This window comes from Micromonospora sp. M42 (assembly GCF_000568915.1).
Classification (GTDB): Bacteria; Actinomycetota; Actinomycetes; order Mycobacteriales; family Micromonosporaceae; genus Micromonospora; species Micromonospora chalcea.
Genome location: NZ_KK037233.1, coordinates 42,606 through 100,276 on the forward strand (window position 1 = coordinate 42,606; position 57,671 = coordinate 100,276).

At 72.0% G+C, this 57,671-nt stretch carries 44 protein-coding genes, 6 pseudogenes and 2 riboswitches (1 of these 52 only partly in view); of the genes and pseudogenes, 41 read left to right on the forward strand and 9 right to left on the reverse strand.

Features of this window, described 5'->3' with window-relative positions:
- From MCBG_RS00065 to MCBG_RS00075, 3 genes are all read left to right on the forward strand, one after another.
- Positions 1 to 1,341: alpha/beta fold hydrolase (locus MCBG_RS00065; RefSeq protein WP_043322799.1), on the forward strand; the 1,341-nt coding region annotated here is incomplete at its 5' end.
- 87 nt (positions 1,342 to 1,428) lie between these two features.
- Positions 1,429 to 2,481, forward strand: coding sequence for an ABC transporter ATP-binding protein (locus MCBG_RS00070; RefSeq protein WP_043322803.1), 1,053 nt, complete (start codon positions 1,429 to 1,431; stop codon positions 2,479 to 2,481).
- Positions 2,478 to 3,317: an ABC transporter permease gene (locus MCBG_RS00075; protein ID WP_043322806.1), complete on the forward strand. Its 840-nt coding sequence runs from the start codon at positions 2,478 to 2,480 to the stop codon at positions 3,315 to 3,317. The genes MCBG_RS00070 and MCBG_RS00075 overlap by 4 nt, the downstream gene beginning before the upstream one ends.
- 109 nt (positions 3,318 to 3,426) lie before the next feature.
- On the opposite strand, the gene MCBG_RS34905 is transcribed toward MCBG_RS00075, so the two are convergent.
- Both MCBG_RS34905 and MCBG_RS00085 read right to left on the reverse strand, forming a co-directional pair.
- Positions 3,427 to 6,249 (reverse strand): helix-turn-helix transcriptional regulator, encoded by a 2,823-nt coding sequence (locus MCBG_RS34905; RefSeq protein ID WP_043322809.1) that lies wholly within the window; start codon positions 6,247 to 6,249, stop codon positions 3,427 to 3,429.
- A gap of 513 nt (positions 6,250 to 6,762) precedes the next feature.
- The gene (locus MCBG_RS00085) at positions 6,763 to 9,618 is read right to left on the reverse strand and encodes an AAA family ATPase (RefSeq protein WP_043322811.1); all 2,856 of its coding nucleotides are present in this window, start codon (positions 9,616 to 9,618) and stop codon (positions 6,763 to 6,765) included.
- 1,452 nt (positions 9,619 to 11,070) lie between these two features.
- On the opposite strand from MCBG_RS00085, the gene MCBG_RS00090 reads away from it, so the two are divergent.
- Together MCBG_RS00090 and MCBG_RS33350 are read left to right on the forward strand one after the other, a co-directional pair.
- A complete protein-coding gene (locus MCBG_RS00090; RefSeq protein WP_255358648.1) occupies positions 11,071 to 11,841 on the forward strand; it encodes an AMP-binding protein in 771 nt (256 codons plus the stop codon).
- A complete protein-coding gene (locus MCBG_RS33350) occupies positions 11,784 to 12,266 on the forward strand; it encodes an AMP-binding enzyme (protein WP_255358556.1) in 483 nt (160 codons plus the stop codon). The genes MCBG_RS00090 and MCBG_RS33350 overlap by 58 nt, the downstream gene beginning before the upstream one ends.
- A 42-nt stretch (positions 12,267 to 12,308) precedes the next feature.
- On the opposite strand, the gene MCBG_RS00095 is transcribed toward MCBG_RS33350, so the two are convergent.
- Positions 12,309 to 12,746 carry a cold-shock protein gene (locus MCBG_RS00095; protein ID WP_043322813.1) on the reverse strand — a complete coding sequence of 146 codons (438 nt, stop codon included), beginning with the start codon at positions 12,744 to 12,746 and terminating at the stop codon, positions 12,309 to 12,311.
- 156 nt (positions 12,747 to 12,902) lie between these two features.
- On the opposite strand from MCBG_RS00095, the gene MCBG_RS00100 reads away from it, so the two are divergent.
- Entirely contained in the window at positions 12,903 to 13,565 is a 663-nt protein-coding gene (locus MCBG_RS00100) for a 4'-phosphopantetheinyl transferase family protein (protein WP_043322816.1), read from the forward strand.
- On the opposite strand, the pseudogene MCBG_RS31390 reads toward MCBG_RS00100, so the two are convergent.
- Both MCBG_RS31390 and MCBG_RS00110 read right to left on the reverse strand, forming a co-directional pair.
- Positions 13,562 to 14,138: pseudogene (locus MCBG_RS31390) on the reverse strand (acyl-CoA synthetase); the annotation flags it as partial. The gene MCBG_RS00100 and the pseudogene MCBG_RS31390 sit on opposite strands and share 4 nt — an antisense overlap.
- A 14-nt stretch (positions 14,139 to 14,152) precedes the next feature.
- Positions 14,153 to 15,460: pseudogene (locus tag MCBG_RS00110) on the reverse strand (acyl-CoA synthetase); the annotation flags it as partial.
- A gap of 197 nt (positions 15,461 to 15,657) precedes the next feature.
- Between MCBG_RS00110 and MCBG_RS00115 the strand changes: the two are divergent.
- The 12 genes from MCBG_RS00115 to MCBG_RS00165 all read left to right on the forward strand — a co-directional run bounded on the left by MCBG_RS00115 (position 15,658) and on the right by MCBG_RS00165 (position 26,997).
- Complete coding sequence (locus MCBG_RS00115) at positions 15,658 to 16,323, forward strand: HAD-IA family hydrolase (RefSeq protein ID WP_043322821.1); 666 nt, start codon at positions 15,658 to 15,660, stop codon at positions 16,321 to 16,323.
- 304 nt (positions 16,324 to 16,627) lie between these two features.
- Positions 16,628 to 17,569 carry an ABC transporter ATP-binding protein gene (locus tag MCBG_RS00120; RefSeq protein ID WP_043322824.1) on the forward strand — a complete coding sequence of 314 codons (942 nt, stop codon included), beginning with the start codon at positions 16,628 to 16,630 and terminating at the stop codon, positions 17,567 to 17,569.
- A complete protein-coding gene (locus MCBG_RS00125; protein WP_043322827.1) occupies positions 17,566 to 18,303 on the forward strand; it encodes an ABC transporter permease in 738 nt (245 codons plus the stop codon). The genes MCBG_RS00120 and MCBG_RS00125 overlap by 4 nt, the downstream gene beginning before the upstream one ends.
- A 254-nt stretch (positions 18,304 to 18,557) precedes the next feature.
- Positions 18,558 to 18,800, forward strand: a complete 243-nt coding sequence (locus tag MCBG_RS00130; protein WP_030498879.1) for a DUF5988 family protein — start codon at positions 18,558 to 18,560, stop codon at positions 18,798 to 18,800.
- A gap of 20 nt (positions 18,801 to 18,820) precedes the next feature.
- Positions 18,821 to 19,198, forward strand: coding sequence for a VOC family protein (locus tag MCBG_RS00135; protein ID WP_051610830.1), 378 nt, complete (start codon positions 18,821 to 18,823; stop codon positions 19,196 to 19,198).
- A gap of 818 nt (positions 19,199 to 20,016) precedes the next feature.
- The gene (locus MCBG_RS00140; RefSeq protein ID WP_043322832.1) at positions 20,017 to 20,580 is read left to right on the forward strand and encodes a dihydrofolate reductase family protein; all 564 of its coding nucleotides are present in this window, start codon (positions 20,017 to 20,019) and stop codon (positions 20,578 to 20,580) included.
- Between the two features lie 178 nt (positions 20,581 to 20,758).
- Positions 20,759 to 22,990: a hypothetical protein gene (locus MCBG_RS00145; RefSeq protein ID WP_223200960.1), complete on the forward strand. Its 2,232-nt coding sequence runs from the start codon at positions 20,759 to 20,761 to the stop codon at positions 22,988 to 22,990.
- 141 nt (positions 22,991 to 23,131) lie between these two features.
- Positions 23,132 to 24,253, forward strand: coding sequence for an MGDG synthase family glycosyltransferase (locus tag MCBG_RS00150; RefSeq protein WP_369799345.1), 1,122 nt, complete (start codon positions 23,132 to 23,134; stop codon positions 24,251 to 24,253).
- 40 nt (positions 24,254 to 24,293) lie between these two features.
- Complete coding sequence (locus MCBG_RS00155) at positions 24,294 to 25,148, forward strand: DMT family transporter (protein ID WP_043322834.1); 855 nt, start codon at positions 24,294 to 24,296, stop codon at positions 25,146 to 25,148.
- A complete protein-coding gene (locus MCBG_RS34620) occupies positions 25,145 to 25,279 on the forward strand; it encodes a hypothetical protein (protein ID WP_255358557.1) in 135 nt (44 codons plus the stop codon). Before MCBG_RS00155 ends, MCBG_RS34620 begins: the two co-directional genes overlap by 4 nt.
- 45 nt (positions 25,280 to 25,324) lie before the next feature.
- Positions 25,325 to 25,861, forward strand: a complete 537-nt coding sequence (locus MCBG_RS30985) for a phosphatase PAP2 family protein (RefSeq protein ID WP_167435504.1) — start codon at positions 25,325 to 25,327, stop codon at positions 25,859 to 25,861.
- Positions 25,862 to 26,610: 749 nt separating this feature from the next.
- The gene (locus MCBG_RS00165) at positions 26,611 to 26,997 is read left to right on the forward strand and encodes a DUF7144 family membrane protein (RefSeq protein WP_124778765.1); all 387 of its coding nucleotides are present in this window, start codon (positions 26,611 to 26,613) and stop codon (positions 26,995 to 26,997) included.
- Between the two features lie 82 nt (positions 26,998 to 27,079).
- Here MCBG_RS00165 and MCBG_RS00170 read toward each other — a convergent pair whose 3' ends face one another.
- Complete coding sequence (locus tag MCBG_RS00170) at positions 27,080 to 28,717, reverse strand: lipase family protein (RefSeq protein ID WP_043322839.1); 1,638 nt, start codon at positions 28,715 to 28,717, stop codon at positions 27,080 to 27,082.
- Positions 28,718 to 29,472: 755 nt separating this feature from the next.
- Here MCBG_RS00170 and MCBG_RS00175 point away from each other — a divergent pair.
- Genes MCBG_RS00175 through MCBG_RS00200 form a run of 6 tightly spaced genes read left to right on the forward strand, consistent with a single transcriptional unit; the run spans position 29,473 to position 34,026 of the window.
- A complete protein-coding gene (locus MCBG_RS00175) occupies positions 29,473 to 29,775 on the forward strand; it encodes an urease subunit gamma (protein WP_043322840.1) in 303 nt (100 codons plus the stop codon).
- A complete protein-coding gene (locus MCBG_RS00180; protein WP_051610833.1) occupies positions 29,772 to 30,152 on the forward strand; it encodes an urease subunit beta in 381 nt (126 codons plus the stop codon). The genes MCBG_RS00175 and MCBG_RS00180 overlap by 4 nt, the downstream gene beginning before the upstream one ends.
- Positions 30,149 to 31,852 carry an urease subunit alpha gene (locus tag MCBG_RS00185; RefSeq protein ID WP_043322842.1) on the forward strand — a complete coding sequence of 568 codons (1,704 nt, stop codon included), beginning with the start codon at positions 30,149 to 30,151 and terminating at the stop codon, positions 31,850 to 31,852. Before MCBG_RS00180 ends, MCBG_RS00185 begins: the two co-directional genes overlap by 4 nt.
- On the forward strand, positions 31,852 to 32,541 hold the full coding sequence (locus MCBG_RS00190) for an urease accessory protein UreF (RefSeq protein WP_043322844.1): 690 nt from the start codon (positions 31,852 to 31,854) through the stop codon (positions 32,539 to 32,541). Before MCBG_RS00185 ends, MCBG_RS00190 begins: the two co-directional genes overlap by 1 nt.
- On the forward strand, positions 32,531 to 33,289 hold the full coding sequence (gene ureG / locus MCBG_RS00195) for an urease accessory protein UreG (RefSeq protein ID WP_043322846.1): 759 nt from the start codon (positions 32,531 to 32,533) through the stop codon (positions 33,287 to 33,289). The genes MCBG_RS00190 and ureG overlap by 11 nt, the downstream gene beginning before the upstream one ends.
- A complete protein-coding gene (locus MCBG_RS00200; RefSeq protein ID WP_043322848.1) occupies positions 33,289 to 34,026 on the forward strand; it encodes an urease accessory protein UreD in 738 nt (245 codons plus the stop codon). The genes ureG and MCBG_RS00200 overlap by 1 nt, the downstream gene beginning before the upstream one ends.
- Here the strand turns inward: MCBG_RS00200 and MCBG_RS00205 are convergent.
- Positions 34,013 to 34,489: a MarR family winged helix-turn-helix transcriptional regulator gene (locus tag MCBG_RS00205; RefSeq protein WP_043322852.1), complete on the reverse strand. Its 477-nt coding sequence runs from the start codon at positions 34,487 to 34,489 to the stop codon at positions 34,013 to 34,015. The two genes, MCBG_RS00200 and MCBG_RS00205, sit on opposite strands and share 14 nt — an antisense overlap.
- A gap of 96 nt (positions 34,490 to 34,585) precedes the next feature.
- Between MCBG_RS00205 and MCBG_RS00210 the strand changes: the two genes are divergently transcribed.
- From MCBG_RS00210 to MCBG_RS00245, 8 genes are all read left to right on the forward strand, one after another.
- Entirely contained in the window at positions 34,586 to 35,668 is a 1,083-nt protein-coding gene (locus MCBG_RS00210; protein ID WP_043322855.1) for a substrate-binding domain-containing protein, read from the forward strand.
- 404 nt (positions 35,669 to 36,072) lie between these two features.
- Complete coding sequence (urtA, locus tag MCBG_RS00215; protein WP_043322858.1) at positions 36,073 to 37,317, forward strand: urea ABC transporter substrate-binding protein; 1,245 nt, start codon at positions 36,073 to 36,075, stop codon at positions 37,315 to 37,317.
- 65 nt (positions 37,318 to 37,382) lie between these two features.
- Positions 37,383 to 38,270 carry an urea ABC transporter permease subunit UrtB gene (urtB, locus tag MCBG_RS00220; RefSeq protein ID WP_043329910.1) on the forward strand — a complete coding sequence of 296 codons (888 nt, stop codon included), beginning with the start codon at positions 37,383 to 37,385 and terminating at the stop codon, positions 38,268 to 38,270.
- A complete protein-coding gene (urtC, locus tag MCBG_RS00225; RefSeq protein ID WP_043322861.1) occupies positions 38,267 to 39,397 on the forward strand; it encodes an urea ABC transporter permease subunit UrtC in 1,131 nt (376 codons plus the stop codon). Before urtB ends, urtC begins: the two co-directional genes overlap by 4 nt.
- The gene (gene urtD / locus MCBG_RS00230) at positions 39,394 to 40,170 is read left to right on the forward strand and encodes an urea ABC transporter ATP-binding protein UrtD (protein ID WP_084789371.1); all 777 of its coding nucleotides are present in this window, start codon (positions 39,394 to 39,396) and stop codon (positions 40,168 to 40,170) included. The genes urtC and urtD overlap by 4 nt, the downstream gene beginning before the upstream one ends.
- Positions 40,170 to 40,862 (forward strand): urea ABC transporter ATP-binding subunit UrtE, encoded by a 693-nt coding sequence (gene urtE / locus MCBG_RS00235; RefSeq protein ID WP_043329913.1) that lies wholly within the window; start codon positions 40,170 to 40,172, stop codon positions 40,860 to 40,862. Before urtD ends, urtE begins: the two co-directional genes overlap by 1 nt.
- A 182-nt stretch (positions 40,863 to 41,044) precedes the next feature.
- Complete coding sequence (locus MCBG_RS00240) at positions 41,045 to 42,112, forward strand: lytic polysaccharide monooxygenase auxiliary activity family 9 protein (RefSeq protein WP_043322864.1); 1,068 nt, start codon at positions 41,045 to 41,047, stop codon at positions 42,110 to 42,112.
- Between the two features lie 94 nt (positions 42,113 to 42,206).
- A complete protein-coding gene (locus MCBG_RS00245) occupies positions 42,207 to 42,791 on the forward strand; it encodes a hypothetical protein (protein ID WP_043322868.1) in 585 nt (194 codons plus the stop codon).
- Between the two features lie 109 nt (positions 42,792 to 42,900).
- Here the strand turns inward: MCBG_RS00245 and MCBG_RS00250 are convergent, their stop codons facing one another.
- Positions 42,901 to 43,500: a TetR/AcrR family transcriptional regulator gene (locus MCBG_RS00250; RefSeq protein ID WP_043322870.1), complete on the reverse strand. Its 600-nt coding sequence runs from the start codon at positions 43,498 to 43,500 to the stop codon at positions 42,901 to 42,903.
- Positions 43,501 to 43,629: 129 nt separating this feature from the next.
- Here MCBG_RS00250 and MCBG_RS00255 point away from each other — a divergent pair, with 129 nt between their 5' ends.
- Positions 43,630 to 44,787, forward strand: a complete 1,158-nt coding sequence (locus MCBG_RS00255; protein WP_043322873.1) for an alkane 1-monooxygenase — start codon at positions 43,630 to 43,632, stop codon at positions 44,785 to 44,787.
- Positions 44,788 to 45,701: 914 nt separating this feature from the next.
- Positions 45,702 to 46,358: pseudogene (locus MCBG_RS33355) on the forward strand (tetratricopeptide repeat protein); the annotation flags it as partial.
- A gap of 1,143 nt (positions 46,359 to 47,501) precedes the next feature.
- On the opposite strand, the pseudogene MCBG_RS33360 reads toward MCBG_RS33355, so the two are convergent.
- A pseudogene (locus MCBG_RS33360) lies at positions 47,502 to 47,849 on the reverse strand (phosphatase PAP2 family protein); the annotation flags it as partial.
- Positions 47,850 to 48,148: 299 nt separating this feature from the next.
- Here MCBG_RS33360 and MCBG_RS00265 point away from each other — a divergent pair.
- The 7 genes and pseudogenes from MCBG_RS00265 to MCBG_RS32805 all read left to right on the forward strand — a co-directional run.
- Complete coding sequence (locus MCBG_RS00265; protein WP_051610836.1) at positions 48,149 to 48,805, forward strand: DedA family protein; 657 nt, start codon at positions 48,149 to 48,151, stop codon at positions 48,803 to 48,805.
- Positions 48,806 to 48,844: 39 nt separating this feature from the next.
- A complete protein-coding gene (mgtA, locus tag MCBG_RS00270; RefSeq protein WP_051610838.1) occupies positions 48,845 to 51,385 on the forward strand; it encodes a magnesium-translocating P-type ATPase in 2,541 nt (846 codons plus the stop codon).
- 102 nt (positions 51,386 to 51,487) lie between these two features.
- On the forward strand, positions 51,488 to 53,080 hold the full coding sequence (locus tag MCBG_RS00275; protein WP_043322876.1) for a beta-1,3-glucanase family protein: 1,593 nt from the start codon (positions 51,488 to 51,490) through the stop codon (positions 53,078 to 53,080).
- Between the two features lie 118 nt (positions 53,081 to 53,198).
- Positions 53,199 to 53,400, forward strand: a riboswitch (cobalamin riboswitch).
- Positions 53,374 to 53,751: pseudogene (locus MCBG_RS00280) on the forward strand (ricin-type beta-trefoil lectin domain protein); the annotation flags it as partial. (Overlaps the previous riboswitch by 27 nt.)
- Positions 53,752 to 53,862: 111 nt before the next feature.
- A riboswitch (cobalamin riboswitch) is annotated at positions 53,863 to 54,082 on the forward strand.
- A gap of 115 nt (positions 54,083 to 54,197) precedes the next feature.
- Positions 54,198 to 56,447 carry a 5-methyltetrahydropteroyltriglutamate--homocysteine S-methyltransferase gene (metE, locus tag MCBG_RS00285; RefSeq protein WP_043322884.1) on the forward strand — a complete coding sequence of 750 codons (2,250 nt, stop codon included), beginning with the start codon at positions 54,198 to 54,200 and terminating at the stop codon, positions 56,445 to 56,447.
- A gap of 187 nt (positions 56,448 to 56,634) precedes the next feature.
- Positions 56,635 to 56,925: pseudogene (locus tag MCBG_RS34970) on the forward strand (cellulose binding domain-containing protein); the annotation flags it as partial.
- Between the two features lie 56 nt (positions 56,926 to 56,981).
- A protein-coding gene (locus MCBG_RS32805; RefSeq protein WP_043322887.1) for an Ig-like domain-containing protein crosses the window boundary here: on the forward strand, positions 56,982 to 57,671 show its 5' portion. Its footprint extends 531 nt past the window's final position; the window shows 690 of its 1,221 coding nt (coding positions 1-690); the start codon lies at positions 56,982 to 56,984; its stop codon lies beyond the right edge, outside the window.

A 57,671-nucleotide genomic window follows, 5' to 3' on the forward strand; every position in this document is an offset into this window, starting at 1 on the left:
CCCGCCGACGTGGCCCTGTCCGCGCTGGGGCAGGCTCTGGTCCGCGGCGACGACCAACTGGCCGTGGCCGACCTCGACTGGCCCGCGTTCGTGCCGGCCTTCACCGCCGTACGGCCCAGCGCGCTACTGCGCGGCGTGCCCGAGGCGACGGCCGGCGCGGAGCCGGGGGCCGGCGACGCCGCGACCGATCCCGCCCGCGCGCTGCGCGAGCGGCTGGCCGGCGTTCCGGCCGGCGACCGGCACCGGATCCTGCTGGACCTGGTCCGGGCGCGGGTGGCCACCGTCCTCGGGCACGCCTCGCCCAACGCGGTCGAGGCCGACCGGGACTTCCTGGAACTCGGCTTCGACTCGCTGACCGCACTGGAACTGCGCGACGCGCTGCGCCAGGAGACCGCGGTGGAGCTGTCGGCGACCCTGCTCTTCGACCACCCCACCCCTACGGAGCTGGCCGTTCACCTGCTCGGCCAGCTCCTCGGCGCGGACGACGCCGGTGGACCTGCCGGGGAGAGTGCCGGCGGCGGACTGCTCGGTGGGTTGTTCAACCAGCCGAAGGCGCGCGAGGACCCGGCCGGGTATGCCGAACTGCTGGTCAAACTCGCCCAGTTCCGCCCCCGCTTCCGCGAGCCGGCGCAGCTCACCCGCCCGGCCGGGATCCTCCGGCTGGCCGAGGGCGGCGCCCGGGCGCAGTTGGTGTGCTGCTGCACGATGTCGCTGCTCTCCGGCGCGCACGAGTACGCCCGGCTGGCCGCCGGCTTCCGGGGCGTACGTGACGTGTGGGCCCTGCCCAACCCCGGGTTCGGCGTGGGCGAGGAGCTTCCCGCCGACCTCGACGCGCTGCTGCGGGTGCACGCCGACACGGTGCTGCGTACCGTCGGTGCCGGCCCGTTCGTGGTGGCTGGTCACTCCGGTGGTGCGATGGTGGCCAACCTGCTCGCCGGGGAGCTGGAACGCCAGGGCCGCCCGCCGGACGCGGTGGTGCTCATGGACACCTACCCGGCCGACAGCGAGGTGCTCGGCGGGTGGGTGCCGCAGCTTCTCGACGGGATGATCGACCGGGACACCGCGTACACGCCGATGGACGACTGGCGGACGACGGCGTGGGCGGGCTACCTGCCGCTGTTCCTGGACTGGCAGCCGACCGAGATGGCGGCGGCGACCCTGCTGGTGCGGGCCACCGAGCCGCTGGGGGAGTGGGACGGCGAACCGGACGGCTGGCGGTCGCGCTGGCCCTACCCGCACGAGGCTGTCGACGCGGCCGGCGACCACTTCAGCATGGTCGCCGACCGGGGGCCGGAACTCGCCGGCACGGTCCAGCGCTGGCTGGCCGCGCGGGGTCTGTGACCGGTTCCGCCCCTGGCGTGCCCCTAGCGCCCCCTATCGGCACACATACATCTATCGGACCGACGTTCCAGGACGGAGCATGACGACGTGGACGAGGCAGTGGTGGTCACGGAGCTGGTCAAGCGGTACCAGCCCAACATGCCACCGGCGGTGGACGGGCTGAGTTTCTCCGTCGCCGCCGGTGAGGTCTTCGGCCTGCTCGGGCCGAACGGTGCGGGCAAGACGACGACGATCGGGGTGCTGACCACACGGGTGCGGGCCACCTCGGGCCGGGCCCGGGTGTGCGGCGCGGACGTGATCGGCTCGCCCGCCGCCGCCCGGCAGTTGCTGGCGGTCGTACCGCAGCGGGTGAACCTGGACCGGGCGCTGACCGTCCGGCAGAACCTGCTGTTCCACGCGGCCTACCACCGGGTGCCCCGGGCGCAGCGCATCCGGCGGGCGGACGAGCTGCTGGACCAGATGGGGCTCAAGGACTTCGCGAACCACCGCACCGACTTCCTGTCGGGCGGCCTCGCCCAGCGGACGATGATCGCCCGCGCGCTGATGCACTCGCCCCGGGTGCTCTTCCTCGACGAGCCGTCGGCGGGCCTCGACCCGCAGTCCCGGCTCTTCGTGCACGACCGGATCGCCGAGCTGAAACGGGACGGCGTGACAGTGGTGGTCACCACGCACGACATGGACGAGGCGGAGAAGCTCTGCGACCGGGTCGGCATCGTCGACCACGGCAAGCTGCTCACCATGGACACGCCGTCCGCGCTGACCCGTACGCTGCCGGGCAGCAGCACCCTGACCCTCGTGGTGACCCCCGGCGCCTCCGCCGAGGAGGTGCGGGCCGCGCTCGATGCGATCCCCGACGTGGAGCAGGTGGAACACTTCAAGATGACCGCCAAGGTGCCCGTCGCCGCGCCGGCGTTTCCCGGCATGCCGGCGATGCCGGTGCCCGCCCCGGTCCCGGACGCGCCCGCCGACTCGGACGCCCCCCTGTCCTTCCGGGTCTACACCAGCGGTCAGCCGGCCAACGCCATCCCGATGGCGATGAAGATCCTCGCCGACCTGGGTTGCGAGGTTCGTGACCTCAACATCGGCCAGCCCAGTCTGGAAGATGTCTTCATCCACCTGACCGGAAGGGAACTTCGGTGAGCGTCACCGCCCCCGCCCCCCCGTCCGCGCCGTCACCGCCCGCGGCGCCGCCGCCGGTGCGCGCGCTGGACCAGCTCGCCACCTTCCGCGCGGTGCTCTCGCGGGACCTGTTCGTCACCGGCCGGGAGCTGATCGGCTTCCTGCTCCAGGTCTTCATCCAGCCGCTGTTCATGCTGCTGATCTTCGGCAAGGTGCTCAGCGACCTGGGCTACGCCAGCGACGACTTCTCCAACGTGCTGCTGCCCGGCGTCATCGCGCTGAACGCCTTCCTGATCGGCCTGGAGAACACCGCGCTGCCGATGATGATGGACTTCTCCTTCACCCGGGAGATCGAGGACCGCCTCCTGGCGCCCATGGCGACCCCGCTGGTGGCGCTGGAGAAGATCGTTTTCGGGGGCATCCGTGGCCTGATCGCCGGTGTGGTGCTGATCCCGGTCGGCATGCTCATGCTCGGCGTCACCTGGCCCTGGGCGGTGGTGCTCAAGGTGGTCGGGGTGTTGGCGATCGGCGCGCTGGTCGGCGCGGCGGTCGGTCTCGCCTTCGGCACCCTGGTGCCCACGCAGCACATCCAGATCATGTTCACCGTGGTGATGACCCCGATCATGTTCACCGGCGCCACCCAGTTCCCGCTGCTCGGCCTGGACTCGCTGCGCTGGTATCAGGTGATCTGTTCGCTGAACCCGCTGACCTACATCAGCGAGGCGACCCGGTCGCTCGTCGGCCCGCCGGGGGTCGAGTCGCTGCCGCTCTGGCTGTGCATGTGTGTCCTCACCGGGGTCTTCGTGGTGTTCTCGGCGATCGGCATGCGTGGCTTCATGCGCCGCGCCATGGACTGACCGCCCGGACGCGATCCGCCGAGGGCCCGAACCGCAGATGCGGTTCGGGCCCTCGCTTTCGCCCCGTGTCGCAGGGGGGCCGGTGGTCACCGCGCCCCTGCGACAGCCGTCAGGACGTGGCGCTCTGTGCCTCGTCGGCCAGCGTCTCGGCATACACGACGAGCCGGGACGGCAGGTCGGTCCGGCGCTTCACGTCGAGCTTGCGGTAGACCCGGGTCAGGTGCTGCTCGACAGTGCTCACCGTGATGAAGAGCTTGCTGGAGATCTGGCGGTTGGTGTGGCCGTGTGCGGCCAGCGCGGCAACGCGCCGCTCGGCGTCGCTCAGCCCGTCGTCCGGTTCCTGGAGTTCGGCGGCGGCCGGGTACGCCGGCAGTCCACTGCCCGGCTCCCGGCGGATCAGCCGCTGAGCCAGCACCGACGCCCCGCAGTCCTGCGCGAGCTGGTAGGCGCGGCGGACGAGCAGCCGGGCGCGGGCGGAGTCTCCGGCGCGCTGCAGCGTCTGACCGGTGTCGCCGAGGGCGCGGACGAGCTCCAACCGGTCGCCGCTGGACTGGAGCAGGTTGACCGCTTCGGAGAGCAGCTTGCGCCGGTGGTCCTGGGCGGCGGTGGTGGCGAGCAGGCGCAGCGTACGGCCCCGGGTCCGGTCGTCGACCCCGTGCGGCACCCGCAGTTGCTCCTGCAGGAGCTGCATGGCCTGCGTCTTGTTGCCGACGCTGAGCTGCACCCGGGCCAGCTCCAGCCGCCACGGCACCAGTCCGGCCGCGTCGATCCCCCACGTGCGCATCAGCTCGCCGCAGCGCCGCAGGTCGGTGGTGGCGGCGTGCGGCCGGCGTACGGCCAGGTGGTGCCGGCCGCGTGCGGCCAGGTAGTGCAGGCCCAACGGGGTGCGGAAGATGCCGGGCGGGGTCGGGTGGGCCAGCCACCGGTCAGCCTCGGCGAACCGGCCCGACTCCGTCGCGGACGCGATCAGGGTGGACAGCGGTCCGGCGATCGCCACTCCCCAGGCGGGGGCTGGCATGTCCTCCAGGGCCGCGCGGGCGTGGTGCTCGGCACCGGGCAGATCGCCGACGCGCAGGGCCGCCTCCGCCCGGATCGCCCGGATCACCGCCCGCCAGCCCGGCGCGTGCTGAACCACCGGCCGGTCGAGCAGCACGTCGCCCCAGACCACGGCCCGGTCCGACCGGCCGGCCCAGAGCAGCGCCAGCAGGGGCGCGGTCAGCAGGCCGAGGGCGCCGTCGTCCGTGTGGTGGCGCTGCAGGATCTGCTCGGCGGTCGGCGCAGTGTCGTTGTCGGCGGTCGGCGTCAGCGCGGTGCCGAGCACCGTGACCGCCTGCAGGAGCGGGCTGACGGTGGTCGGGGCGCCGGCCGCGCGGCTCCAGGTGGCCGGCGTCTGCCGTACGCTCGCCAGGTGGTCCGGGTGGGAGAGGGAGACCAGAAGCTGCATGATCCGCAGGCGGCCGGGCGGGGTGGCCGGAGCCTGCTCCTCGTCCGCCGAGAAGCCGCTGACGGCCTCGGCAGCCTCGTCGACGCGGCCCTGCCAGAGCAGGTACGGCACGGCGGAGAGGCTCGCATCGGTGGACCAGCCGGCGGCGCGCGCCGTCTGCACCAGCTCCGTCAGCTGCCCGTTCACCGTCAACGGGTTTAGCTGCCAGCGGGCATTCACCAGCATCTCGGTGGTGGCGGTGCGTTGCCGCTCGTCCACCGGCGCGCTGGCGAGCAGCCGCAGGCAGGCCGCCGCCACGTCGGGCCGGCCGGACGAGAGCGCGTGACCGGCGGCGTCCTGGAGCACCGGCACCCGCCAGCCGGCCACCGTCGCACCGGCGGCCACGAGGTGCTCGGCTACCACGCTCGCCTCGGCGCCGCGGTCGTGCAGCACCTCGGCGGCCCGCTGGTGCAGGGCGCGCCGCTCGTCGGCCGACATGTCAGCGAGGATCGAGTGCAGGATACGCGAGTGGCGTAGCTGGTCGGACTCCATCAGACCCGAGGTACGCAACACCCGCACCGCCGGGACCGTGGTCGCGGGCATCACGTCGAGGAGGTGGCCGAGCAGTTCGGCCGACGCGGGCCGGTCGAGCACGGCGAGCGCCTGGGCCACCCGGCGTACCCCGGGCTCGTGGCGGTAGAGGCACCCGAGCACGGCCTGGTCGAACGCGTCACCGACGGACGGAAGGTCGTGGTCGCTGCCCCCGCCACCGGCCCGTTCGTCGAGCAGCGCCCGGGTGAGCAGTGGATTGCCTCCGGTCATCCGTACGTAGTGTTCCGCGGTCCTGCGGGTGTCGGCGTCGTCGACGGCGCCCTCGACCAGCCGGGCGACGGCGTCGACGGTCAGTGGTGGCAGGCCGATCCGGGAGAAGTGCGGCTGGCTGAGCAGCTCGGCGCGGAACAGCTGGTGCGGCGGGCGCAGCGTCGACGCCTCCGCGAACACGACCATGATCCGGGCGTGGCGCAGCCGCCGGGTCACGTAGAGCAGGCAGTGCAGCGAGGCCGGGTCCGCGTGGTGCACGTCGTCGACGAGGAGGACCAGGGGCCCGTTGGCCGTCAGGTCGATCAGGGTGGTGAAGAGGCCGTGCAGCAGGGGTGCCCAGGCCCGGTCTACGTCGGACGCCTCGCCGCCGACTTCGGGCAGCGGCACCGCGGAGGTGGCGTCGCGCAGCAGCTTCCCGACGTGGGCGGCGGCCTCCGGGGCGAGTCGTGCACTGTGGAACAGCTGCCCGACGACTCCCAGGTGGAGACCGCGCTCCGCCCGCGAGCCGGTCGCGCTCATCACCTGCCCGCGGGAGCCGGCCGTCCACTCGCCGAACGACTCCAGCAGGCTGGTCTTGCCGCTGCCCACGGCACCGGTGACCAGCGCGACGTGTCCGCGCTGCTGCTCTTCGCACGCGTGGAACACGCGCCGCAGACGGGTGATCTGTTCCTCTTGCTGAACCAACACCTGCGCGTAAGCCCTCCTTGTACGCGGCGCGGGCCTGGAAACGCCGGTGCGGCCCGACACCGCCACCCCTGCCGGAGACAGCCGCCCCTCCGCCCGCGTCTCGACGGGTAGGGGTGGAGCGCGCCGGGCGGCCACGCCGGGTGGACCTGAAATCCTTCGTCGGACCGGTCTTCTCGCCGTACGGTCCGCGTGTCGAGGCGAGTCTGGCACCGGCATGATGGTGCGACAACGGGCGTGAGACCCCATCGTTTCGCACCCAAACCTGCGGGCCCCGGAAGGCATTTAGGGGTTGCGCGGTTCGGGGTGATGGGTGTTGGAGCCGATCGGCCCGGGGGCGGCGACACGCCGGTGAGCGGCTGGTGTCGGGGCGTACGGCTCGATGGTGCCACACCGCGACTCCCGGCGCACGCCGACGGTACCCACAGTGGTGGTGAGCGAACTCTTCGCGACGGTCGGCGAGGGTGACGGTCGCGTGACGCCCGTCGGCTGTTCCGTGCGGAAGCCCGACCGGGATCAGCGCGGCCGAGGGCCGGACGGACGGCCGCCCGGGGGGTCCGTGCCCCGCGTCAGCGGATCCAGCACCGTCGTGCCGGAGCGGTCGAACCGTAGCCGTCCGGCGAGTTCGCCGCGCGAGTTGACGTCCAGCTTCCGGTAGATGCGCGTCATCCGCTGTTCGATCGCGCTGACCGTCAGGAAGAGCTTCTCGGCGATCTCACGATTGGTGTGACCCTGGGCGGCCAGGGTGGCCATCCTGGATTCGGTGTCCGTCAGGCCCTGGACCAGGACCGCCGCATCCGCCCGGCTGCCGGTGGCGCCGTCCCTGGTGGACAGGGCGCTGGGCCACAACGTCGGGATGCCGCACTCCTCGGCGAGAGCCCGGGCCGACCGGGTCGCGGCGCGGGCCTGCCGCCGGTCGCCGGCCTGCTCGTAGGCGTGACCGAGGTCGGCAAGGTTGTGCGCCAGTTCCATCCGGTCGCCGCACTGCCGCAGCAGCCGTACGGCGCTGCGCAGGTGCGGGATCCGTTCCTGTCCCTCCTCGGTCGCGGCCAGAACCCGCAGGGCCGCGGCCCGGTACCGGACATGGACGGGCCGCAGCCGGGCCAACTCGTCGCGCACCAGCTTGCGCGCCTGCAGACGGCGGCCCATCCGGAGCAGTGCCCGAGCCGACTCGGTACGCCACGGCACCAGGCCCGAGAAGTCCAGCTGCCACCGCTGCATCAGCTGCCCGCAGAGCTGGAAGTCGGCCAGCGCGGCCTCGGGGCTTCCCGCGGCGAGGGCGTGCGTCCCGCGGGCGTGCAGGTAGTGCAGCCCGAGCGGGGTCTCGAAGATCGCCGGCGGCACCGGCACCTGAAGGCAGGCGGCCGCCGTGTCGAGCTGGTCCATATAGGTCAGGGCCCGTATCCGGACGGCGAGAGGTATCCCGATCACCACCCCCCAGCCTTTCGGCGAGAGCTGCCCCAGTGCCTCGTCGGCCAGCTTGCCGGCGCGGGGGAGGTCGCCGAGCCGGCCGGCGACGGCGGCCCGCAGGGCGGTGAGCGTGGCCGAGGGGGTGGGGTGGTGCGGGGTGGCGAGGTGGCGGTCCAGCCGGTCGCACCAGTCGTCGGCCAGGTCGAGCTGGTCGGCGTAGATCATGGCGATGAGGGCGCAGATGACCCTCCACATGTGCGGTTCGTCGTCCGGCCCGGTGGTCGACAGTGTCCGCTCGGCCTGCTCGACCACGCCCGCGTCACCCCGGGCCAGCACGCCGGACAGCAGGATGACTCCGCTGAGCCCGTGCTTGACCCGGGCCAGCGTGAGCGGATCCCGCGCGGCCACGGCGGGCGCGGGCCGGTCGACCATGACCCCGGGATAGAGCGTCGAGATCCAGCCGGTGATGATGAGCAGCTCGGCCACGGACTGCGGATCTGCGGGATCCGACCGCTCGCTGAGGTGCCTGACCAGGTCGACGGCCTTGTCGATCTCACCGTGCCAGAGGAGGTACTGGATGGGACCGGCGGCCTGTTGGCTGCCGAGGTGCCCGGCCCGGATGGCGGTGGCGACGCTGACCAGGTGGGGGATCGTGGCCTGCGGGTCGAGTCGCCACTCGGCGCGCGCCAGCGCGGAGCGGATCCGCGCCCGCAGACACTCGCCGACGCCACTGCGGTGCGCCCGGCGCAGGTACCGCAGGGCGGTCTCCACCTCGCCGTCGAGCAGCGCCTGCTCGCCGGCGTCCAGCAGGGTCTGCGCCATCCAGGGTTCGGCCAGCTCGCCGATGTCCACCAGGTGCGGCGCGATGCGGGCCGGGGGCGCGCCGTCGTCGTGCAGCAGGCGGGCTGCTCCCAGATGCAGCCGTACGCGTTCCTCGGCGGTCATCCCGTCGATCACGGCCTGGGTCACCGCCGGATGGCGCAACCCCTGTTCGTCGATCAGCCCCGCGCTGGTCGACTTGTCGACAGCGCCCAGCGCGGGGTGCAACCGGGCGTCGACGAGATGCGGCAGCAGGCTGCCGTGCAGCGGCTCGCCGGTCACGGCGAGCACCCGGGCGGCGTTGAGCACCAGGCGGTCGCAGCGGTACAGGCAGCTCAGCACGGCCTCCCGGAACGACTCGCCGACCGCCGGGGCGCCGGCGGACCGTGGCGCGGCTGCCTGGTCATCGGCGAGCGCGTGCACCAGGAGCGGATTCCCGCCGCTGATCCGGTGGCTCTCCTCGGCGATGCTGCGGGCGAGCGGGATGTCGAGCCGCTGGGCGAGCAGATGGAACGTCCCCTCGGCGGTGAGCAGCGGCAGGCGGATGCGGTGCAGCTTCGCCGGTTGCAGCATCTCGGCGTGCACGTCCGCCTGCCACGGCCGGGTGCGTGGCGCCTCCGTCAGGACCATCAGCACGGATAGGCCGGAGAGCCGCCGGGCCACGTAATCGAGACAGCGCAGCGACGGCACGTCCGCGTGGTGGATGTCGTCCACCACGATGACCAGCGGCCCCCGCGAGGTCAGTTCGAGCAGGGCGCGCCCGATGGCGGCGGTGAGCCGGGCGTTCTCCGCGTCCGCCGGATCGGCGTCGCTCCATGCGAGGGCGCCCGCGTCCAGCAGCCGGGCGAGGCGGGCCCGGATGTCGGGGGCGTCCGCGGCGCACGACGGCACCGCGCGGACGAGCTGCCGGACGACCTCCAGCGGTACGCTGCGCTCCGCGCGGGAGGCGCTCGCGCCGATGACCCGTGCTCCGGCGTCGCAGGCGCGCCGGGCGAAGGCCTGTGAGAGCGCGGTCTTGCCGGAGCCGACCGGGCCGGTCAGCACGGTCACCGGCCGGTCGGTCGGCGAGGTGCCGCCGCGGAGCAGGTCTGCGAGTCGGCGCTCCAGCAGGCCGAGCTGGCTCGAACGCTCGGTCAGCTCCATCACCGCCCCCTCCGGGGGAGGGCCGGGTGCCCGGTGCGGCCCGACAGCTCGACCAAATTGGAGACCGGCAATTCTTGACCCATTCCATTATCGGCAAGGATCGACTGGTGTCGAGCTTTGCCGGTGCGCCATCGACCGACTTGACCGGTTGGCTGCTGCGAGCCGTGTTCCCGTGTGCGTCGGCGATAATTCCCCAGCTCTCTCGGGGTCGACACTTCCTATCGACCTGCTTGATGGTGGGAGTATGGCAGTTGGGCAATTGGGCGGCAAGCCGAGTTGTGTAAAGGATGGGCAAACATGGGTTACTTGTCTCGGGTGACCCGACCGGGGGTGGCGACGGAAAGTCGCCGGCTGGTCCCGTACCGTGACAGAGCGCTCTCCTGAGCCGATGGTTCCGCTTATTCGGCCCGCCTGCTGATTGGCGAATGGGCTCTTCCGTGCTAATCCGACGTCCGGGCGTTACCGGTCGCTCTCGCCGCAAGGTTCGAAGCTGCCGCGGTCGCGGCGTGCGGAGGCGTCGAGCTGGGCGTCATCGTCGTTGAACTCGGCGTTCGTGACCCCGCCCGTGCCGATCCCGGCGCGGGCGGGTGTGGTGCCGGAAGCTGCTGTGGAGGTGTCGTCCGTCCCCGGGGCGGGGCCGTGGGGTCCGGTCGGGGCTCCGGCAATTGCCGGAGGCGCTCGATTGTTGCGATGTAAGGCATTGATGCCGGAACTGCGATCGATGCCTGTCCGGCCCTGCCGGCGGTCGAGGCTTGGTGTGCGTCGGCGGGCCACGATTCGGACGTTTGGGAGATTCTGCGATTATGTATGAAAAAGAATTATGAATCCGAGTGTCCCGTTGGTTGCGGAGGCCTGCGGTCCCATCCGGCCCGAAGGCTGGTCTCATGCGGCACACGTCAATGCGATAAAGCCGTGACGGCTAGCTGCCGGGCATCGAGGAGGACGTTTTACGGTCGATTTTCGCTCGCTGAGGACAAATGCGGCCTCTGCATTGTTCGCCGAGCCGGAGTGAGCGCTCGTGTCGGCCGTTGTGTCAGGACGGCCGGGATTCGGTCCTAGCTGGCCAGTAGGCCCGGACAGGGGGATTCGGACTCGGCGGCTAGGGGTTGTGCCCGACGATAGCCCGGCCCTAATTTCGGGGCACCCGGTCTCCACCGTCTGGATAGCCGGACATGGGGCCGTGCAGGCCCGAGACCTGAAGGGTTCTGTGGCCGTCGTGATGTCCCAGCTGCCGCCGCGACTCGTTGCGGCCCCGCGCAGGGGATAGCGGAGATGACGCTGCTGCCGGTGCTGCGTGGATTCGGTGCGGATCGGGCCGACGCGGTCACGGTGGCCGGAGAAGCCCTCTCCAGCGAGGCCCTGCTGGGCTGCGTCACCGCCGTCGCTGATCGGATCAGGGGCGCGACCGCGGTCGCGGTCGACGGCACACCGACGCTGGAAGCGGTGGTCGGAATGCTCGGCGCCCTCCTCGCCGGGGCACCGCTCGTACCGCTGCCTCCCGGCGCCGACGAACGCGAACGCCGCCGTATCCTGCGGCAGTCCGGAGCGACGGTGATCCTCGGCCGTGCCCCGTCCGGGGCCGACGGCCTGTCCACGATCCCGGTCGACCTGCGAGAACACGCCTCGACGCGGCATCCCGAGCCCGCCCCGGGCAGCGACGCCGTCATCCTCTACACAGGTGGCGCATCAGGGCCGCCACGAGGGGTGCGCATCTCGCGCCGCGCCATCGCCGCCGACCTCGACCTTCTGGCCCGTGCGTGGCACTGGAGCGAGGAGGACGTGGTCGTCCAGGGCACCCCGCTGTTCCGGGCGTACGGTCTGGTCGTCGGCCTGCTCGGCGCGCTGCGGGCCGGCAGCCGTTTCGTCCACCTCGACCACGCCGGCACCGGGCCGGTCGGCTCCGTGCACCTGGCGTCGCCCGACCAGTGGGGCGAAGATAGCGCTGGACGGCCACCGGGCCCGGCCGCTGTCCGCGGCGCGGATCCTCGTTTCCGCGGACGGCCCGCTGGCCCGCGCCGTGGCCGAACGGCTCCGACTGCTCACCTCGCACCGGCCGGTGCAGGCCTACGGCACCACCGAGACGCTCGTCGCGCTGACCGGGCGCCCCGGCGACCGTACGGTGCCGGGCGCTGTCGGCACCCCCCCTGCCCGGCGTCGAGACGCGCGTGCTGGACCGCGAGGACCGGCCGGTGCCGGCCGACGGCCAGTCGGCGGGCGAGTTGAGCGTCTGCGGGCCGATGCTGTTCAGCGGGTACGTCGGCGGGCGGAGCCTCGCCGCCGGTCGCTGGCACGCCACCGGCGACCTGGCCAGCGTGGCCCCCGACGGCACGTACCGGATCATCGGGCGACGCGGGCTCGACGTGGTGCACAGCCGGGGCCGGCGGATGCCCGCCGGGCAGATCGAGGAGGCGTTGCTGAGCCACCCCGGCGTGCGCGACGCCGCCGTCGTCGGCACGCCGCACCACGCGCTCGGCGAGCAGGTCACCGCCTACGTCGTCGCCGAGGGGGTGACCGCGCAGGTGCTCATCGACCACGTCGGCCGGTACCTCTCGGCGGGCCAGCGCCCCCGGCGGGTGCACTTCGTCGACGAGTTGCCGCGCAGCGCCTTCGGGCGGATCAGGAAGTCCCTGCTGATCGCCGGCGGCTGAGCCGGCCGGACAGGGGGCAGCGGTGACCCGCCCCCGCCACGGTCAGCCCTCCACCCAGCCGTGCCGCCGGGCCAGCTCCAGCATCCTCGCACGTACCGCCACGATCTGCGCTCCGGTCAGGTCCGACACGGAGGTCACCAGCGCCTCGGTGGTCTCCGCGGAGAAGGCCCGCTCGGAGAGGACGTCGCACAGGCCCTCGTCGTCCTCCGCGCCGCCCGTGGCCTGCCCGCTGTCCCTGCTGCGCCCGCCGCCGACCGTGACGCCGGACACCCGCACCAGCACGGCCTTGGGCCCGCGCTCGGTCTCCACCGCTTCGTACTCGACCGGGACGCCGGGCGTCAGCGCCCACTTGTCGCCGTCGAGCATGTTCGCGTGCACGAACACGTCGTCGCTGCCGTCGTCCGGGGCGATGAACCCGTAGCCCCGCACCTCGTCGAACCGCACCACTTTGCCAGTGAGCATCGCCATTCCCGCGTCCATCCGCCCCAAATCCAGGTGCCCCGCCCGCAGGACCGGGACGGCGCTCAGAGTGGCACCTGTCCCGTGCAGGCCGGCACCCGTACCCGACCCCTATGGTGCACCTATCGCCGAGGCCCGCCGCGGCGAGGGGTGCCGCAGCGCCTACCATCGGCCAACGTGATCGAGCAGATCCTGCCCTCCACCGTGGCGGTGTCCGAGTCCTTCACCGATCCCGCCGGCGTGACCCTGTTCCCCGAGGAGGAGGCGCTGGTGGCACGGTCGGTGGAGAAACGACGCCGGGAGTTCACCACCGTGCGGCACTGCGCCCGGCTGGCTCTCGGCGAGCTGGGCCTCGCCCCGGCGCCGATCGTCTCCGGCGCACGCGGTGCCCCGCTCTGGCCCGACGGCGTGGTCGGCAGTATGACGCACTGCGATGGCTACCGGGCGGCGGTCGTCGGCCGTACGGCGGCGTTCGCCAGCCTCGGGGTGGACGCCGAGCCGCACGCCCCGCTGCCCGACGGGGTGCTCGGAGCGATCGCCCTGCCGGCCGAACGGTCGCGCACCGTCACGCTGGGCGCGGTCCGCCCCGCCGTCTGCTGGGACCGCCTGTTGTTCAGCGCCAAGGAGGCGGTGTACAAGGCGTGGTTCCCGCTCACCGGCCAGTGGCTGGACTTCTCCGAGGCGGACATCGTGTTCGACCCGGCCGGCACGTTCGAGGCCCGGCTGCTGGTGCCCGGTCCGGTGCTCGGCGGGGCCGAGGTGCGGGCGTTCGCGGGCAGGTTCCTGGTCGAGCGGGGACTGGTGGTCACCGCGATCAGCATCCCGGCGGTCGCGTCCTAACCGTCGGCGCTGAGCCGCGTCTTCTGCACCTTGCCCCAGGGCGTTGCGGGGCAGGGCGTCGACCAGGCGCACCTCGCGTGGTCGCTTGTGCGCCGAAAGGTGCCGGGCCACGAAGTCGATCAGCTCGGCCTCGCCCACCCCGTCGCCCACCACGTACGCGGTGACCTGCTGACCGAGGTCGGGGTGCGGTGTGCCCACCACGGCTGCCTCACGGACCCCCGGGTGCGTCAGCAGGGCGTCCTCCACCTCCCCGGCGCCGATCCGGTAGCCACCGCTCTTGATCAGGTCGGTCGACGCCCGGCCGACGATCCGGTGCCAGCCGTCCGGGTCGACGGTGGCGACGTCCCCGGTGCGGAACCAACCGTCCGGGGTACGGCTCGCCGCGTCGGCGTCCGGACGGTTGAGGTAGCCGTCGAACAGCGTGGGGCCGGTGACCTGAAGCTCGCCCATCGTCGCCCCGTCGGCCGGGAGCGGGGTGCCGTCGTCGCCGACCAGCCGCGTACGGACCCCGGGCAGCGCCAGCCCGACGGTGCCGGGCCGGCGTGGGCCGTCCGTCCGGGCGCTCGTATATATCATGTCTAGGCTGTACGTCTCACGAAGTCGATCAGCTCGGCCTCGCCCACCCCGTCGCCCACCACGTACGCGGTGACCTGCTGACCGAGGTCGGGGTGCGGTGTGCCCACCACGGCTGCCTCACGGACCCCCGGGTGCGTCAGCAGGGCGTCCTCCACCTCCCCGGCGCCGATCCGGTAGCCACCGCTCTTGATCAGGTCGGTCGACGCCCGGCCGACGATCCGGTGCCAGCCGTCCGGGTCGACGGTGGCGACGTCCCCGGTGCGGAACCAACCGTCCGGGGTACGGCTCGCCGCGTCGGCGTCCGGACGGTTGAGGTAGCCGTCGAACAGCGTGGGGCCGGTGACCTGAAGCTCGCCCATCGTCGCCCCGTCGGCCGGGAGCGGGGTGCCGTCGTCGCCGACCAGCCGCGTACGGACCCCGGGCAGCGCCAGCCCGACGGTGCCGGGCCGGCGTGGGCCGTCCGTCCGGGCGCTCACAGTGATCAGGGTCTCGGTCATCCCGTACCGCTCGACGACCCGGTGACCGGTGAGGGTGGCGAGGTCGGCGAAGACCGCCGCCGGCAGCGCCGCGCTGCCCGAGACCAGCAGCCGCGCCGGACGCAGCGCCCGGGCCGCGTCCGGGGCGGCGGCGATTCGGGACCACACCGTCGGCACCCCGAAGTACATCGTGCCGTTGGCGGCGGCGTACCGGTCGGGGCGGGGGCGGCCCACGTGGTGCAGCCGGCCGCCCAGCCGCAGTGGTCCGAGCACGCCGAGCACCAGCCCGTGCACGTGGAACAGCGGCAGGCCGTGCACCAGCAGGTCGTCCGGCGTCCATGCCCAGGCGTCGGCCAGCCCGTCGAGGCAGGCGGCGATCGCGCGGCGGGAGATCACGGCGCCCTTCGGGGCGCCGGTGGTGCCGCTGGTGTAGAGGATCACCGCGGTGCAGGCCGGATCCGGCTCGGGGTGGACGGTGTCCGACCGGCGGGTCAGGTCGACGGGTACGACGGGCCGGCCGGCGTCACCGACGGTGCGTTCCGCGCCGGCCGGGGCCAGCAGCGCCGTCGCGTCCGAGTCGCGCAGGATGTGATCGCGCTCCATCGGCCCGGCGTCCGGCGGGATCGGCACGACCGCAACCCCGGCCGTCAGCGCGCCCACCACGCCGACCACGGTCTCCAGGGTGGCGGTGGCCTCGATCGCCACCCGGTCGACGCCGCGCAGCTCGTCGGCCACCGCCGTGGCAAGGCGGCGAAGCTCCACCCAGGACGCCGCCCGGCCGCCGACCCGGATCGCGTCCGGGTGCTCGTCGGTTGTCTTCGTCAGCCAGCCCAGCAGCGGCATGGTGCGATCCTCTCAGCGGCCCGGTCCGAGCCCTGCCGGGGGCCGCGACGCCGGTAGGGTCGTGGGGTACCGCCGGATCCGGGCGGGCGAGTGCGCCGCCGGTGGGCCGGGAGAACGGTCCTGACCGTAGTCGGGGGTCTCCGCGGCCTGCCACCCCTACCGGCCGTGGCGGTCGTGCGGGCGGGGAGGTGACATCGATGGTCGCGAGGGCGACGGCGGCACCCGACGGTGTCCGGGCGGTGGTGTTCGACCTCGACGGGGTGCTGGTCGACAGCCTCGCCGTGGCCAGAGAGGCGTTCGCCCTCGCCTACGCCGAGGTGGTCGGCGACGGCCTGGCCCCGGTCGACGAGTACTGCCGCCACCCGGGCCGGTACCTGCCGGAGGTGCTGGAGCTGATGGGTCTGCCGGCGGCGCTCGCCGAGCCGTTCGTGCGGCAGAGCAACCGCCTTGCACACCGGGTCAGCCCGGTCGTCGGCGCGGCGGAGCTGCTGCGCACCCTGCGTCGGCGGGGGATCGGGCTCGCCGTGGCCACCGGCCGCAGCGGTGTACGCGCCCGGGACCTGCTCGGCCGGCTCGACCTGTTGCCGCTCGTCGACCACGTGGTGGGCTCGGACGAGGTGCCCCGCCCGAAGCCCGCGCCCGATATCGTACGGCGGGCGCTGCACCTGCTCGGGGCCCGGCCGGAGGAGGCGCTGATGGTCGGCGACGCGCCCAGCGACCTGGCCAGCGCGCGGGCGGCCGGGGTGACGGCGGTGGCCGCGCTGTGGGGCGAGTCCGACGAGGAGACGCTGCGCGCGGCCGGCCCGGACGTCGTTCTGACCCGGCTCGACGAGCTGCTGCCGCTCTGCCCGGCACGGCGGTGACGAGCCACACCGGATCCGTGGGCGAGAAGCCGCCCGGAGCCGCCGCCCGCCCGGACGGGACGCCCGGACACCTGGCGTGACCGGGCGACACCCCTGTCGCCGGGCGGTACCCCTGTGGAGGATGGTTTCTCGCCTCGACACCCCCGATTCGTCACCTGATCAGTTGATCGGGGCATCGGTTGCGCGGATGATGTCGGGCGTCGGTCGGCCCGGGTCCGGCCCGTTGCCGCGGACCGACGCCGCGATCAGCCGAGTGGTCCGCCCTTCCCGGCGGCAAACCGCACATGAAGGAGGACCATCCCGGATGCCGGTCATCGAGGTCGATCATCTGCAGAAGCGGTACGGCGAGAAGGTCGCGGTCGACGACGTTTCCTTCACCGTCGAGCAGGGCGAGATCTTCGGCGTCCTCGGCCCGAACGGCGCCGGCAAGACGACCACTGTGGAATGCGTGCAGGGGTTGCGCCGTCCCGACGGCGGGACCGTCCGGGTGTTCGGGCTGGACCCGGTGCGCGACCGCACCGAGGTGCGCCAGCGCGTCGGCGCCCAGCTCCAGGAGAGCCAACTGCCGGACAAGGTGCGGGTGCGGGAGGCGCTGGACCTGTACCGGTCCTTCTACCGCAACCGGGCCGACATCGACGAGCTGCTGACCGACCTCGGCCTGGCCGAGCAGCGCAACACCTACTTCCAGAAGCTCTCCGGCGGGCAGAAGCAGCGGCTGTCGGTGGCCCTGGCGCTGGTGGGCAGGCCGGAGATCGCCATCCTCGACGAGCTGACCACGGGCCTCGACCCGCAGGGCCGCCGGGACACCTGGGATCTCGTCGAGCGGATTCGCGACCGCGGCGTCACCGTCGTGCTGGTCACCCACTTCATGGAGGAGGCGCAACGACTCTGTGACCGGATCGCGATCATCGACAAGGGGCGGATGGTGGCCATCGACAGCCCCGCTGGCCTGCTCGCCCGGGTCGGCAGCGAGCACCGGGTGCACTTCCGCCCGGCGGAGCCGGTCGAGGACGCCCTGCTGCTCGCCGCGCCCGACGTGACCGGGGTCAGCCGCTACGGGGCGGAGGTGACGGTGACCGGCACGAAGGACGTGCTCCAGTCGGTCCTGGCAGTGCTCAACGGGCGCGGGACGACCTACACGGACCTGCGGGTCGAGCAGCCCACCCTCGACGACGCCTTCGTCGCCCTGACCGGCCGCGGCGGCCGGGCCGCCGCGCAGTCCCCGACCGACGGGAGGTCGTCGTGAGCGCCCTGTCCAAGCTGATCGCCGTCGAGACGAAGCTGTTCCTCCGGGAGCCCGTGTCGTTGTTCTTCGTCTTCGCCCTGCCGATCGGCCTGATGCTCGTCTTCGGCCTGCCGCAGCGTGCCGGTACCGCCGCCGACACCGGCCAGCACGCCGAGCAGACGTTCCTGCCGTCGCTCGCGCTGGCTCTCACCATCGGCATGCTCGCGCTCTTCACCCTGCCGATGGCGCTGGGCATCTACCGGGAACGCCGGATCCTGCGCCGTCTGGCGACCACCCCGGTGCAGCCCGCGCTGCTGCTGGTCGCCCAGGTCGTGGTCAACCTCGTGATGGGCGTGCTCGGTGCGGTGGTCACCTCGATCGCCGTGCGGTTCCTGCTGGACCAGCCGGCGCCGGCCAACCTGCCCGGGTTCGTACTGGCCTTCCTCCTCGGGGTCGCGTGCCTGTTCGCCGTCGGCCTGCTGATCGCGGCGCTGGCGCCGTCGGCCCGGGCGGCACAGTCGATCGGCCCCGCGCTGTTCTTCCCGCTGCTCTTCCTGGCCGGCGCCTGGCTGCCCCGCGACCGGATGCCGGGTGCCCTGGCGGCCGTGGCCGACTACTCGCCGCTCGGCGCGACTGTCGACACCATCGGCGCGGCGTGGGCGGGGGCCGACCCCGAGCTGCCGCAGCTGATCGCCCTGGCTGTCACGGCCGCCGTCGCCGCCCTGGGGGCGACGCGGTTCTTCCGCTGGGAGTGAGCCCGCCTCCCGACCGGGCTGGTCCGCCGGCATCGTCGCTGCCCAGGGCCGTTTCTAGGGGTGCGCTAAGGGTGCTCACGAAATGTGATCTGCACTACGTTCGGAGCTGAACGGGTGGCCGCTCACCGGACAAGGACGTTCGACCGCGGAGCGTCCGTTCACCCGGCAACGGGTGTCGTTGGACCTGTGTGGACCGAACCGCGTCGCCCCTGCGGCGGCTCGTGGGGTGTGCGGAATGCGACGGAGGTCGTGCCATGAAGGACGTTTCGCAAGCTGATCCGGTCGCCCGGGACGCCGCCGGCGTCATCGATGTCGTCCTGGAGGGCGGCCCGGCCGGCCTGCCGGCCGATCTGCGCAGCCGTCGGGTGTCCAGGGCCGAGAAGAAGATCAAGATCCTGTACTACGGCGGGTACGAGCACTTCGAGCGGGGCACCGCCGCCGCGACGGTCGAGCCGGTGGTCTTCCGCTGGACCGGCCGGACCCGGATCGCCGAGTAGCGAAGGGACGCAGCAGTCTCATGCGGGCACAGGACCAGCGGACGGGACCGCACCTGACGGTCAGCGACACGAGCGAGGCGATCGCCTTCTACACGGACGTCTTCGACGCCGTGGCCATCCAACGGGAGTGCCTGCTCGACGGGCATGTCGTGCACGCGGAACTGGCCGTCGGCGGTCATCGCCTGATCGTGAGCGAGTGGTGGGAGGCGGGCGACCCGTCGGTGGCCGCGAACCGTGACGAGGTGTTGACCATCGAGCGGACGGACCCCGAGTCGGTGCTGCGGCGGGCGGTGGCCGCGGGCGCCCATGTCGAGCCGCCGGCTGCCCCGTCGCACCAGGTCACGTTGCGCGACCCCGCCGTCAGCTTCTGGTGCGTAGCGACCTCGCATACTGCCTAAAATTTCAGAAACTAGATTGATCCCATGGGTGTTCGGGGAGGCACCGCCGTCCCGGCCCTAAGTTTCCGTGACTATATACCATGCCCGTGGTGAGCTTGCGAGTTGGACTCGTACAGGGCAAAGAGTACCCTGTGCGCCTATGTTTTCCCGCGGTGAGGCTAACTTTCAACATTTTGGATTTACCTAGCGTAGAGGTCTTCATCTGACAAATTACCTCTATGCGGTACATACATGTCGCCTCCGGGTCTGGGCTATGACGACTACGTGAAATGCGATCCGATACGCAACCGCTGCAACGACGATTGTGTCATACATGCTTGGCCAGCATAACGAAGGAAGCCCCGGAATATCGATGTAGGAGTTTACCACTCGCGATTAGTATGGACAGGCCGCGGGAACCGTGCGTACGGCGCGGGTTCCCGCGGCCTGTCCGGCGGGACGTCGCCGGAGTCCGCGCGGTGCGCGGCGCCTGGGCGCTCCTCCGGTCTCCTGGTCAGCCGCGCGGCGGTCCCGCCGACAGTCCGGCTTCCGCCGTCAGGTCCTGAGTCGTACGCGGGCCGGCGGGGGCGACGATCACCTGATCGTCTGCCGGGCCGACGGTTCCCTCAGCGCCTCCGCCACCAGCGTACGCAGCCGCCCGGCGGTCGCCCCGGCCGGCACACGCGGCGGTGGGCGTGCACCGTTCGCCGTTGGTGTCGGCCGGAGGTGTCGGATCTGGGCAGGGGTGTTCGTAGTCAATGAGCGGGGCAGCCCACGAGGCTGCTGGGTGATGCGCCCGTGCGTCCAGGCTGTTGCGGTTGACCATCGAGAGGTAAGGCATGGCCAAGCTGATCTATGTGAACAACGTGTCGCTCGACGGCTACATGGAGGACGAACGCGGCGCGTTCGCCTGGTTGCCGATGGACGACGAGGTGTTCGTCGTCTACACCGATCTCCTGCGGTCCGTGGGCACGTTCCTCTACGGACGGCGGCTGTACGAGGCGATGGCCGTCTGGGAAACCGACGCCGCTCTGGCCGGGCAGTCCGACCTCATGGCCGACTTCGCAAGCGCCTGGCAGGCAGCGGGAAAGGTCGTGTACTCCACGACCCTCGCCGCGGTGTCGACCGCCGACACCCGACTCGAACGCCGCTTCGACCCCGCCGCGGTACGCGAACTGAAGGCCACGGCCGGCAGCGATCTCACCGTTGGAGGTGCAAACCTCGCGGCGCAGGCTCTTGAGGCCGGGCTGGTCGACGAGTGCCAGCTGTTCGTCTGGCCCGTGGTCGTCGGCGGGGGTAAGCCGGGCCTGCCGTCCGGCATGCGCGTCGACCTCGAACTCCTCGACGAGCGCCGATTCCGAAACGGCGTCGTACACCTCCGCTACCGCCCTGTCGGGCAGTGAACGACGGCCCGTCCGATCGCCTGCGCTTGCGTGAAGGTGGGGCGCTGACGGCTGATCCGACCGGATGAGGTCGACCATCACCCACTTCGGTGAACGCATCCCGGGCGCGGCTCAATCCCCGCTCTCGGTGTTCGGTGTTCGGCAGCGGCACCGTGGCAGCTTCTGTGACGCTGTCCTGGTGAGCGCGCCCGGTGACGAGGCTGTCGAGCTGCGTGTTCACGGGGTCTCCGGCGCGTCGGCGGAGACCATCGTCGATCATCCGATCGTGGTGCGGGTGGCGGGGGACCGGCACGCCGGGTTCTACCGGGTCCGGGAGGGACTCGGTCGGGCGGGCGGCGCCACCGCCGGGGTGGTGGTGGAGGCGTACCGGTGGGGGGCCCTGACCGCGGGGGTGGCGGTGCGGACGGCGTCCATGCTGCTGCTGTTGCCGTTCATGCTGGGCAACCTCGCGGTCTGGCTGCGCCCCACCCTGGCGGACCGGTTCGGCCTGCTCGGCGGGTTGTGTCGCCTGCTCGCCGGGTCGCTGACCGTGGCGTTCACGCTCGCGCTGGTCGGGGTGAGCATGAACCTGCCTGGCTGGCAGTGCGTGCCGTACGTGGAGTGCCGGCAGGGGCGGCCGTACCTGTCCTGGCTGGCGGCGTTGCCAATGGGCCCGCGCCTGGCGGTGCTGGCATTGGTGCCGCTGCTGGCGTTGCGGGTGTTCTGGGCCGTCGGCGCGCGCTCGGCGCGTGCCTTCGAAGGCTTCGAGGCCGCCCCGCCACACGAGCGGCTGCTGGAGTCGACCGGGAGCCTAGCCGCACCGGGGATCTGGCACGACGAGCGGATGACGTCGTGGCTGCGTCAGATCCATGTCGGGCTGGGCGCCGGCACTGTTTACCTCAGCCTGGTCGTCGCGGTGTCACACGATCGGTGGAACGGCGTAGCCGTCGCGCTGCTCGGCCTCACCGGCGGACTCGTGCTGTTCTGCGCGGCGCTGCTGCTGGTGACAGTGAGCGTGAGGTGGGCCGGCCCGCTGCGACGCCTGCTGTGGATCCTCGTCGCGGTGGCCACCGTGTCGAGTCTCGGATACGCCGTGTCCCGACGGGAGATGCCGGTGGTGGTCGGGCAGATGCCCGGCTACGAGGGCGCGGCCGCCGGCCTGGTCACCGCGCAGGGACTGCTGCTGGTCCTGATCGCCGCGGTGACGCTGGCGCGGCAGCACACCCGGCCGGCCGGCTCGCGCGCGCTGCTGCGCGGACTCGGCACGCCGCTGGTGGCGGCGATGTCGGTCACGGTCACCTCCGCCTACACCACCACGTTGGTGTTCCGCACCGCCGACCATCTCGACCGGGGCCGCATCCCCGACCCGATCCGGCCCAGCCCACCTGCGCTGGGCCCACTGGAACCACCGGTGGCGTACTGGTGGGCCGCGCTCGCCGGGCTGGCCGCGTTGCTTGTCGTCACCGCGGCGATTGCCCTCACCCTGCCCGCCGCCCGGCGCCGTCGTCGGGCGTACGCGCGACGCGTAGTCGAGCGGGACTACCCCGACGCGCCCGCTTCGGCGGCGCCGCGGCTGGCCGCGGTCCGCGACACGGTCGCCCGCTCCTTCGTCACCGAGGAACTCGGGCCGACCCTGGTCGCGTTCTTCGTGGTCTCCTCACTCGGGCTCGCCACCGTGGCGCTCGACCTCGTCGGGATCGGCCCCACACAACTCGCCGCCCGCCTCAATCGGCGCCACGACGTGCTCGCCGTGCTCACCGCATATGTCACCGACATCGGTATCTGGATCATCAGCCTCATCGTCGTCGGACTGCTGATCCTGGCCTACCGCGCGTACCGGTCGCCGGAGACCCGCCGGCTCGTCGGCGTGTTGTGGGATCTGGGCACGTTCTGGCCCCGGACGGTGCACCCGTTCGCACCGCCCTGCTACGCGGCGCGGGCCGTGCCCGAACTGACGCGGCGGGTCTGCGCACTGGCCGCGCATGGGCCCGTGGTGATCTCCGGGCACAGCCACGGCTCGGTACTGGCCGCCGCCACCGTCCTGCACCTGCCATCCGAGACTCTGCCACGGATCGCGTTGCTGACCCACGGCAGCCCCCTGTACCGGATCTATGCCCGCCTCTACCCGGCCTACCTCGGCGAACGGGTGCTGTGGGAGCTCGGTGAGCGGATCGACTGGCGGTGGCGCAACCTGTGGCGTGATACCGACCCGATCGGCGCCCCGATCTTCGACCATCCCGACCTCACGCCTGGCGTACCTCGGGAGGCCGCAACTGTCGACGTGCGGCTGCGCGATCCCCGCGGTGTCACCGTGGAGCCGACGGACACCGTTCCGCCCGCAGTGGAACGCCACTGGCCGTATCACACGCAACCGGAGTACCAGGACGCTGTCAGGCTCCTCGTCGGGAGGATCCGTGGCCGTGCGCCGTAGGTGGTGAGGTCAGGTTCGGGGCGCGGCCTGGACGACCACGGGGGGAGTCGCCCAGGCCGCGTCGGTGGTCAGGTGTGACGACGGTGACAGCGGGTACCCGCGCCCGTGAACAACGGGTGGCGGGAGCATCCTCATGCCCGGATCCCTCCCGGACCGTGGCCTGCACCGGATCGCCGGTGTGGCGGCGGAGGGATCGTCGTGGTGTCGGCCGACATCGGCGCGGGCCACGACGCCGCCGCCGCTGAACTGGCTGCCCGGCTCGCCCTCGACGGCGTCGAGGTGCACCACCTCAACTTCTTCACGTCCCTGCCCAAGCCCCTGCACGGGATGATCCGCGAAGGTTACCGGTCGCTGTTGCGCTGGTGCCCGCTCAGCTACGACGCCTTGTTCACGATCACCGACCGTTCGCCACCGCTGGTGGCTATGATCAGGTCCGCCTTACGGTCGGCCCGCCGGCGGATGCTGATGCAAATGCCGCCGGACACCCGCCTGGTCGTGTCGACGTTCCCGTTCGCCAACCAGGTCCTCGGCCCGCTGCGCCACAGCGGGAGGCTGAGCACACCGGTCGTCACCTATGTCACCGACTTCGTCATCCACCCGACCTGGATGGCGACCGGCGTCGACACCTACTGCGTGATCCACGAGGCCACCCAGCAGCAAGCCGCTGTTCGTGGCGCACCGGACGTCCGACTCGTCGACCCGCTTGTACCCGCCCGCTACCGGCCACCGACGGATGCCACCAGACGCGCCGCCCGCGCCCAGTTCACGCTGCCCGAAAAGGGAAGACTAGCGCTCATCGTCGCCGGGTCCTGGGGTGCCGGCGACGTGGCCCGTACCGCCAGGGAGGTACTGGCCGCCGGCTGTGTCACACCGGTGGTGGTATGCGGACGAAACGACAGCCTGCGCCGGCGCCTGGCCGGCTTTCCCGGGCACGTCATGGGCTGGGTCGACGACATGCCCACCCTCATGCAGGCGGTGGACCTGATCGTGGAGAACGCTGGTGGCCTCACCTGCCAGCAGGCACTGGCCGCGGGTCTGCCCACCATCACCTATCGCCCGCTTCCCGGCCACGGCCGAGCCAATGCGCAGGTGCTCGCCGGCGCAGGCCTGACCACCTACGTCCGAAACCCCGCCGACCTGTGCCAGGAGTTGACCCGCACAGCGGCTTCCGCCCTGCCGGCGTTCACCAGCGCCGACGACATGGCCGCGATCGTGTCCGCGACCCTACGGTCCGGGGCCGGAGTGGATGGGAACCCGCGGTGACGTCCCGGCGCTCACCCGCGGACCACTCCTGCACCCAGCCATGATCTTTTACGCGCTGGCCGGGGCCTTCAGCTTCGCGCTGTCCGCCGCGCTGCATCAGCGCGCCGCGGCCCAGCAGCCGCGCTTCGCAGCGCTCGACCCGCGGCTGTTGCTGCGGCTGTTCCGCAACCGCCTGTGGCTTTCCGGCTGGATCCCGGACACGGCCGGAGTCGTCTTCCAGGTGCTCGCGTTGCGTTCCGGCGCGCTCGCGGTCGTGCAACCCATCATGGCCAGCGGGCTGTTCATGGCAGTGCTGATCGAGGCCGTCATCGCCGGCCAGCGCGTCGCGCGCCGGGACCTGCTCGCGGTTGCGGTGGGCGTGGTGGGCCTGACCGCGTTCCTGCTTCTCGCCGACGTCCGCGCCGGTGTGACCCGCCCTGCGCCGACGGCCTGGACGGTCGCCATGAGCTGCGCGGTGGCGGCCATTACGGCCTGCGTCCTGGCCGCGCGCCGCCGCCATGGCGCCGCGCGGGGCGCGCTGCTGGGCGTGGCCAGCGGCGTCGCGTACAGCTTCGCGGCGGCGCTGGTCAAGGACCTCGCCGGCGGCTCCCCGGGCTCCCTGCTGTCCGCCGTGGTCAGCTGGCGATCCGCGGCGCTGATAGTGGCCGTCGCCATCGGGCTGATCCTGAATCAGGCCGCCTTCCAGCACGGTCGCCTCGCCGCACCCCTGACAGCTCTCACGCTCACCGACCCCGTCGTCAGCGTTCTCGTCGCCATCACCGTCTTCCGGGAAACACTCTCCGACGAGCCCATCCGTATCGTCGGCCTTGTCCTGGCGGCCGTCACGGTCGGCGGCGGCGTGTGGCTCGCTGCTTCCGCCTGCTCGGCGGGATCGGTCGAACACCGCCGACGGTGACCGTCACCCTTCCCGGTGCCTTCGTGGGCGTGCTGCTCGGCGTCGGCGCACCCGTCGAGGCGGTCGCCGTCGCGGTGACCATCGAACTGGTCGCCGACGGGCTGCTTCGCCGACCGGAACGCCGCGGATAACCCGATCTCCCCGAGGTCCCGCCACCGAGTCGGCAGGATGACATGGTGAACTACCGCCTGTTCGAACTCATCAACGATCACGCCGGACGCATCGACGGTATCGACGACGTCATGGAGTTCGCCGCGACCAGGCTGCTGTATCTGATCTTCGCAGTCACCGCATTGCTTGCCGTGGTGACACTGCGCCGCCGACGAACACGCCCGGTCGTCGAGCTCGGCGCCGCCCTGGTCCTCGCCTTTGCCGCAGCCACCGTCCTGGCGCATTCGAACAGTCAGCAGCGCCCGTTCCAGAGTCATCACGTGCACCAGCTGATCCCTCACGGTGCGGGAGTTTCGCTGCCCAGCGACCACGCCACCGCCGCGTTCGCGCTGGCATTCGGCGCTTACGCCTTCCTGAGCCGCCGGTGGGGCGTGGTACTGGCCGGCGCGGCGCTTGTCGTCGGGGTCGCCCGCGTCTGGGTCGGCGTGCACTACCCGGGCGACATCCTCGCCGCGGCAGTCATCGCCGGCCTCGCCGTCGTGGCCGTCAGCCTGGCGGGCCACCGCCGGCGTCGACTCGGCGCACCGAGTCGACGAACATAGCGGGGCACCAGTCGGCCGGACCCTGGCTCCGATCATCACATTCACGAGGCGCCACCGCGTGAAGCCTTCGGTAACGACGAGGCCGTCACCCGTGATGACCGGCGTATGTCCCAGGACGTGCCTCATGCCGGGCTGCCGCGAGGCAGACCATGCGTTGGGCGCTCTGCTTGTGACGCGCCTGCCATGGCCGCCGTCCCCGTAGGCGAGGTGCGGGGGCGGTGGCTGTGCCTCGGGGAGCGGGCTGCCCGTTGGGCCCTACGAGGCGTCCGCTTGGCCTGGGCGGTCAGGGGACCCAGCAGACGGAGGTTGCCGTGGGCCGGGACGCCGGGGTCGGTGGCGCAGAGGAACAGCGTCTGGTCCGGGGTGCCCGGCATGGCGCCTCGTCAGCATGCTCGGTCCGACCGCCGGGTGGCTCATCCGCTTGATGCCGTGCCCGCGCTCGTACACGTGGTGCCTGTTGCGGCAGGTACCGGACTGCGGATTCCTGATCGGCAGCTCGCTGACGAGCTGGTTGTTCGGGTGCACGGGTCGCCCGGCGCGCCTGCACGGCCGGTGCATGTGGTCACGCACCGACCGTTCTCGGCCCGCCGGAGGTCACCCGCAGCGGTGACGCTCCCGCTTCGGTGTCTGGGATCGGCTCGTTTCGGCAAAGATCGGAGGGCGGGGCAGGCGCAGCAAGGGGCCCGAATGGGTGTCTGCCCGCCACATCGACGCTCCGCCAGCAGGGGCGAGTTCCTACGGAGGGTGTGGTGGCCGACGGGAACGCAAGCGACAGGGGCCTGCGGCTGGCGGCTGTCCTGCTGGGCCTGGCCGGGATCTTCGACGCGGTAGCTGGTGCGGCCGACCTGAGCGGCGCCCGCTACGTCTCGGTTGCTGACGGTGCCGTGCACGAGCACGACCTCACCGGCTGGGCTTGGCTGCATCTGGCCGTCGGGGTGTTCACGGCGCTGGCCGGAGCCCTCGGACCGCTCCGCCGCCGTTGGTCGACGTCCCTGGCTCTGGCCGCGGTGGTGATCTTCGTCGGGCTCCACCTGTTCTTCCTCACCTATCACCCGATCCGCACGGTGCTGGTGCTCGGACTGGCACTGGCTGCCGCCCGCTTACTGATCATCAATCGATCTCGCGCTGTCGCTTGAGAGCGTCCGGGCGACGGTTACCCGCACACCTACGCAAGCGAGTGGCCGGCTCCGCGGTGGGCCGGCGACCAACGAGGACGGATCAGTCGGTTGGCTGACACACCTTCCCCGTGAAGGCGGGATCGGGTTGCCGGAACGCGGACCAGGCCGGGTTGGCCGCGATGGGCAGGGGCGGGGCCTGCCAGGCGGCGCCGAGACGTTGCAGGAGTGGGTACTCCTCGCGTTCCTGCTGGATCGGTTCGCCGGAGAGGAAGGTCAGGAGCCGGTCTTCGACCAGGCTGCGGTTGAGAAGACCCCCGTGTACGCCGGGCATCTGGAAGACGGGGATCCCGCTGTAGTCGCCGGGTGGCGCCTCTGCGGCCGTGGTGGTGGGAATGAAGGCGACCATCCGGATCCCGGGCACCGGACACATGAGTTGGTTACGGTAGAACGGCGCGTCGTCGACCAGGGAGCGGATGAACGGTTCGTCGGGCCCGGCATGTGGGCCACCGAACAGGCGCATCACGCCGAACACGATCCGAAGCTGCGATCCCGTCGCCACGCCCCAGCCGTGGTTCTCGCGCGGGGGCGGGTAGTAGGCGCGACCCGCGTTGATCAGAGGACTGAACATGGCCAGCGTGTCGACGGCGGGGTGCGCTCGCTGCTGAAGGTAGGTTCGGGCGACGATCGCGCCTTCGCTTTCCCCGATCAGGGCGATCGGCCGGCCGGTGCGCTGGTGTAGTCGTCGCACCTGTGCGTCGAGGAGTCCCACGCTGTCCGCCACCGAGATCGTGGTGTCGTGCGGCCGGTAGGGCAGGGGTGTGCCGTCCCGGCTCAACCCCCGGTAGGAGAACCTCTCGACACGATTGTCGAGAGGTTGCTCGCCCCCGTACGACGACCCGTAACCTGCGAGGACGATGACTGCCTGCGGCACGTCGGGCGGCAGCGGGTGGTCGAGGACCACCGCCTCGGCCCGCAGGCTCTTGTCCGGCACGGCATCCACCATCGGCGGGATGAGCAACGGCACCGCAAGGGCGAGAACCGCCGCGACGGGAGTCGCCGGCACCCTCACCCACCGTGTCGACGGATTGATCAGCGCGGTACGGACCGTCCGGTTCCACAGCAGCCCGTTGACCACCCCGGCCACGGCGGCCACCGGCACCGACCACCAGCCCGGCAGACTCCAGCACAACGCGCCGGCCACGGTCAGCACCACGAAGTTGAGCATCGACCATCCCACCAGCGAGATCGACGGCAGGCCTCGCCACCACGGCCCTACCACAGCCGCCCGTTGCAGGAATGGCGCCAGCAGGAACAACGGCACCAGGGAGGCCAGCAGGACCCAGGACAGCGCCACCACCGACGCGGCCACCGAGATCAAGGCCCACGGGGCGACGAAGACCGCCACCAACGCGGCGAGCCCGACATTCCGTTTCAACAGCCACCGCGCCGGTGGCCGAGGCACCTCAGCCGGCCATGCCAACATCACCAGCAGCGTGTGAAAGAGCCCTCGGGCCACCACCAGCAAACTGAGCCAGAACACGAATGACGGCCACGAGTCGTGATAGACATACAGCCACCGCAGGTCGTGGTAGGTGTCGTACGGCCACACCGCCGCCGCCTGCGGCGCGAGGCCCCGCGCCGCGACGAAACCCAGCGAGACCAAGACGACGGCCTCGACCGTCGGAGACACCGCGGTCAGCAGCAGCAGGCCCACCAGTCTGCGGTCCGCGACCAGCACGCTGCCTCCCTTGCCGTTGCCCTCTGCATGGAGATTTCCGCACACCACACCCAAACGACGGCGTATCCCGCAAGGCCGTACCCGATAGGAACAGCACCGCCGCGCCTGCCGGGATGGCCGGACCGCGAAGGCGGCGTTGCTGGCGCCGCCGGCTGCCCTTCTGGGAGCGGGTTCGGACCCTTGTCAGCGAGTCGCCATCCGCGCACCGCGCCGGCTACCCACCACCGGGCGGGCCCTCACCCTCCGGCAACCTGTCCGACATCGACGCCGCCGGCCGCGGTGGCTGCACCTGCGTCCTCGACGTAGGGACGAAGTTCGGCGACGCATCGCGGCAGCGCGTTCGAGCACCGCCTGCCGTCGGATCTCCTCGTCTTCGCACCACAGTTGCAGGAATACCCGACGACGGCTTCCCCGACGTGCGCCCGCGTCAGCTCGCGAATGGGGTACTGGGGGCGTCCCTGGCGTGCCATCCGACCCGGACACCGGCAGGGCTCGATCCCTCACACCGAGCACACTGTTGCCCCCGCCGGTGGCGATCCTCTACGGTCTGCTCAAGCGGTGGGCGGTGCGGTCCGCATCCGACCGACACCGCCGGGTGCCCGTCGCGCGGGCCGGGATGGTGGAGTCCCGGGCCACCCGTAGGCGGCGTCGCGGCGGTCGTGTGACTCCAGCTCGTACTCCGGGTGGTCCTGCCCGGCGCGGCTCCACGCGGAGCCGACGGCGAGCGGGCCACGCCGACCCCACCGGAGAATCCCGTGTTCCTCAGCCCGCACGAGCAGGACCGCCTGCTCGTCCACGTCGCGGCCGACGTCGCTCGCCGCCGCCGCGAGCGCGGCCTGCGACTCAACTATCCCGAAGCCGTCGCGATCATCACCGCTTTCCTTCTCGAAGGGGCCCGTGACGGACGGTCGGTGGTGGACCTCATGTCGGCCGGCCGGAGCGTGCTCGGCCGCGAGGACGTCCAGGACGGCATCCCCGAGCTGCTGAGGGAGGTGCAGGTGGAGGCGACGTTCCCGGACGGTACCAAGCTCGTGACGGTGCACCACCCGATCCCGTGATCCCCGGGGAGATCCTGCCGGCGGCCGGCCCGGTCGAGATCAACGTGGGCCGGCCGGTGACCACTCTGGTCGTGGTCAACACGGCCGACCGTCCGGTGCAGGTCGGCTCGCACTACCACTTCGCCGAGGCCAACCCGGCCCTGATGTTCGACCGGGCGCTCGCCTGGGGTCAGCGTCTCGCCGTTGCGGCGGGCACCTCGGTCCGGTTCGAGCCGGGCGTGAGCCGCACCGTCGAGCTGGTTCCGCTCGGCGGCGCACGCGTCGTGCCCGGCCTGCGCGGCGAGTGCGCCGGGCCGCTGGACGAAGCGCCACCGGCCGCGCCGGGAACAGACGCGCCGACGAGCGGGGCGCCGACGACCGACGGGCCGACGCGGTGACCGCCGTGCGGCGGGACCGCTACATCGATTTGTACGGGCCGACCACCGGCGACCGCATCCGGCTGGCCGACACGAGCCTCCTGATCGAGGTGGAGACCGACCACTGCGCAGGCGGCGACGAGGCGGTCTTCGGCGGCGGCAAGGTGATCCGCGAGTCGATGGGCCAGTCGCGGGCGACCCGCGCCGAGGGCGCCCTCGACACCGTCATCACCGGCGCGGTGGTGCTCGACCACTGGGGGGTGGTCAAGGCCGACGTGGGTCTGCGCGACGGGCGGATCGTGGCGCTGGGCCGGGCCGGCAACCCGGACACCATGCCCGGCGTCCACCCCGAGCTGGTCATCGGCCCGGCCACCGAGGTCATCGCCGGGAACGGCCGGATCCTCACGGCCGGCGCCGTCGACACGCACGTGCACTTCATCTGCCCGGAGATCGTCACCGAGGCGCTCGCCGGCGGCATCACCACACTCGTCGGCGGCGGCACCGGCCCCGCCGAGGGCACCCGGGCCACGACTGTCACCCCGAACGCCTGGCACCTGGCCCGCATGCACGAGGCGCTGGACACGCTGCCGGTCAACGTGCTGCTGCTCGGCAAGGGCAACACCGTCTCACCGGAGGCGCTGTGGGAGCAGCTGCGCGCCGGCGCGGGCGGTTTCAAGCTGCACGAGGACTGGGGCACCACACCGGCGGCGATCGACGCCTGCCTGCGGGTGGCGGACGCCTCCGGGGTGCAGGTCTCCATTCACACCGACACCCTCAACGAGGCCGGTTTCGTGGCCGACACGCTGCGGGCGATCGCCGGCCGGGCCATCCACTCGTACCACACCGAGGGTGCGGGAGGCGGGCACGCGCCGGACATCATCACAGTGGCCGGCGAGCCGAACGTGCTGCCGTCGTCGACCAACCCGACCCGGCCGTACACCGCTAACACCCTGGCCGAGCACCTGGACATGCTGATGGTCTGCCACCATCTCAACCCGTCCGTGCCGGAGGACCTGGCCTTCGCCGAGAGCCGCATCCGGCCGTCCACCATGGCCGCCGAGGACCTGCTGCACGACCTCGGCGCGATCTCCATCATCGGCTCCGACTCGCAGGCGATGGGCCGGGTGGGCGAGGTGATCCTGCGAACCTGGCAGAGCGCGCACGTCATGAAGGAGCGGGTCGGCGCGCTACCCGGCGACGGCGCGGCCGACAACCACCGGGCCCGCCGGTACGTGGCGAAGTACACCATCTGCGCGGCGATGGCGAACGGGCTGGACCGGGAGATCGGCTCGGTCGAGCCGGGCAAGCTGGCCGACCTGGTGCTGTGGGATCCGGCGTTCTTCGGCGTACGACCGCACCTGGTGCTCAAGGGCGGCATGATCGCGTACGCCCAGATGGGTGACGCCAACGCGTCCATCCCGACGCCGCAGCCGGTGCTGCCACGCCCGATGTTCGGGGCGTACGGCGCCGCGGCGGCTGCGACCAGCCTGGCGTTCGTCGCGCCGGCCGCCCTCGACGCCGGGCTGCGCCTGGACGTGCGGCGACGGGTGGTGCCCGTCGCGGACGTGCGCTCGCGGGGCAAGGCCGACCTGCCGGAGAACGACGCGATGCCCCGGATCGAGGTGGACCCGGACACGTTCACCGTGCGGATCGACGGTCAGGTGGTGGAGCCGGACCCGGTGACACGCCTGCCGATGGCCCAGCGGTACTTCCTGTTCTGATGACGACGTCGAGCCTGCTCCTGCTGGTGGCCGACGGTCGCTTCCCGGCCGGCGCGCACGCCCACTCCGGCGGCCTGGAGGCGGCCGTCGCCGCCGGCCGGGTCACCGACCTGGCCACGTTGGAGGCGTTCCTGGCCGGTCGGCTGGCCACCGCCGGGCTGGTCGGTGCGGCGTTCGCGGCGGCGGCGCACCGGGCGGTGACGTCGGGTTCCGCCGTACGCGGGTCCACGCTGGCGTTGCTCGACGCGGAGCTGGACGCCCGGACGGCGGCGCCGGCGCTGCGTACGGTGTCCCGCCGCCAGGGACGGGCCCTGCTGCGCGCGGGCCGGGCCATCTGGCCGGAGGCGTCCTTCGACGACCTGCCCGCCACACCCGGCGGAGCGCACCAGCCGTTGGTGCTCGGGCTGCTCTGCGCCGCCGCGGGCCTGAGCCGCGCCGAGACCGCCACGGTCGCCGTCCACGGGACGGTGACCGGTGCGGCCAGTGCGGCGGTACGCCTGCTCGGCCTCGACCCGTACCGGGTCCAGGCCCTGCTTGTGGGTCTCGCCGGCCGGTGTGACGGCATCGCCGCGGCGGCGGCCCGGGCCGCCGACGACCCACCCGAGCGGCTGCCCGCGGCGGCCGCCCCGCTTGCCGACATCCATGCCGAAGCTCATGCCACCTGGGAGGTGCGTCTCTTTGCGTCCTGACACCGTTGCGCCCGAGGCCGACCGGAATCCTGCCCCGCACGACGAGACCGTTCCGCACACCCACCCCGAGCCGGGGGTGGACCCGCATCCGCCGCTGGCCCAAGCCGGCCGGGCGCTGCGCGTCGGCATCGGCGGGCCGGTCGGGTCCGGCAAGACCGCCCTGGTGGCGGCCCTGTGCCGGGCGTTCGCCGGCGAGCTGCGACTCGGCGTGGTCACAAACGACATCTACACGACCGAGGACGCCGACTTCCTCAAGCGGGCCGGTGTGCTGGACCCGGCCCGGATCCGCGCCGTGGAGACCGGTTGCTGCCCGCACACCGCCATCCGGGACGACATCGGGGCCAACCTCGACGCCGTGGACGAGCTGGCCGAGGCGGTCGGCCCGCTGGACCTGGTGCTGGTCGAGAGCGGCGGGGACAACCTGACCGCCACGTTCAGCAGAGGGCTGGTGGACCGGCAGATATTCGTGGTCGACGTGGCCGGCGGGGACAAGGTGCCGCGCAAGGGCGGACCCGGGGTGACGTCCGCCGACCTGCTCGTGATCAACAAGACCGACCTGGCCCCCATGGTGGGCGCGGACCTGGCCGTCATGGACCGGGACGCGCGGGCCCGGCGCGGCGACCTGCCGACCGTGTTCCTGTCGATCGTCGGCGACCCGGCGGCGGGGCAGGTCGCCGACTGGATCCGCCACGAACTGGCCCACCACGCGGCTCTGCACCCGGTCGCCGCGCGGGGCGGCCCGGCCTGATGCGCGCGTACGCCCGGCTGGTGGCCCGGGCCGACGGCCTGGGCGGCACGGTCCTCGCCGAGCTGCGCGGTGAGACACCGCTGCTGCTGCGGCAGACGCCCGGGCGCGGTCGGGCCGTGACGGTGTACGTGGTCGGCGGGGCGGCCGGCCCGCTCGCCGGCGACGACCTGCGGCTGGAGATCGACGTGGGACCGGGGGCGGCGGTGTGGCTGCACACCGTCGCCGCATCGGTCGCCCTGCCCGGCCGGCCCGGCGTCGTGTCGCGGATGGCGGTCCGTGCCGTGGTGCACGACGGCGGCGCGCTGCACTGGCTGCCGGAGCAACTGGTCGCCGCGGCCGGCTGCGCCCACCTCGCCGAGTCCCGGGTCGAGGTGGCCGCCGGGGCGAGGCTGACCTGGCGCGACGAGGTGATCTGCGGCCGGTACGGCGAGGCGCCGGGCAGCGCGGTCGTGCACACCCGGGTCGACTACGACGGCCGTCCGTTGCTGCGCCAGTCGCTTGCCGTGGGACCGGGCGCGCCCGGCTGGGCCGGCCCCGCGGTGCTCGGCGGCGCGCCGGCCACCGGGTCACTGCTGGTGGTGGACCCGTCGCTGCCCCACGAGCCCGCGACGGTCGAGGGCACCGTCGCCCGGCTGCCCCTGGCGGGCGGTCCGGCGACACTGTGGACCGCCACCGCTGCCGACGCGCACACGCTGCGCGCCCACCTCGACGGCGATCCGCTGCTCACCGAGGTGTAGTGAGGCGAACGCCGGCCGCCTCGGCGTTGTCGCGGCGAGTCGTCGGGTCGAGCCGGGCGATCAGGTCGGCGAGGTGGTCGAGCAGGGGAGTGTCGGCCGGTACGCCCGCCTCGGCGAGGCTGGTGCGGACCCGCTCGTCGAGGCGGGCGTGCTCGCGGCGGCCTCGGGCGGTCAGGTGGGCCCGGATGCGTCGCCGGTCCAGCGGGTCGATCCGCCGGAACACCAAGTTCCGGTCGACGAGCTGGTCGACCAGCTTGGTGAGGGTCCCCGGCGGCAACGACGCCTCGGCGGACACCTCGCTCATCGGATGGCCCTGCCCGTCGGCGAGCAGGCAGAGCACCCGCCACGCCTCGGTGGTCAGGTCGTCGTCGGCCAGCACGGCGGCCAACCGGCGGGAGAGCAGCCGTTCGGCGCGGGTGAGCGAGCGCAGCAGATCGGCTGGCGCCCCGGGCACGTCTGACATGGAACCCCCTGGGCCGGTGGCCCTGCCATGGTAGCGACTCGTCCCGCTCCATGGAGAGCTATGGTTTTCCCACGTCGGCCGGGCAATCATGGGCTCATGTCCGCGCCGGCCCCGCCGTGGCTCACAGTCGATCGGGCCGTGGTCAGCATCGCGCTGGTGTACCCGATGCGCGGGCCGGCGGGAATGTTCGGCCCGACCTGCGAACTCTGCGCCCAGCTCGCGGTCGAGGAGATCAACGCCGGTGGCGGGGTGCTGGGCCGCGAGGTGCGGCTGGTGCCGGTCGACGGTGGCGCCCCGCCGGCCGAGGTGGCCGCCCAGGTGGAGGCGCTGGTGTCGGTGGGCGCCGTGCAGGGCGTGACCGGCTGGCACATCTCCTCGGTGCGGCAGGCGCTCGCGCCCCGGGTCGCGCACCGCGTGCCGTACGTCTACACCGCCCTGTACGAGGGCGGTGAACGTACCGAAGGGGTCTATCTGACCAGCGAGACGCCGGACGCCCAGCTGTGGCCCGCGATGCGGCTGCTCGCGGGGGAGCAGGGCGCGCGCCGCTGGTTCGTGGTCGGCAACGACTACGTGTGGCCCCGGCGCACCGCGCGGGCGGCCCAGCGGTACGCGCTGCGCGGCGGTGGTCGCGTGGTGGGGCAGGCGTTCCTGCCGTTGGAGACACACGACTTCGACGACGTGTTGCGCCGGATCGAGCGCAGCGAGGCCGACGCGGTGGTGATGCTGCTCGTCGGCGCGGACGCGGTGCGGTTCAACCGGGCGTTCGCGCGCGCCGCGATGGACCAGCGCTGCCTGCGGCTGAGCACCCTGATGGACGAGAACATGCTGCTGGCCAGCGGGGCGGGCGCGACGCGGCGGCTCTACAGCACGGCGGGCTTCTTCGCCGGCCTCGTGACGCCGGAGAACCTCGACTTCCACGGCGAGTTCGCCCGCCGGTTCGGGGTGGAGGCGCCGCCGCTGGGCAGCCTGGGGGAGTCCTGCTACGAGGGCGTGATGCTGCTCGCCGCGCTGATCGGGCAGGCCCGCACCCTCGACGTGCGGGCGATCGAGACGGCTGCCGACACGGTGGCGTACCACGGGCCGCGCGGCCGGCTGCAGCTGCGTCGACGGCACGTGCGCCAGCGGATCTACCTCGCCGAGGCAGACGGTCTCGACTTCACAGTGCTCGCCCAGCTCTGACCGCCCGGTACCGGCCCTTGACACGTCCACCCGGCCCGGCCCTAAGATACTTCCTGCGTGAAGTATCTACCCCAGGGGTGGATACCGCGAATGTCTGTCCACCGTCGGCGGAATCTGTCCGCCGACCATTGTGGTGGCGCAATTCTTCACCGAATTCATCACGGCTGGCACCGCCTCGCACGGGGCGGTGTCAGCCGTTGCGGCGTGCGTTCTCTCCGGGTTTCCGGGAAACAGTCAATTAAGGACCGGGAAACGTCCGCGCAATCATGCCGGTCAACGCTTTGCGTGCCCAAAGCCGATGCGATGACCACAGGCGACGTCCACCCGTCGACCCCGGCATCGCCAACTCCACCGGACCGCACCGACCGTCCTTTCGCTACTTGAGCGCACCGCAGGGAGATTAGATGTCACTTCTTTGGGGCCGCCGCATCCTGGCGGGGGCCATGACCCTCGTCGCCGCGGTCGCCGTGACCGCGTGCGGCAGCAAGACCAGTGACGAGGGCGGCGCGGCCGGCGTCACCGCCGACGTCTCCGGCGACACCGTCAAGGTGGGCCTGCTCAACTCGCTCTCCGGCACCATGGCGATCAGCGAGGTCACCGTCCGCGACTCCATCATGCTCGCCGTCGAGGAGATCAACGCGGCCGGCGGCGTCCTCGGCAAGAAGATCCAGCCGATCGGGGAGGACGGCGCCTCGGACTGGCCCACCTTCGCGGAGAAGGCCGAGAAGCTGATCTCCGAGGACCGGGTCGCGGCCGTTTTCGGGTGCTGGACGTCGGCCAGCCGCAAGGCGGTCAAGCCGGTGTTCGAGAAGAACAAGGCGCTGCTGTTCTACCCGGTGCAGTACGAGGGCCTGGAACAGTCGCCCTACATCTTCTACACGGGCGCGACGACAAACCAGCAGATCGTCCCCGGGCTCGACTACCTCAAGGCCCAGGGAACGAAATCGGTCTACCTGGTCGGCAGCGACTACGTCTTCCCGCGAACGGCGAACAAAATCATCAAGGCGTACGCGGCGGCGAACGGCATGACTGTGGTCGGCGAGGATTACGCGCCGCTCGGGTCCACCGAATTCGGCACGATCGTCAACAAGGTCAGGTCGTCCGGCGCGAAGGCGGTCTTCAACACCCTCAACGGCGACAGCAACGTGGCGTTCTTCAAGGAGTACAAGTCGGCCGGGCTCACCGCCGCCGCGATGCCTGTGGTGTCGGTGTCCATCGCCGAGGAGGAGGTCAAGAGCATCGGCACCCAGTACCTGGAGGGCCAGCTGACCGCCTGGAACTACTACCAGACCACGCCCGGCGCGGCGAACGGCAAGTTCGTGGCCGCGTACAAGGCGAAGTACGGCGCGGACAAGCCGACGAGCGACCCGATGGAAGCCGCCTACGTCAGCGTCTACCTGTGGAAGGCGATGGTCGAGAAGGCCGGCGCGTTCGACGTCGAGAAGGTCCGTGGCGCCTCCGACGGCATCACCTTCGAGGCGCCGGAGGGCCTGGTCACCGTCGACGGCAAGACCCAGCACATCGCCAAGACCGCCCGCATCGGCAAGGTCGGCGCGGACGGCCTGATCACCGAGGTGTGGAACTCCGGCAAGCCGATCGCGCCGGACCCGTACCTGAAGACCTATCCGTGGGCGAGCGGCCTGAGCTGACGACGCCGGCCCCGGGCGGGGTGGCCCCGCCCGGGGTTTCGACCAGCAGTACGGGAGTACCCACCGTGACAGTCCTCTTCGGTCAACTCTTCACCGGCATCAGCATCGGCGCGGTGCTGCTGCTCATCGCGCTCGGGCTGGCGCTGACCTTCGGCCAGATGAACGTCATCAACATGGCGCACGGCGAGTTCATCATGGCCGGCGCGTACACCACGTACGTGCTGCAACAGAGCATCACCGGCGCCGGCCTGTCGCTGCTGGTCGCGCTGCCGGTGGCGTTCGTGGTCGCCGGCACGATGGGGGTGCTGCTGGAGATCCTGCTGATCCGCCGGCTCTACGCCCGTCCGCTGGACACCCTGCTGGTCACCTGGGGCGTGTCCCTGATGCTGCAACAGCTCGCGCGGGACATCTTCGGCAGTCCGAACGTGCAGACCCGCGCGCCGGATCTGCTCACCGGCAACGTGGCGGTGCCCGGCGGGCTGACGGTCGCCAACAACCGGCTGTTCATCCTGGCCCTGGCCCTGGCCGCCGTCGCCGCCCTCACGCTGGCGCTGCGGTTCACCCCGCTTGGGCGCCGGATCCGCGCGGTCGTGCAGAACCGCGACCTCGCCGCGGTGTCCGGCATCCCCACCGCCCGGGTCGACCGGACGACCTTCTTTCTCGGCTCGGGCCTGGCCGGGCTCGCCGGGGTGGCGCTCACCCTTCTCGGCCCGATCGGCCCGACCATGGGCACCAACCTGATCATCGACGCCTTCCTGGTTGTCGTGGTCGGCGGGATCGGTCAGCTCAAGGGCAGCGTGATCGTTGCCTTCGCCCTCGGGGTCCTCCAGGCCACCGGGGAGTACCTCACGACCCTCAGCGTCGCCAAGGTGATCGTCTTCGTGGCGATCGTCGCGTTCCTCCAGTGGCGGCCACAGGGCCTGTTCACCCTGCGGACCAGGAGCCTCGCATGACCGCCGTGACACCCGCGCCGCCGAGCACCGCCGGCGCACCGGCCCCGGCCGACGTCGCGCCTGGGAGCCGGCCCGGTGGCCGGTCCCGGCTGCGCGCGGCGGCGGGGTTCGCGTTCGGCGCGGCGCTGCTGTTCGCCGTCGCGCCGCTGGCGCTGTCGGACTTCCGGCTGGCCCTGCTCGCCAAGTACCTCTGCGTCGCCATGGTGGCCGTCGGCATCGGCATCGCCTGGGGGCGCGGCGGCATGCTCACCCTCGGCCAGGGCGTCTTCTTCGGCCTGGGCGGCTACGCGATGGCCATGCACCTCAAGCTCGCCGACGCGGGTCCCGGTGGGATGCCCGACTTCATGCAGCTGTACGGGCAGCTCGACGAACTGCCGGTCTGGTGGCGGCCGTTCGCCAGCCCGTGGTTCGCGCTGCCGGCCACGGTGCTGCTGCCGATGGCCGTCGCGTTCGGGCTCGGCTCACTGGTGTTCCGCCGCCGGGTGCGGGGCGCGTACTTCGCCATCCTCAGCCAGGCGCTCGCCGCCGCCATGGTGATCCTGTTGATCGGCCAGCAGGGGACCACCGGCGGCACCAACGGGCTCACCGACATCCAGGGCTTCTTCGGTTACGACCTGGACGACCCGGTCAACCAGCGGATGGTCTACTTCATCATCGCCGGCGTCCTGCTCGCGCTGCTCGCGCTGGCCCGCCAGATCGTCCACAGCCGCTACGGGGAACTGCTGGTGGCGGTGCGGGACAGCGAGGAGCGGGTCCGCTTCCTCGGCTACGACCCGGCGTCGGTCAAGCTCGTCGCCTACGTGGTGGCGGCGGGTATGGCGGGCCTCGCCGGCGCGCTGTTCGTGCCGGCGGTGGGCATCATCTCGCCCGCCCTCATCGGCATCGTCCCGTCGATCGAGTTCGTCATCGGTGTGGCGGTGGGCGGCCGGGCCACGCTGCTCGGGCCGGTGCTCGGCGCGGTGGCGGTGGCCTGGGCGCGTACCGCCCTCTCCGAACGTTTCCCGGGCACCTGGACGTACCTGCAGGGTCTGCTCTTCGTGGTGGTCGTGGCGTTCCTTCCCGGCGGCCTGGCGTCGCTGTGGGCGCTGGCCCGCCGCCGCGCCGAGCGGGCGGAGGTGCACCAGTGAGCGACGACCGGCTGGACGGGCTGTCCGTCCGTGACGTGCGGGTCAGCTTCGACGGCTTCACCGCCGTCGACGGCGTCTCGCTGGAGGTGCCCGCCGGTGACATCCGGTTCCTGATCGGGCCGAACGGCGCCGGCAAGACCACCCTTGTCGACGCGATCACCGGTCTGGTGCGGGCCACCGGCTCGGTGCGCTTCGGCGACCAGGAGCTGCTGGGTCGCCCGGTGCACCGGATCAGCCGGCTCGGCGTCGGCCGGACGTTCCAGACGTCGACGGTCTTCGAGGAGCTGTCGGTCGTGCAGAACCTCGACATCGCCGCGGGCGCCCGCCGGAGCTGGGCCACCCTGGCCCGGCGCCGGCGGGGGATCCCCGACGAGGTGGCCGCCGCGCTGGAGACCATCGGGCTGGCCGGCCGGGCCGACCAGCTCGCCGGCACGCTCGCGCACGGCCAGAAGCAGTGGCTGGAGATCGGCATGCTGCTGGTGCAGGACGCGCGGCTGCTGCTGCTCGACGAGCCGGTCGCCGGGATGAGCCACGAGGAGCGCGACGCCACGGGCGTCCTGCTGGAGACGGTGAGCCGGGATCGCACGGTGGTGGTGATCGAGCACGACATGGACTTCCTGCGTCGCTTCGCGCGCAGCGTCACCGTGCTGCACGCGGGGAGGGTGCTCAGCGAGGGCACCGTGGCGCAGGTCCAGGCGGACCCGCGCGTGCAGGAGGTCTACCTCGGCCACCCGGTCGACGCCGGGTCGGTCCCCAGCCCTCTGGAGGCATGATGCTGACCCTGCGTGGGGTGCGCGCCGGATACGGGCGTTCCCGGGTGCTGCACGGCGTGGACCTCGCCGTCCCGCCCGGCGGGGTGGCCGCGGTGCTCGGGCACAACGGCGCCGGCAAGAGCACCCTGCTGCGGGTCGCGGCGGGCCTGCTGCGCCCGAGCGCCGGCACCGTCGAGCTGGACGGCGAGGACGTCACCCGTCTCGCGCCGCACGAGCGGGTGGCGCGTGGCATGGCGTACGTCCCGCAGGGCCAGCAGTGCTTCCCGCACCTGACGGCGGCGGAGAACCTGCGCCTCGTCGCCGATGCCCGGCGCGACGGCGCGGTGGCGACGGCGGAGGCGCTGGACCTGTTCCCGGCGCTGCGTCCGCTGCTGCGGCGGCGGGCCGGGCTCCTCTCCGGCGGCCAGCGTCAGCAACTCGCCATCGCCCGCGCGTTGATCACCCGGCCCCGGCTGCTCATGCTCGACGAGCCGACCGAGGGCATCCAGCCGTCGGTGGTCGCCGAGATCCAGGAGCGGATCGTCGAGCTGACCCGGCAGTCCGGCTTCAGCGTGCTGCTCGTCGAGCAGCATCTCGGGTTCGCGCTGCGGGTGGCGAACCGCTATCACGTCCTCGAATCCGGCCGGGTCACCTCGCACGGCGACGGGGGAGTGACGGCGGAGCGGGAGGTACGGGCGGCTCTCGCGGTCTGATCCGGGACGGGTCCGATTTACATTGACGGCGGTCTTTACTAAGATCGTGGCTGGGAGTCGCCAAGCGCTGCTGGGCAGCAGTGCCGTCCACCTGGTGGGCGGCTTGAATCGATCGGCGTCACCTTCTCCGGGGTGGGCACCCAGCGAGGGCCACTGGGCGTCGGCGCATCCACTGGAGCATCATGAAAATCTCACGGACAGCACGCCGTCTGGGACTGGCCGCGGCCGCAGTTCTCGTCGCCTCGTTCACGATGGTCGTGGTCAACCAGGCCGGTCCGGCCTCGGCGCACGGATCGGTCACCAACCCGCCGTCACGCAACTACGGATGTTACGAGCGCTGGGGTTCCGACCACCTCAACCCCACGATGGCCCAGACCGACCCGATGTGCTGGCAGGCGTGGCAGGCCAACCCGAACACCATGTGGAACTGGAACGGCCTGTACCGCGAGAACGTCGGCGGCAACCACCAGGCCGCCGTGCCGGACGGGCAGCTGTGCAGCGGTGGTCGCACCCAGAACGGCCTGTACGCCTCGCTCGACGCGGTCGGCGCGTGGACCGCGAAGTCGATGCCGAACAACTTCACGCTGACGCTGACCGACGGCGCCAAGCACGGTGCCGACTACATGTTGATCTACATCACCAAGCAGGGTTTCGACCCGACCACCCAGCCCCTCACCTGGAACAGCCTCGAACTGGTGCTGCGCACCGGCAGCTACCCGACCACCGGGCTCTACGAGGCGCAGGTGAACGCGGGCAACCGCACCGGGCGGCACGTCGTCTACACCATCTGGCAGGCGTCCCACCTCGACCAGCCGTACTACCTCTGCAGTGACGTGATCTTCGGCGGCGGCAACAACCCGCCGCCGACGACCCCGCCGCCGACCACGGCGCCGCCCACCACCCCGCCGCCCACCACGGCGCCGCCCACCACGCCGCCGCCGGCCGGCAACGGCGCCTGCACCGCCACCTACCGCAAGACCAGCGAGTGGTCCGGTGGCTTCGGCGCCGATGTCACCGTCCAGGCCGGCAACGCCGCCATCTCCGGATGGACGGTGGCGTGGACCTGGCCCAACGGCCAGAGCATCACCAACGCCTGGAACGCGACGGTCACCTCCAGCGGCTCGTCGGTCTCCGCGTCGAACGTCGCCTACAACGGTTCCCTGAGCGCCAACGCCAGCACCAGCTTCGGCTTCAACGCCTCCTGGAACGGCACCAACTCCGCACCCACCCTCACCTGCACCGCCCGGTAACAGCGTCTGCGGTGGGGTGGCGCGGCACGCGCCACCCCACCGCCGGCAGGGCCCTGCGCCAGCATCAGGAACCGCGACGAGGTGAGGAACGACAATGATTTCCCGGGTAGGCGTCGGCGGCTGGTACCGAAGCGTCTTCGTGTGGATCGAGGTGTGCCTGCTTGCCGCGTCGCTCGGTGTGGCCGCCCTGTTCACCTCGACCACCCCGAGGACGGACCCGGCAGTTCTCCGCCAGGAGATCCTGACCCGGATGCGTACGACCCTCGAGCAGGCGGACCCGAAAGATCATCAGCACGCCGGGCACACCGCCCCACAGGCGCCGGCCGGAGAGCAGGCGCCGCCGGCGATCGTCTGCGGAGTCCATGTCTACGGTTACGAGCCCACCGGGGCCGCCACACTGGCCGACGTCGAGACGGTCTACGGCTTCCACCTCTGCGGCGTCGCCGAACAGAAGCGCCACTGGGACGGGGCGGTCAAGCTCGTCGGCCCGGTGATCATGGACATGACCACCCAACCTCCCGGCATTCAGGTGGTCGAGGCGACCGCCGACGTCAGGTTCGTCGACCGGCTACGGGAGATGTTCCCCGACAAGTACGAGGAACTGGCGCTCAGGGAGGCGTTGCCCGCATCGGAGATGGCCGACCTGCGACGCCGGTACGACGCCGCCGCCGGCCTCTGACCACGCCGGACGGCCGACACCCGCCGGCGGGCAAGCGGCCTGGCCGGCAGCAGATCGTCACCGGCGGGGATGCTCTCCTTCCGCCGTCTGTGGCAGCTGTTGCGCCGGTTCACGCCCGCGGCGGGTCCAAAAAGCGTTGTGCCAGATCGGCGAGGGTGTCGGCGGTGGTGTCGACGGGCGCGGTCGGCAGCACGATGTGGCTGACGACCAGTCGCGCGAGGGATTCGGCGCCGACGGTGACGTCATCGGCCGGCACCCGGGGCAGGTGCGTGCCCGCCCACTCGCTCAGCACCGTGACGGCGGCGGCCAGGGCCAGGTCGGCGCGGGTGGTCAGGTAGGGGAGCAGGGCGTCGGTGCCTCGGGCGCTGTTGAGGACGGTTTTGACCAGCGGGTCGGTGCCGGCCTGCGTCAACACGAACGTGACCGCGGCATGGACGGCGGCCCGCACGTCGCCGCCGTGTGCGGACAACGCCTCCCGTACGCCGTCCGTGAACCGGTCGATCTCGCGGTGTGCGATGGCTTCGCCGAGTCCGGCCTTGTTGGTGAACTCGTTGTAGAGCGTCTGCCTGCTCACGCCCACGCGGGCCGCCACGTCGGCCATTCGTACCGCGTCCCAGCCGCGGTCGATCGCCAGGTCGCGGCCGGCCTTCAGGACCGCGTCGCGCAGGTGGCGGCGCGCGGTGTGGCGATAAGGCGGAGGGTCGACCATGGTGCGCCGAGTCTATCGACTGGACACATGCGCCTTGCATGCCCACCAAATTTACGCGGGGTCAAATATTGTCAAGCATGGGTATCCGTGTGACAGTCGACGCAGCGCTCGACACTCCGGAGGCGGCACATGCAGACCTCGATCGATGCTCCAGCGGTCGCCGCCGGTTGGCATGACGGCAAGAAGCACCTGTGGCCACTGGCTCTTCTCGTACCGGTGCTGCCGTTCCTGGCGTACGCGTTGTGGCAGGCCGGCGCGGGACCCGCTGCCTGGTGGCTCACCCCGGCGGTGGTCTTCGGACTCATCCCGGTCATCGACGTGCTGCTCGGTGACGACGGGGAGAACCCGCCCGACGACGTCGCCCGGCGGTTGCAGGAGGTCCGTTACTACCGCTGGATCACGTTCCTGTTCCTGCCGGCGCAGTACGCCGCCCTGCTGCTCGGAGCATGGGTCTGGACGCGTGGCGGCCTCGGTCTCGCCGGCGCCGCCGGCCTGGTCGCCACCATCGGAATCGTCAACGGACTGGCCATCAACACCGCACACGAGCTCGGCCACAAGCGCGAAACGGTCGAGCGGTGGATGTCGAAGATCGCACTCGCGCCCACCGGGTACGGCCACTTCTACGTCGAGCACAACCGCGGACACCATGTCCGTGTCGCCACACCGGAGGACCCGGCCAGCGCCAGGCTGGGGGAGAGCTTCTACTCGTTCTGGCCACGTACGGTCTGGGGCAGCCTCATCTCGGCGTGGCGGCTGGAGACCGGCCGCTTCCGGCTGCGGCACAAGAGTCCGTGGACGCTGCGCAACAACCTGCTCAACGCCGGGCTCATGACCGTCGTGCTCTTCGCCCTGCTGATCGCGGTGTTCGGGTGGCGGCTCGTGCCCTTTCTGCTCCTACAGGCGATCGTCGGCTTCTCGCTGCTGGAAGCGGTCAACTATCTCGAGCATTACGGACTGTGCCGCCGGCGCACAGCCACCGGCCGCTTCGAGAAGGTCGACCCACGACACAGCTGGAACAGCGACCGCGTCGTCACCAACGTGTTCCTCTTCCAGCTGCAACGCCACAGCGACCACCACGCCAACCCGCTGCGCCGCTACCAGACGCTGCGCAGCTTCGACGTCTCGCCGCGGCTGCCCGGAGGCTACGCCTCGATGGTGTTGCTCGCTCTCGTTCCGCCGCTGTGGTACCGGGTGATGAACCCACGGGTTCTGGCGCACTACGGCGGCGACCTGAACCTCGCCAATCGCAACCCCCGCGCCGAGGCCCGACTGCGGCGCCGCTACTAGACCTCGGCCCTGCGCCGCGAATTGCGAGCACCCTTCTTATTTGCATCGACCGGGATTACGCTCTGGGCCAGTCCTGAGGTGGATCACATCGGAGGTTCCTATGAGGAGAATGACCATCCGTCGCACTTCTGCGCTCCGCCTGGTGTCGGGCGCACGCCGGCTGTGGATCGAGTGGTGCTGGTAACTGCCGGTCCGGCGGGCGCTTCCGGGCGCCCGCCCCTGCGGCGGTGGGCCCTGCGGTGACCGGCGGGCCGGAACGTTACGACTGCCACCGCGACCACGGGCCGTACGCCGGGGTCTCGGTCTTTCTGGGTCGGGTCGCCGCCGACCGGCCCCGCCTGGCGGCCCGGCACGCGGTCGAACTGCGCGCGATCGCCCCCCGGCTCGATCCGGCGGCCCGGCCGGCCGCCGAGGAGGAGCCGATCCGCTTCCACCCCGCCCGCCGTACCGCCTGCCTTGCCTACGGCGCGGCGGAGCTGGTGGCGGCCTGGGCCGGCACGCTCCGGCGGCCGGTGACCGTCCGGTTCGATCACGTCGCCAGCGCCGACGAGACGACCACCGAGCTGCTGGACGCGCTGGCCCGCCGGCTCGGGCCTTCCCCGGTGCGCCTCGACCTGCGCGACGAGGGCGCCCCCGACCCGGCGCCCGACGGGCGCACCCCGCAGGCGCTGCGGCGGGCCCTGGGCGACAGCCTGGCCCGCGGCTACTACCACCACGCGGCCCGGGTCGCCCGGCGCGGGCGGGCGACGGTCACCCCCGACGGCGACCTGCGGCACTGGTGGGCGTTCACCACCGGCCTGGCCACCGCCCTGGCAGCCCTGAACCGGGCCGCCGAGGCGCTCGACCTCTACGACGAGGCGCGGGCCGTCACCGACGATCCGAAGATCACGATGTCGGCGGCGTACGCCACCGCCATGCTGCACGCCCGGCACCTGCCGGCGGCCGAGCAGGACCCGGCGCTGGCCCGGCAGTGGCTGGAGCGGGCGCTGTACCTCGCCGCCGAGCTGGCCGACCCACGCCAGCGGCTGTTGTCGACGGTCTTCTACGAGCAGGGCCTGGCGCTGCTGGACAGCCGGGCCGGCCGGCCCGACCGCGCGCTGCGGCTCGTCGACGACGGACTGGCCCGGCTGACGGCCGCGCTCGGGCCCGGCGAACGCCCGCAGGACCTGGCCCGGTTGCGCCACAACCGGGCGCAGGTTCACCTCGCGCTGGGCGACCCGGCGCGGGCGCTGGCCGACCTGGACACCGTGATCGCGCACGACCCGGACAACTGCGAGTACTACGTGGACCGCGCCGCCCTCTACCGGGCGGCGGGCCGGACCCGGGCCGCGATCAGGGACTACGACGCCGCCATCCGGCTGGGACCGCACCTGCCCGAGGCGTACTACAACCGGGCCGTGCTCCACCAGGAGCGGGGCCGCCCCGAGCGGGCGCGCGCCGACCTGGAGCGGGTGCTCGCCATCGAACCCGGGCACCTCGACGCCCGGATCGCCCTGGTCAACCTGCACGTGGAGCGCGGCGAGCTCGACGCCGCCGAGGCCGGCGCACGGGCCGGGCTGGCCGGCGCTCCGCACGAGCCCGCGCTGCTGTGCACCCTGGGCCTGGTTATCGCCGAGCGCGGCCGGCCCGCCGAGGCCGACGAACTGGAGCACGAGACCGCTGAGCAGGTAGGTCAGGGCGGAGCCGAGCAGCGTCGCGGCGACCGCTACCGGGTTGGCGTGCACGATCAGACCCAGGGCGGTGCGGATCTCGCCGAGCTGGGGGAGCAGCAGGTGCACGACCAACCCCAGGACCAGCAGCTCCAGGACGGTGCGGCGGCTGATCCGGACCACCTTCGCCGCCGGGCGGTCGCGGTCCGGACTGCGTCGCAGGATCTCCTGGCGGAGGCTGTCGAGCATGCCGGGCCGGGCGCGCAGGGCGGTCCGGCCGGCGCGGGACAGCACCGCGGGTTGCAGGAACGGCACGCTGTCCGCGACCGCCGCGACACCCAGGCGGTCGATCGCCGCATCGACCACGCCGGCCGGGTCGACCCGGCCGGCCAGGGCGACCATCAGCTCGACGACGTCGCGGGCCCGCTGCTCGGCCGAGGCGTCGTCGGCGCCGAAGCCCAGGTCCACCAGGTAGACGTGGTCCCGGCCGACGAGCACATTCGCGGCCCGCAGGTCCCGGTGCGCGATGCCCACCCGGTGCAGACGCGCCACCTGGTCCCAGGCGTCGCGTACGGCGGCAAGCGGGACCGGCCCGACAACGGCGTCCAGCGGGGCGGCGTCGATGAACTCCTGCACCAGCACGGCGTCGCCGCCGGGCGCGGCGGCGGTCGTGACGACGGCCGGTATCCGCACGCCGGCACGCGCGGCGAGCAGGGTCAGACAGGTCTCGTGTTCGCTCTGCTGCCGTGCGCTCAGGTACGGCGGCGCGTCGGCCACGTGGCGGTAGCGCATCCGCCGGTAGAGCTTGTAGACCCAGTCCGCGTCGCGTTGCTCGCCACCGGTCACCTTGACGAACAGTCGCCGACCGCCGGTGGTGACCGCCTGCCACGGCTGCGAGCCACGGGCGTCGCCGTGGATCGGCGCCAACCATGCCACCTCGATCCCGCGCCGCCGCAGCGTCGCCCGCAGTGCGGGCACCGACCGTTGCGGCCCGACCTCGCCGACCACGAGTCGGGCCAGACACACCGCGAGCCAGCCGACGAGGACACCGCCGGCCACATCGATCGGCAGATGCGCTCCGACGTGGATCCGCGCGACGGCGACCAGCCCGATCACCACCCAGGCGGCGCGGCGCCACCGGGGGCCGCCGGCCCGCGCGGCGACGAGCGCCAGGGCGGTGGCGACCGCGACGTGTCCCGACGGGTACCCGAGGCGTCCGGTGATCGTCTCGCGCAGGACCACGTCGGTGAACAGCGCCGCGGGCCGCTGCCGGGCGACCGCGGCCTTGACGGCTGCCGCGAGCCAGTACGCTAGATTCCCGGCCAGCAGGAGAGTCCACGCGGCGCCGATGCGGCGTGCGATGACGGCTGCTGCGGCGGCGACGAACACCGCCGGGTACGAGCCGAGCTGCATGACCAGGACCAGGACCGGGGTCAGCCCGGCCGGAAGGTGGTTGAGCAGGGTGAACAGGTCCTGCTCCCAGCGAGGCACCCGGTGGCTGCGTACGGCCGCGCTGAGCGCCGCCAGAAGGCACGCCGAGACGGTCAGGCTGACCAGCAACGCCGGCGACGGGCGATGCGTACGCGCTCCCACCGGTCCTCGGCCGCCCCTCGTCCGGCACCGTCCCTGCCGTCGACCCGAACCCTACGTTTCGTCCGCCCGCGGGAGCCGCTTCTCTCTCACCGGCCACTCTCCGGGGCGACAATCATCGGGTGGACAGGATCCTGGCGGTGCTCGTGGGGCTGCCGCCGCTGCTCGTCCTGACCCTGGTGATCGTCCTGCCGGCCCTGGAGTCCTCGACGCTGCTCGGGCTGGTCGTACCGGGTGAGACAGCGATCCTGATCGGCGGGCTGGTGGCCCACGGTGGCGCGCTGCCGCTGTGGGCGGTGGTGGCCGCCGGGGCGGCCGGGGCCTGCCTCGGTGACCAGGCCGGGTACGCCCTCGGCCGCCGGTACGGCGCGGGTGTGCTCGCCCGCGCCCCGCGAGTGCTGCGCCGGCGCCTCGACATCGCGCGGGCCCGCCGCCTGGTCGCCCGCCGCGGGGCGTGGGCGGTGCTCATCGGACGCTGGGTGGCGGTGCTGCGCGCAGTGGTTCCCATGATCGCCGGCGCAGGTGGGATGCGGTGGCCGGTGTTCCTGCGGGCGAACCTGGCCGGCGGCCTGGTGTGGGCGGCGGCCGTGGCGCTGCTGGGCTACCTGGGCGCCGCCTCCTACCGCTATCTGGAACGGGAACTGGGCATCGGGGAGTGGGCGCTGCTGGCCCTGATCGGCGTCGGCGTGGCGCTGCGGGCGTGGCAGAGGGCACGGCGCGAACCGGCCGACGGTGAGCGGGCAGGCCAATCACCCGCGCGCGGTGGGGCGGATCGGTAGCGTCACTCGTGGGGGTGGCCGGCGACCGCGGAGTGCGCAGTGGGGCGAGCAGACGACGGGCGCGCGGCGTTCTGGGCCGGGCCGCTGCCGCAGGCCGTGGCCACCGTCGGAGCCTCCACGGCCGGGCTCACCGGTGAACGCGCCGCCGCCCTGCTGCGCGAGCACGGGCCCAACCGGGTCGACGCGGGCGCCAGGCGGGGCTGGCGGCTCCTGCTGTCGCAGTTCACCAGCCCGATCATCCTGATCCTGATTGCCGCGACCCTGCTGTCGATGGCCGTCGGGGATCTGATCGACGGCACCATCATCCTGGCCATCGTCGCGGCCAGCGGCGGCCTCGGCTTCTGGCAGGAACACGCCGCCGGGCGGGCCGTCGACGCGTTGCAGGCCCGGGTCCGGGTGGACACCGAGGTGATCCGCGACGGGCGTGAGGTGTCCGTACCGGTCGAGGAGGTCGTCGTCGGCGACCTCGTGGTGCTGCGCGCCGGGGACGTCGTCCCGGCGGACTGCCGGATCGTTGAGGCGGAACGTCTGCAGGTGGACCAGGCGGTGCTTACCGGCGAGTCGTTCCCCGTACCCAAGTCGGACGACCCGTCGCCGCCGGACGCGGAGCTGACCGCGCGCGGCAACGCGCTGTGGATGGGTACGCACGTGGCCAGTGGCACCGCGCGCGCGGTGGTGATGCGCACCGGCCGCGACAGCACCTTCGGAGCGGTGTCCCGCCGGGTCGCCTCCCGCCCCGCCAGCACCGGCTTCCAGCGCGGGCTGACCCGCTTCGGGCTGCTGCTCGTGCGGATCATGGTGGTCCTGCTGGTCGGCATCTTCGTCGCCAATCTGCTGCTGCACCGCCCGGTCATCGACTCCCTGCTGTTCTCGCTCGCCCTCGCCGTCGGGCTGACCCCGCAGATGCTGCCGGCGATCGTCGCGGTCAGCCTCTCCGCCGGCGCCCGTGCGATGGCCGCGCACCGGGTCATCGTCAAGCGCCTCGAGGTCATCGAGGACTTCGGCGCCATGACCGTGCTGCTGACCGACAAGACCGGCACCCTCACCGCCGGCACGGTCACCCTCACCGGCTGCCTCTCGGTCGACGGTGAGCCGGACGCCGAGGTGGCCCGGCTCGCGAGGCTCAACGCCGGCCTCCAGCGTGGATTTCCCAACCCTGTCGACACGGCGATCATGAGGGGGCAACCACCCGCCGACCCGGGCACCCGCATCGCCGAGGCGCCCTACGACTTCACCCGCCAGCGCCTGTCCCTGCTGGTGCGCGACGGAGACGAACCGATCCTGGTCACCAAGGGTGCGCTACGCGCGGTGCTCGACGTGTGCGCCACCGCACGCACCGCCGCGGGCACGGTACCGCTGGACGAGGTACGCGAGCGGGTCCTGCGACGGTTCGCCGCGCTCAGCGACCAGGGCGACCGGGTGCTGGGCCTCGCCGTGCGAGCCATGCCCGGCGTCACCGCCGTCGCCGTCGCCGACGAACGGGAGATGACGCTGGTCGGGCTGCTCGCCTTCCAGGACCCACCCCGCGCAGACGCCGCCGCCGCCATCCGCCGGCTCGCTGACATGGGCGTCACGGTCCGACTGGTCACCGGCGACAACCGGCACGCCGCCCGGCACGTCGCCGCCAGCGTCGACCTCGCCGGCGAACCGCTCGTCGGCGCCGACCTCGCCGCCTGCCCCGACGACCAGTTGCCGGAGCGGATCACCGACGTCACCGTGTTCGCCGAGGTGGACCCGCTGCAGAAGGAACGCATCCTGACCGCGCTGCGCCAACGCGGCGACGTCGTCGGGTTTCTCGGCGACGGCATCAACGACGCTCCCGCGCTGCACGCCGCCGACGTCGGCATCTCCGTCGACACCGCTGTCGACGTCGCCAAACAGGCCGCGGCGATCGTGCTGCTCGACAAGAACCTCGACGTGATCGCCGACGGCATCCGCCTCGGCCGCCGCACGTTCACCAACACCTTGAAGTACATCCGGGTCAACACCAGCGCGTCCTTCGGCAACGTCGTCAGCATGAGCATCGCCGCGCTCCTGCTGCCCTTCCTGCCGCTGCTGCCCCGTCAGGTCCTGCTGCTCAACTTCCTCTCCGACATCCCCTACACCACCCTGTCCACCGACTACGCCGATGCCGAGCAGATCCAGCATCCGCGTACCGTCGACGTCCGGACCATCCGCAGGTTCATGCTGGTGTACGGCTCGATCAGCATCGCCGTGGACCTCCTCGTACTCGGCGCCCTGCGCTGGTGGTGGCACGTGTCGACCGACGTCTTCCGCGCCGCCTGGTTCGTCCAGTTCACCGCCACCGAGATCATCGCGCTGCTGGTGCTGCGCTCCAATCGGAGTTTTCTGCGCAGCCGCCCCTCCGCCGCGCTCGCCGGCACCGGACTGTTGCTCATCACGGTCACCGTCGCGCTGCCCTTCAGCCCACTGTCCGCGCCACTCGGACTCGCCGCGCTCCCGCCGGTGGTGCTGGCGGCCCTCGCCGCGGTCACCCTGGTCAACGTCGCCGCCAACGAGACCGCCAAGCATGTCGTCCCGCCGGACCCGACCGTCGCACGGCGGGTGCCCCGCCCGTGACGGTCTCGCGTCCATCGGTGATCGCCTATTGACAAACAATATTAACAATTAGACCCTGCTGAGAGAGCGCTCTCCCGTCCCTGTCTCCAGCGAGGTGTCGCCATGCGTCTTCGAAGAAAGCTGCTCGCCGCCGCGTCCGCACTGCTCGCCGGGCTCGCGGGCACCGTCGTCGCCACGCCCGCCCACGCGGTCGGACCCGCGTTGCTACCCGTCACCGTCACCAACACCACCGGTCGCACCGACCCGGTCTACCTCTACGTCATCGGCGTCCAGCTCTCCTCCGGCCGGCTCGGCTACGTCACCGCCGGCGGCGCCTTCGTGCCGTGGAGCGGCGGGCAGATCCCGCCGTCGCCCGCGCCGGACGTCTCCATACCGGGCCCCGGCAACGGCGGCAGCACCACGATCCAGTTCCCCCGGGGCTTCTCCGGCCGGGCCTACTTCGCCCTCGGGCAGAAGCTGAAGTTCTTCCTCACCCCGGACGGACTGGTGCAGCCCGCGCCCTGGGCGGCCGGTGACGCGAACCGCGACATCCTCTTCGACTGGAGCGAGTTCACCTACAACGACTCCGGGCTGTGGCTCAACAGCTCCCAGGTCGACATGTTCGCGATCCCGCACGCGGTCACGGTGACCGGCGCCAACGGCGTCACCAAGCGCACCGGCGACGTGGTGGCCAACGGACGCAACGCGGTCATCGACGGCATCCGGGCGCAGCCGGGCTGGGCCAACACCGTCCACACCCGCTCCGACGGGACCGTGCTGCGCGTCCTGGCTCCGGGGAAGGCGGCCGGGGCCGGCCTGCTGAGCACCACCTATCTGGACTCCTACATCGCCTCCGCGTGGAACGCGTACACCACGAAGACGCTGACCGTGGCGCCCTTCGCCGACCAGCCGGCCATCCGGTACTACGGCCGTACCTCGGGCAACACCATGACCTTCACAAACGGCAGCGGCCAGGTGGTCGCCTCCTTCAACCGGCCCTCCTCGGCCAGCGTCTGGGGATGCGACGGCGACCTGCCCGCGCCGAACGACCAGGTGGTCGGCCCGATCTCGCGCACGCTCTGCGCGGCCCTCAACCGAGGCACGCTCGGCACCATCGACACCCAGCCCAGCACGAACGCCGCCGACTTCTACCGCAGCAACCCCACCAACCAGTACGCCCGCCTGATCCACGCCAACATGACCGACGGTCGGGCGTACGCGTTCGCCTTCGACGACGTCGGCGGATTCGAGTCACTGGTGCACGACGGCGACCCCCGTTCGGCCGGACTGATCCTCAGCCCGTTCACCGGAGGTGGGGGCGGCAACCCGGCCACCGGGGTGCCCGTGGTCAGCAACTGGAACAACAAATGCATCGACGTGCCGAGCTCCAACTTCGTCGACCGCGCGCCGCTGCAGATGTGGAACTGCAACAACACCAACGCGCAGAAGTGGACGTTCAGCGGCACGGCGCTGAAGAGCCAGAACAACAAGTGCATGGACGTCGACGCCGGGTCCACCGCCAACGGGGCGGTGGTGCAGCTCTACACCTGCAACGGCACCGGCGCCCAGCAGTTCACCCTGAACTCGGCCGGGGACCTGGTCAACCTTCAGGCCGACAAGTGCGTCGACATCAAGGACCGGAACGGCAACGACGGCGCGAGGCTCCAGCTCTGGGACTGCACGGGCACGGCCGGCCAGAAGTGGCGCAAGGGCTGACCGGCCCTGCGACGGGGGGCGGGGGCGACCGCGAGTCGCTCCCGCCACCCGCCGCGACGGCTCGCCGTCCCGCAGGACGGACGCGCCGACCACGTCGGCTCACCGCCCCATACGATGGACAACGGTGCTGGTTCGCCGTGCCCGTGAAGGGTGTGGCGTCGTAAGAGGGAACCCGGTGTGAGTCCGGGACTGCCCCGCAGCGGTGAGTGGGAACGACAGCCGTCATCGAAGCACTGGACCGTGAGGTCTGGGAAGCGACGGCCAGTAGGTGACCGGGCCGCCGAGTTTAAGCAATACCCGTGGTCAGCAACTGGAACAACAAATGCATCGACGTGCCGAGCTCCAACTTCGTCGACCGCGCGCCGCTGCAGATGTGGAACTGCAACAACACCAACGCGCAGAAGTGGACGTTCAGCGGCACGGCGCTGAAGAGCCAGAACAACAAGTGCATGGACGTCGACGCCGGGTCCACCGCCAACGGGGCGGTGGTGCAGCTCTACACCTGCAACGGCACCGGCGCCCAGCAGTTCACCCTGAACTCGGCCGGGGACCTGGTCAACCTTCAGGCCGACAAGTGCGTCGACATCAAGGACCGGAACGGCAACGACGGCGCGAGGCTCCAGCTCTGGGACTGCACGGGCACGGCCGGCCAGAAGTGGCGCAAGGGCTGACCGGCCCTGCGACGGGGGGCGGGGGCGACCGCGAGTCGCTCCCGCCACCCGCCGCGACGGCTCGCCGTCCCGCAGGACGGACGCGCCGACCACGTCGGCTCACCGCCCCATACGATGGACAACGGTGCTGGTTCGCCGTGCCCGTGAAGGGTGTGGCGTCGTAAGAGGGAACCCGGTGTGAGTCCGGGACTGCCCCGCAGCGGTGAGTGGGAACGACAGCCGTCATCGAAGCACTGGACCGTGAGGTCTGGGAAGCGACGGCCAGTAGGTGACCGGGTGGATCCGGTCGCGCCCGCGAGTCCGAAGACCTGCCCGCACCGCGCGCACCGTCCGGTGTGCGCCGCCGACGGTCGCTCGGGACGGCCGGTGCGGAAGCCGGTACGCCGTCTGTACCCCTTCCCTCCCCGCCTCGATCGGCCTCGTGTGCTTCGAGGGAAGGGATCTCCATGAGTACCGCATTCGGTCAGAGCACCGTGCTGGGCTATCCGCGTATCGGGGGCAACCGGCAACTCAAGAGGGCCGTCGAGGCCTACTGGGCGGGCCGGATCGACGCCGAGGAGTTGGCGGCGACCTCTGCCGCGCTACGGGCGAAGGTGTGGCGGACGCTACGCGACGCGCGCCTGGACGCGATCCCGTCCAACACGTTCTCCTACTACGACCACGTGCTGGACACGGCCGTCGCCGTCGGCGCGATCCCGCGCCGGTTCGCCCGTCTCGGCCTCGGCGACCTCGGCACCTATTTCGCCATGGCCCGGGGCGTCGATGCCGAGCCGGCGCTCGAACTGACGAAGTGGTTCGACACCAACTACCACTATCTGGTTCCCGAGATCGGCTCCGACACCACCTTCGCGGCGAATCCCGACAAGGCGCTGCGCGAGTACCGCGAGGCCCGCGAGCTGGGAATCGACAGCCGCCCGGTGCTGGTCGGGCCGGCCACATTCCTGCTGCTGGCCAAGCCCACCGAGGCGGGCGGCGAACCGTTCGACCGGCTGACCGACCTGGTCGACGTGTACGCCAGCATCCTGCGATCCCTCGCCGCGGCGGGCGTGCGATGGGTGCAGCTGGACGAACCCGCCTACGTCGCCGACCGGAGCGCCGCCGAGATCGACGCGCTGCGGGAGGCGTACACCCGGCTCGGCGCGGTGGAACAGCGGCCGGCGATCTTCGTCGCCACCTATTTCGGCGAGCTCGGTGACGCGCTGCCCGCCCTGCTCGACACGCCGGTCGAAGCGGTCGGCGTGGATCTGGTGGCCGGGCCCGGCAACCTGCGGCGGCTGGCCGGTGCGGGACCGCTGCGCGGCAAGACGATCGTGGCCGGCCTCGTCGACGGCCGCAACGTCTGGCGTACCGACCTGCGGGCCGCCGTGGCGGCCGGTGCCGCCGTCACCGCCCTCGCCGACCACGTCGCCGTGTCCACCTCGTGCTCGCTGCTGCACGTGCCGGAGGACCTGTCCGCCGAGACCGCTCTCGACCCGGCGCTGCGTCAGCGGCTCGCCTTCGCCCGGCAGAAGGTCGATGAGGTCGTCCGGCTCGGCCGCGCGCTGCGCAACGGCACCACGTCCCTGCCCGAGCCGCTGCCGCCCACCCCTGCCGCCTGGCGCGACGACACCGTACGCGGTCGGCTCGCCGCGCTGCGCGCCACGGATCGGCAGCGCGGCGCGTACCCGGAGCGTGCGGCGGCACAGCAGGCCCGGCTGAACCTGCCGCCCCTCCCGACCACGACCATCGGATCGTTCCCGCAGACCGACGAGCTGCGCCGCGCGCGTGCCGAGCACCGGGCCGGGCGTCTCGACGACGCCGCCTACACGCAGCGGATGCGCGCCGAGGTCGAGCACGTCGTCCGGCTCCAGGAGCGGCTGGGCCTGGACGTGCTCGTGCACGGCGAGCCGGAACGAAACGACATGGTCCAGTACTTCGGCGAGCAGCTGGACGGGTTCGCCGCCACCGAACACGGCTGGGTCCAGTCCTACGGCTCCCGATGCGTGCGTCCGCCCGTCATCTACGGCGACGTGGCACGCAGGGCGCCGATGACCGTCAACTGGTCCACCTACGCGCAGTCGCTGACCGACCGGCCGGTCAAGGGCATGCTCACCGGCCCGGTCACGATCCTGGCCTGGTCGTTCGTCCGCAGCGACCAGCCACTGGCAGACACCGCGGACCAGGTCGCGCTCGCCCTGCGCGACGAGTGCCGTGATCTCGAGGCAGCCGGTATCCGGGTCATCCAGGTCGACGAGCCGGCGCTGCGTGAGACGCTGCCACTGCGCAGGGCGGACCAGAAGGCGTACCTGGACTGGGCAGTCGGGGCGTTCCGCCTGGCCACCTGCGGAGTCGCCGACGACACCCAGATCCACACCCACCTGTGCTACTCGGAGTTCGGGGAGGTGATCACGGCCATCGACGCCCTCGACGCCGACGTCACGAGCATCGAGGCATCCCGCTCCCGGATGGAGGTCCTCGACGACCTCGCCGCTCTCGGATACCGCCGGGGTGTGGGGCCCGGCGTCTGGGACATCCACTCACCCCGGGTGCCGTCCCACGACGAGGTCGTCGGCGCGCTGCGCCGGGCCGTGGCCGCGGTGCCGGCCGAGCGGCTGTGGGTGAACCCCGACTGCGGCCTCAAGACGCGCGGCTATCCCGAGGTCGAGGCGTCCCTCCAGCACCTGGTCGCCGCCGCGGCCGAGCTGCGCGGAAACTGATCCACGCGACCGGGCGGGACGGCTCGTCGTCCCGCCCGGCCCGGGCCCGGTTCAGCCCTTGACAGGCCGTGCCCGGAGCGCCGAGGCTGCATGAAGTGATGTATGTCGATGTTACGGGGGCATGATGCGACGCAGGATCTTCGCGCTGGCTACAGCAGCCGCGGTCGTCGTCGGCGGGGCCATGACGATGGCGCTGCGGCCGGCCTACGCCGCGACGGCGTGCACGGTGGACTACACCATCACCCGGGAGTGGTCCAGCGGCTTCTGGGCCGAGCTCACCGTCACCAACCTGGGCGCTCCCGTCACCGACTGGTGGCTGCGGTTCCGGCAGGCGAACGGTCAGACGATCACCATGGGCCTCGACCGGCTGCCGGACGGATACACGCTGGGCAGCGGCGAGATGTATCCGATGACCATGCTCCGTCCGCCGGCGGGATCCACGCTGCCGACCGGCGCCTCGGTGACGGTGCGGTTCGGCGGCAACTACCAGGGTGCCGACCCCGAGCCGACCGACTGGGTGTTGAGCGGCCAGCCGTGCGACGGGGACGGCGCCGACCCGACCGGCTCGTCGCCGCCGCCGGCCTCGGGGAGCCCGCGGCCCAGCCCACTGCCGGGCGGGCCGTCGGTGGCGCTCACCTCGCCCTGCCCAATGACTTCTTCGCCGCGCCGGGCGTCATCCCGATCCGTGCCGAGGCCACGGCGGCGCCCGGCCGGCGGATCGAGCGGGTCGAGTTCCGCGAGCGCGGCAGGCTGCTCGCCGTGGACACCACCGCGCCGTACGCGTTCGACTGGCGCGGCGTGCCGCCGAACAGCGGCACCCGCGTCACCGCCACCGCCTACGACAGCAGCGGCGCCCAGGCCACCGCCGAGGTCCGCGGCATCCGGGTGCTCCCGCCGCAGGCGCCCGGCGCCGCGCCTGCGCTGAAGGCGTTCGGCAACCGCATCCTCACGGTCACAGCCAGTCCGAGGCCGTACCGGCCCCGTGGAATCATCCGGTCGGCCGCGCCCGGCGAATGCGCATGGGGACCGATCCACTGGGACGGCCCGGTCGACGACGCGTCGGTAGGCGCGCTGCGGGCCCGCGGCGTCAACGCGGTACGGGTCGTGCTGAGCGACGCCTGCTACGCCTACACCGGCAGCCCTGCCGATCGGCAGAACCGCGTCGGCTACCTCGACGAGGCGGCCCGGTACGTCGACCGGCTCGTCGGGGCCGGCATCACACCC

What these genes read in the sequence shown, in the direction of transcription:
- MCBG_RS00240 (WP_043322864.1), top strand. Translation starts at nt 41,045, where the DNA reads ATGAAAATCTCACGGACAGCACGCCGTCTGGGACTGGCCGCGGCCGCA.
- MCBG_RS00140 (WP_043322832.1), top strand. Translation starts at nt 20,017, where the DNA reads ATGGCCAAGCTGATCTATGTGAACAACGTGTCGCTCGACGGCTACATG.
- urtE (WP_043329913.1), top strand. Translation starts at nt 40,170, where the DNA reads ATGCTGACCCTGCGTGGGGTGCGCGCCGGATACGGGCGTTCCCGGGTG.
- MCBG_RS00090 (WP_255358648.1), top strand. Translation starts at nt 11,071, where the DNA reads ATGCTCGGCGCCCTCCTCGCCGGGGCACCGCTCGTACCGCTGCCTCCC.
- MCBG_RS00245 (WP_043322868.1), top strand. Translation starts at nt 42,207, where the DNA reads ATGATTTCCCGGGTAGGCGTCGGCGGCTGGTACCGAAGCGTCTTCGTG.
- urtC (WP_043322861.1), top strand. Translation starts at nt 38,267, where the DNA reads ATGACCGCCGTGACACCCGCGCCGCCGAGCACCGCCGGCGCACCGGCC.
- MCBG_RS00210 (WP_043322855.1), top strand. Translation starts at nt 34,586, where the DNA reads ATGTCCGCGCCGGCCCCGCCGTGGCTCACAGTCGATCGGGCCGTGGTC.
- MCBG_RS00115 (WP_043322821.1), top strand. Translation starts at nt 15,658, where the DNA reads ATGGTCGCGAGGGCGACGGCGGCACCCGACGGTGTCCGGGCGGTGGTG.
- MCBG_RS00190 (WP_043322844.1), top strand. Translation starts at nt 31,852, where the DNA reads ATGACGACGTCGAGCCTGCTCCTGCTGGTGGCCGACGGTCGCTTCCCG.
- MCBG_RS00130 (WP_030498879.1), top strand. Translation starts at nt 18,558, where the DNA reads ATGAAGGACGTTTCGCAAGCTGATCCGGTCGCCCGGGACGCCGCCGGC.
- MCBG_RS00135 (WP_051610830.1), top strand. Translation starts at nt 18,821, where the DNA reads ATGCGGGCACAGGACCAGCGGACGGGACCGCACCTGACGGTCAGCGAC.
- MCBG_RS00275 (WP_043322876.1), top strand. Translation starts at nt 51,488, where the DNA reads ATGCGTCTTCGAAGAAAGCTGCTCGCCGCCGCGTCCGCACTGCTCGCC.
- MCBG_RS00200 (WP_043322848.1), top strand. Translation starts at nt 33,289, where the DNA reads ATGCGCGCGTACGCCCGGCTGGTGGCCCGGGCCGACGGCCTGGGCGGC.
- MCBG_RS00155 (WP_043322834.1), top strand. Translation starts at nt 24,294, where the DNA reads ATGATCTTTTACGCGCTGGCCGGGGCCTTCAGCTTCGCGCTGTCCGCC.
- MCBG_RS00255 (WP_043322873.1), top strand. Translation starts at nt 43,630, where the DNA reads ATGCAGACCTCGATCGATGCTCCAGCGGTCGCCGCCGGTTGGCATGAC.
- MCBG_RS00095 (WP_043322813.1), bottom strand. Translation starts at nt 12,746, where the DNA reads ATGGACGCGGGAATGGCGATGCTCACTGGCAAAGTGGTGCGGTTCGAC.
- urtA (WP_043322858.1), top strand. Translation starts at nt 36,073, where the DNA reads ATGTCACTTCTTTGGGGCCGCCGCATCCTGGCGGGGGCCATGACCCTC.
- MCBG_RS00250 (WP_043322870.1), bottom strand. Translation starts at nt 43,500, where the DNA reads ATGGTCGACCCTCCGCCTTATCGCCACACCGCGCGCCGCCACCTGCGC.
- MCBG_RS00120 (WP_043322824.1), top strand. Translation starts at nt 16,628, where the DNA reads ATGCCGGTCATCGAGGTCGATCATCTGCAGAAGCGGTACGGCGAGAAG.
- MCBG_RS00205 (WP_043322852.1), bottom strand. Translation starts at nt 34,489, where the DNA reads ATGTCAGACGTGCCCGGGGCGCCAGCCGATCTGCTGCGCTCGCTCACC.
- metE (WP_043322884.1), top strand. Translation starts at nt 54,198, where the DNA reads ATGAGTACCGCATTCGGTCAGAGCACCGTGCTGGGCTATCCGCGTATC.
- MCBG_RS00085 (WP_043322811.1), bottom strand. Translation starts at nt 9,618, where the DNA reads ATGGAGCTGACCGAGCGTTCGAGCCAGCTCGGCCTGCTGGAGCGCCGA.